61 protein-coding genes (2 of these 61 cut by a window edge) are annotated in these 57671 nt (G+C 36.1%); 22 read left to right on the top strand and 39 right to left on the bottom strand.

Annotated elements, in window-relative coordinates:
- Positions 1-433: the 3' portion of an MBL fold metallo-hydrolase gene (locus ACM6F9_RS08730; RefSeq protein WP_414845352.1), read on the top strand. Its footprint begins 299 nt before the window's first position; the window shows 433 of its 732 coding nt (coding positions 300-732); the start codon falls outside the window, past its left edge; it ends in the stop codon at positions 431-433.
- A gap of 17 nt (positions 434-450) precedes the next feature.
- On the opposite strand, the gene ACM6F9_RS08725 is transcribed toward ACM6F9_RS08730, so the two are convergent.
- Both ACM6F9_RS08725 and ACM6F9_RS08720 read right to left on the bottom strand, forming a co-directional pair.
- Positions 451-792, bottom strand: coding sequence for a helix-turn-helix transcriptional regulator (locus ACM6F9_RS08725; RefSeq protein ID WP_414845351.1), 342 nt, complete (start codon positions 790-792; stop codon positions 451-453).
- A 522-nt stretch (positions 793-1314) separates the two neighbouring features.
- Positions 1315-1884: a CatA-like O-acetyltransferase gene (locus ACM6F9_RS08720; protein ID WP_414845350.1), complete on the bottom strand. Its 570-nt coding sequence runs from the start codon at positions 1882-1884 to the stop codon at positions 1315-1317.
- A gap of 251 nt (positions 1885-2135) precedes the next feature.
- Here ACM6F9_RS08720 and ACM6F9_RS08715 point away from each other — a divergent pair, with 251 nt between their 5' ends.
- From ACM6F9_RS08715 to ACM6F9_RS08700, 4 genes are all read left to right on the top strand, one after another.
- Complete coding sequence (locus tag ACM6F9_RS08715; RefSeq protein WP_414845856.1) at positions 2136-3014, top strand: NAD(P)-dependent oxidoreductase; 879 nt, start codon at positions 2136-2138, stop codon at positions 3012-3014.
- Between the two features lie 11 nt (positions 3015-3025).
- Positions 3026-3472, top strand: a complete 447-nt coding sequence (locus ACM6F9_RS08710) for a PPC domain-containing DNA-binding protein (RefSeq protein ID WP_414845349.1) — start codon at positions 3026-3028, stop codon at positions 3470-3472.
- 48 nt (positions 3473-3520) lie between these two features.
- Positions 3521-4105: a Crp/Fnr family transcriptional regulator gene (locus ACM6F9_RS08705; RefSeq protein ID WP_414845348.1), complete on the top strand. Its 585-nt coding sequence runs from the start codon at positions 3521-3523 to the stop codon at positions 4103-4105.
- A gap of 86 nt (positions 4106-4191) precedes the next feature.
- Positions 4192-5259, top strand: a complete 1068-nt coding sequence (locus tag ACM6F9_RS08700) for an SDR family oxidoreductase (RefSeq protein ID WP_414845347.1) — start codon at positions 4192-4194, stop codon at positions 5257-5259.
- Between the two features lie 241 nt (positions 5260-5500).
- Here ACM6F9_RS08700 and ACM6F9_RS08695 read toward each other — a convergent pair whose 3' ends face one another.
- From ACM6F9_RS08695 to ACM6F9_RS08685, 3 genes are read right to left on the bottom strand one after another with little or no spacing between them, the layout of a single operon-like run.
- Positions 5501-6304, bottom strand: coding sequence for a helix-turn-helix domain-containing protein (locus ACM6F9_RS08695; protein ID WP_414845346.1), 804 nt, complete (start codon positions 6302-6304; stop codon positions 5501-5503).
- Between the two features lie 18 nt (positions 6305-6322).
- The gene (locus ACM6F9_RS08690; RefSeq protein WP_414845345.1) at positions 6323-6724 is read right to left on the bottom strand and encodes a GlcG/HbpS family heme-binding protein; all 402 of its coding nucleotides are present in this window, start codon (positions 6722-6724) and stop codon (positions 6323-6325) included.
- A 4-nt stretch (positions 6725-6728) separates the two neighbouring features.
- On the bottom strand, positions 6729-7520 hold the full coding sequence (locus ACM6F9_RS08685; RefSeq protein ID WP_414845344.1) for an SDR family oxidoreductase: 792 nt from the start codon (positions 7518-7520) through the stop codon (positions 6729-6731).
- A gap of 364 nt (positions 7521-7884) precedes the next feature.
- Here ACM6F9_RS08685 and ACM6F9_RS08680 point away from each other — a divergent pair, with 364 nt between their 5' ends.
- The 5 genes from ACM6F9_RS08680 (at position 7885) to pdeM (ending at position 14595) form a co-directional block, all read left to right on the top strand.
- On the top strand, positions 7885-8907 hold the full coding sequence (locus ACM6F9_RS08680) for a ligase-associated DNA damage response exonuclease (RefSeq protein ID WP_414845343.1): 1023 nt from the start codon (positions 7885-7887) through the stop codon (positions 8905-8907).
- Entirely contained in the window at positions 8904-10484 is a 1581-nt protein-coding gene (locus tag ACM6F9_RS08675; protein ID WP_414845342.1) for an ATP-dependent DNA ligase, read from the top strand. Before ACM6F9_RS08680 ends, ACM6F9_RS08675 begins: the two co-directional genes overlap by 4 nt.
- 2 nt (positions 10485-10486) lie before the next feature.
- Entirely contained in the window at positions 10487-12940 is a 2454-nt protein-coding gene (locus tag ACM6F9_RS08670) for a ligase-associated DNA damage response DEXH box helicase (protein ID WP_414845341.1), read from the top strand.
- 357 nt (positions 12941-13297) lie between these two features.
- Positions 13298-13900: a 2,3-bisphosphoglycerate-dependent phosphoglycerate mutase gene (locus ACM6F9_RS08665; RefSeq protein ID WP_414845340.1), complete on the top strand. Its 603-nt coding sequence runs from the start codon at positions 13298-13300 to the stop codon at positions 13898-13900.
- A gap of 50 nt (positions 13901-13950) precedes the next feature.
- Entirely contained in the window at positions 13951-14595 is a 645-nt protein-coding gene (gene pdeM, locus ACM6F9_RS08660) for a ligase-associated DNA damage response endonuclease PdeM (protein WP_414845339.1), read from the top strand.
- Positions 14596-14598: 3 nt separating this feature from the next.
- On the opposite strand, the gene ACM6F9_RS08655 is transcribed toward pdeM, so the two are convergent.
- From ACM6F9_RS08655 to ACM6F9_RS08635, 5 genes are all read right to left on the bottom strand, one after another.
- The gene (locus ACM6F9_RS08655) at positions 14599-15465 is read right to left on the bottom strand and encodes a GLPGLI family protein (protein WP_414845338.1); all 867 of its coding nucleotides are present in this window, start codon (positions 15463-15465) and stop codon (positions 14599-14601) included.
- A 110-nt stretch (positions 15466-15575) separates the two neighbouring features.
- On the bottom strand, positions 15576-15728 hold the full coding sequence (locus ACM6F9_RS08650; protein WP_414845337.1) for a bacteriocin-like protein: 153 nt from the start codon (positions 15726-15728) through the stop codon (positions 15576-15578).
- A gap of 297 nt (positions 15729-16025) precedes the next feature.
- On the bottom strand, positions 16026-17243 hold the full coding sequence (locus ACM6F9_RS08645; RefSeq protein WP_414845336.1) for an MFS transporter: 1218 nt from the start codon (positions 17241-17243) through the stop codon (positions 16026-16028).
- A 191-nt stretch (positions 17244-17434) separates the two neighbouring features.
- On the bottom strand, positions 17435-18388 hold the full coding sequence (locus ACM6F9_RS08640) for a nitrilase family protein (protein ID WP_414845335.1): 954 nt from the start codon (positions 18386-18388) through the stop codon (positions 17435-17437).
- 66 nt (positions 18389-18454) lie between these two features.
- Positions 18455-19252 carry an AraC family transcriptional regulator gene (locus tag ACM6F9_RS08635; protein WP_414845334.1) on the bottom strand — a complete coding sequence of 266 codons (798 nt, stop codon included), beginning with the start codon at positions 19250-19252 and terminating at the stop codon, positions 18455-18457.
- A 120-nt stretch (positions 19253-19372) separates the two neighbouring features.
- Between ACM6F9_RS08635 and ACM6F9_RS08630 the strand changes: the two genes are divergently transcribed.
- On the top strand, positions 19373-19879 hold the full coding sequence (locus tag ACM6F9_RS08630) for a pyridoxamine 5'-phosphate oxidase family protein (protein WP_414845333.1): 507 nt from the start codon (positions 19373-19375) through the stop codon (positions 19877-19879).
- A gap of 82 nt (positions 19880-19961) precedes the next feature.
- Here the strand turns inward: ACM6F9_RS08630 and ACM6F9_RS08625 are convergent, their stop codons facing one another.
- The 3 genes from ACM6F9_RS08625 to ACM6F9_RS08615 form a co-directional block, all read right to left on the bottom strand.
- Positions 19962-20195 (bottom strand): thioredoxin family protein, encoded by a 234-nt coding sequence (locus ACM6F9_RS08625; RefSeq protein ID WP_414845332.1) that lies wholly within the window; start codon positions 20193-20195, stop codon positions 19962-19964.
- Positions 20196-20204: 9 nt separating this feature from the next.
- Complete coding sequence (locus ACM6F9_RS08620; RefSeq protein ID WP_414845331.1) at positions 20205-21089, bottom strand: dihydrodipicolinate synthase family protein; 885 nt, start codon at positions 21087-21089, stop codon at positions 20205-20207.
- A gap of 141 nt (positions 21090-21230) precedes the next feature.
- A complete protein-coding gene (locus tag ACM6F9_RS08615; RefSeq protein ID WP_414845330.1) occupies positions 21231-21686 on the bottom strand; it encodes a cupin domain-containing protein in 456 nt (151 codons plus the stop codon).
- 101 nt (positions 21687-21787) lie between these two features.
- Between ACM6F9_RS08615 and ACM6F9_RS08610 the strand changes: the two genes are divergently transcribed.
- On the top strand, positions 21788-23218 hold the full coding sequence (locus tag ACM6F9_RS08610; protein WP_414845329.1) for a PLP-dependent aminotransferase family protein: 1431 nt from the start codon (positions 21788-21790) through the stop codon (positions 23216-23218).
- A 130-nt stretch (positions 23219-23348) separates the two neighbouring features.
- Here ACM6F9_RS08610 and ACM6F9_RS08605 read toward each other — a convergent pair whose 3' ends face one another.
- The gene (locus tag ACM6F9_RS08605) at positions 23349-24485 is read right to left on the bottom strand and encodes an Atu1372/SO_1960 family protein (protein ID WP_414845328.1); all 1137 of its coding nucleotides are present in this window, start codon (positions 24483-24485) and stop codon (positions 23349-23351) included.
- Positions 24486-24601: 116 nt separating this feature from the next.
- Between ACM6F9_RS08605 and ACM6F9_RS08600 the strand changes: the two genes are divergently transcribed.
- Positions 24602-25390, top strand: a complete 789-nt coding sequence (locus ACM6F9_RS08600; protein WP_414845327.1) for an AraC family transcriptional regulator — start codon at positions 24602-24604, stop codon at positions 25388-25390.
- Here the strand turns inward: ACM6F9_RS08600 and ACM6F9_RS08595 are convergent.
- From ACM6F9_RS08595 to ACM6F9_RS08535, 13 genes are all read right to left on the bottom strand, one after another.
- Positions 25387-26043, bottom strand: coding sequence for a DUF6766 family protein (locus ACM6F9_RS08595; protein WP_414845326.1), 657 nt, complete (start codon positions 26041-26043; stop codon positions 25387-25389). The two genes, ACM6F9_RS08600 and ACM6F9_RS08595, sit on opposite strands and share 4 nt — an antisense overlap.
- Before the next feature lie 45 nt (positions 26044-26088).
- The gene (locus ACM6F9_RS08590) at positions 26089-27618 is read right to left on the bottom strand and encodes an FAD-dependent oxidoreductase (protein ID WP_414845325.1); all 1530 of its coding nucleotides are present in this window, start codon (positions 27616-27618) and stop codon (positions 26089-26091) included.
- 55 nt (positions 27619-27673) lie between these two features.
- On the bottom strand, positions 27674-28420 hold the full coding sequence (locus ACM6F9_RS08585) for an SDR family oxidoreductase (protein ID WP_414845324.1): 747 nt from the start codon (positions 28418-28420) through the stop codon (positions 27674-27676).
- Between the two features lie 41 nt (positions 28421-28461).
- Positions 28462-28962, bottom strand: coding sequence for a CinA family protein (locus ACM6F9_RS08580; protein WP_414845323.1), 501 nt, complete (start codon positions 28960-28962; stop codon positions 28462-28464).
- Positions 28963-29098: 136 nt separating this feature from the next.
- Positions 29099-31237, bottom strand: a complete 2139-nt coding sequence (locus tag ACM6F9_RS08575) for a catalase (RefSeq protein ID WP_414845855.1) — start codon at positions 31235-31237, stop codon at positions 29099-29101.
- Between the two features lie 61 nt (positions 31238-31298).
- Positions 31299-31676, bottom strand: a complete 378-nt coding sequence (locus ACM6F9_RS08570; RefSeq protein WP_414845322.1) for a hypothetical protein — start codon at positions 31674-31676, stop codon at positions 31299-31301.
- A gap of 15 nt (positions 31677-31691) precedes the next feature.
- On the bottom strand, positions 31692-31994 hold the full coding sequence (locus tag ACM6F9_RS08565) for a hypothetical protein (protein WP_414845321.1): 303 nt from the start codon (positions 31992-31994) through the stop codon (positions 31692-31694).
- Between the two features lie 64 nt (positions 31995-32058).
- Positions 32059-32646: a ferritin-like domain-containing protein gene (locus ACM6F9_RS08560; RefSeq protein WP_414845320.1), complete on the bottom strand. Its 588-nt coding sequence runs from the start codon at positions 32644-32646 to the stop codon at positions 32059-32061.
- A gap of 71 nt (positions 32647-32717) precedes the next feature.
- Positions 32718-33365 (bottom strand): stress-induced protein, encoded by a 648-nt coding sequence (locus ACM6F9_RS08555; RefSeq protein WP_414845319.1) that lies wholly within the window; start codon positions 33363-33365, stop codon positions 32718-32720.
- 218 nt (positions 33366-33583) lie between these two features.
- Positions 33584-34198, bottom strand: a complete 615-nt coding sequence (locus ACM6F9_RS08550; RefSeq protein ID WP_414845318.1) for a Crp/Fnr family transcriptional regulator — start codon at positions 34196-34198, stop codon at positions 33584-33586.
- 57 nt (positions 34199-34255) lie between these two features.
- On the bottom strand, positions 34256-34852 hold the full coding sequence (locus ACM6F9_RS08545; protein ID WP_414845317.1) for a Crp/Fnr family transcriptional regulator: 597 nt from the start codon (positions 34850-34852) through the stop codon (positions 34256-34258).
- Positions 34853-35171: 319 nt separating this feature from the next.
- On the bottom strand, positions 35172-35405 hold the full coding sequence (locus ACM6F9_RS08540; protein ID WP_414845316.1) for a hypothetical protein: 234 nt from the start codon (positions 35403-35405) through the stop codon (positions 35172-35174).
- 86 nt (positions 35406-35491) lie between these two features.
- Entirely contained in the window at positions 35492-36376 is an 885-nt protein-coding gene (locus tag ACM6F9_RS08535; protein WP_414845315.1) for a DMT family transporter, read from the bottom strand.
- Between the two features lie 97 nt (positions 36377-36473).
- Here ACM6F9_RS08535 and ACM6F9_RS08530 point away from each other — a divergent pair, with 97 nt between their 5' ends.
- Positions 36474-37895 carry a PLP-dependent aminotransferase family protein gene (locus tag ACM6F9_RS08530; protein WP_414845314.1) on the top strand — a complete coding sequence of 474 codons (1422 nt, stop codon included), beginning with the start codon at positions 36474-36476 and terminating at the stop codon, positions 37893-37895.
- A 119-nt stretch (positions 37896-38014) separates the two neighbouring features.
- Here ACM6F9_RS08530 and ACM6F9_RS08525 read toward each other — a convergent pair whose 3' ends face one another.
- The 5 genes from ACM6F9_RS08525 to ACM6F9_RS08505 form a co-directional block, all read right to left on the bottom strand.
- Positions 38015-38611: a Crp/Fnr family transcriptional regulator gene (locus ACM6F9_RS08525; RefSeq protein WP_089691886.1), complete on the bottom strand. Its 597-nt coding sequence runs from the start codon at positions 38609-38611 to the stop codon at positions 38015-38017.
- Positions 38608-38988, bottom strand: a complete 381-nt coding sequence (gene ytxJ, locus ACM6F9_RS08520) for a bacillithiol system redox-active protein YtxJ (RefSeq protein ID WP_105702049.1) — start codon at positions 38986-38988, stop codon at positions 38608-38610. Before ytxJ ends, ACM6F9_RS08525 begins: the two co-directional genes overlap by 4 nt.
- Positions 38985-39446 (bottom strand): DUF1569 domain-containing protein, encoded by a 462-nt coding sequence (locus ACM6F9_RS08515; protein WP_414845313.1) that lies wholly within the window; start codon positions 39444-39446, stop codon positions 38985-38987. Before ACM6F9_RS08515 ends, ytxJ begins: the two co-directional genes overlap by 4 nt.
- A complete protein-coding gene (locus tag ACM6F9_RS08510; protein ID WP_414845312.1) occupies positions 39440-39976 on the bottom strand; it encodes a YfiT family bacillithiol transferase in 537 nt (178 codons plus the stop codon). The genes ACM6F9_RS08515 and ACM6F9_RS08510 overlap by 7 nt, the downstream gene beginning before the upstream one ends.
- A 220-nt stretch (positions 39977-40196) precedes the next feature.
- Positions 40197-41339 carry a DEAD/DEAH box helicase gene (locus ACM6F9_RS08505; RefSeq protein ID WP_414845311.1) on the bottom strand — a complete coding sequence of 381 codons (1143 nt, stop codon included), beginning with the start codon at positions 41337-41339 and terminating at the stop codon, positions 40197-40199.
- A gap of 216 nt (positions 41340-41555) precedes the next feature.
- Here ACM6F9_RS08505 and pncA point away from each other — a divergent pair, with 216 nt between their 5' ends.
- A complete protein-coding gene (pncA, locus tag ACM6F9_RS08500) occupies positions 41556-42161 on the top strand; it encodes a bifunctional nicotinamidase/pyrazinamidase (protein ID WP_414845310.1) in 606 nt (201 codons plus the stop codon).
- Positions 42162-42337: 176 nt separating this feature from the next.
- Here the strand turns inward: pncA and ACM6F9_RS08495 are convergent, their stop codons facing one another.
- Entirely contained in the window at positions 42338-43519 is a 1182-nt protein-coding gene (locus ACM6F9_RS08495; protein WP_414845309.1) for a pseudouridine synthase, read from the bottom strand.
- Positions 43520-43620: 101 nt separating this feature from the next.
- On the opposite strand from ACM6F9_RS08495, the gene aroB reads away from it, so the two are divergent.
- The 5 genes from aroB (at position 43621) to ACM6F9_RS08470 (ending at position 48617) form a co-directional block, all read left to right on the top strand.
- A complete protein-coding gene (gene aroB, locus ACM6F9_RS08490) occupies positions 43621-44667 on the top strand; it encodes a 3-dehydroquinate synthase (RefSeq protein WP_414845308.1) in 1047 nt (348 codons plus the stop codon).
- A gap of 277 nt (positions 44668-44944) precedes the next feature.
- Entirely contained in the window at positions 44945-45580 is a 636-nt protein-coding gene (locus ACM6F9_RS08485) for a porin family protein (RefSeq protein ID WP_414845307.1), read from the top strand.
- A gap of 198 nt (positions 45581-45778) precedes the next feature.
- A complete protein-coding gene (locus ACM6F9_RS08480) occupies positions 45779-46369 on the top strand; it encodes a porin family protein (protein ID WP_414845306.1) in 591 nt (196 codons plus the stop codon).
- A 456-nt stretch (positions 46370-46825) separates the two neighbouring features.
- On the top strand, positions 46826-47533 hold the full coding sequence (locus ACM6F9_RS08475) for a porin family protein (protein WP_414845305.1): 708 nt from the start codon (positions 46826-46828) through the stop codon (positions 47531-47533).
- Between the two features lie 364 nt (positions 47534-47897).
- Positions 47898-48617, top strand: coding sequence for a porin family protein (locus ACM6F9_RS08470; RefSeq protein WP_414845304.1), 720 nt, complete (start codon positions 47898-47900; stop codon positions 48615-48617).
- Positions 48618-48714: 97 nt separating this feature from the next.
- Here the strand turns inward: ACM6F9_RS08470 and ACM6F9_RS08465 are convergent, their stop codons facing one another.
- The 6 genes from ACM6F9_RS08465 to ACM6F9_RS08440 form a co-directional block, all read right to left on the bottom strand.
- On the bottom strand, positions 48715-49662 hold the full coding sequence (locus ACM6F9_RS08465) for a glycerophosphodiester phosphodiesterase family protein (protein WP_414845303.1): 948 nt from the start codon (positions 49660-49662) through the stop codon (positions 48715-48717).
- A gap of 142 nt (positions 49663-49804) precedes the next feature.
- Entirely contained in the window at positions 49805-51304 is a 1500-nt protein-coding gene (gene purF / locus ACM6F9_RS08460; protein ID WP_414845302.1) for an amidophosphoribosyltransferase, read from the bottom strand.
- Between the two features lie 133 nt (positions 51305-51437).
- Complete coding sequence (gene purC / locus ACM6F9_RS08455) at positions 51438-52160, bottom strand: phosphoribosylaminoimidazolesuccinocarboxamide synthase (protein WP_027372243.1); 723 nt, start codon at positions 52158-52160, stop codon at positions 51438-51440.
- A gap of 36 nt (positions 52161-52196) precedes the next feature.
- On the bottom strand, positions 52197-52892 hold the full coding sequence (locus ACM6F9_RS08450) for a DUF3307 domain-containing protein (protein WP_414845301.1): 696 nt from the start codon (positions 52890-52892) through the stop codon (positions 52197-52199).
- A gap of 2 nt (positions 52893-52894) precedes the next feature.
- Positions 52895-53500, bottom strand: a complete 606-nt coding sequence (locus ACM6F9_RS08445) for a SatD family protein (protein WP_414845300.1) — start codon at positions 53498-53500, stop codon at positions 52895-52897.
- Positions 53501-53926: 426 nt separating this feature from the next.
- Complete coding sequence (locus ACM6F9_RS08440; RefSeq protein ID WP_414845299.1) at positions 53927-55840, bottom strand: endonuclease; 1914 nt, start codon at positions 55838-55840, stop codon at positions 53927-53929.
- Positions 55841-56031: 191 nt separating this feature from the next.
- Between ACM6F9_RS08440 and ACM6F9_RS08435 the strand changes: the two genes are divergently transcribed.
- Together ACM6F9_RS08435 and ACM6F9_RS08430 are read left to right on the top strand one after the other, a co-directional pair.
- The gene (locus ACM6F9_RS08435) at positions 56032-57171 is read left to right on the top strand and encodes an acyl-CoA dehydrogenase family protein (RefSeq protein WP_105702033.1); all 1140 of its coding nucleotides are present in this window, start codon (positions 56032-56034) and stop codon (positions 57169-57171) included.
- Between the two features lie 23 nt (positions 57172-57194).
- Positions 57195-57671: the 5' portion of a DinB family protein gene (locus tag ACM6F9_RS08430; protein ID WP_414845298.1), read on the top strand. 21 nt of this gene lie beyond the right edge of the window; the window shows 477 of its 498 coding nt (coding positions 1-477); its start codon is at positions 57195-57197; its stop codon lies off the right edge, out of view.

Here is a 57671-nt window from a genome sequence, read left to right as displayed (position 1 = left end):
AGAAAATGGTTTCGAGGCTGCTTTTCCGAATGCCCAGATCTATATCCAAAAACGCGAGCTGGATTTTGCGATGGAAAAGAAAGGGAATCCTTCTTTTGATTTTGATATACTGGAAAAATTGATCAAACTTCCAAATATTATATGGATGAATGAAGATCATGGACAGATCACAGATGAAATTTCATATGAAGTGGTAGGTGGACACACTCCTTTTATGCAGGTTTTCTGGATCAGAGAAAACGGGGAAACGGTTTTCTACGGTGCTGATGATCTGCCACAGGCTTCCTATTTAAAATATCACTTAGCTTATAAAAGCGATTTTGATGGTAGAAAAGCAATGGAACTAAGACTTAAATGGGAAAAAGAAGCAAGAGAAAACAATTGGCAAGTTCTTTTATATCATGATCTGGACAAAGCCATAATAAACATTTAAATACAGAAAAAAATGGTTTAAAATTCATTAAACCATTTATAAATATCAAATTCAGAAGGAATATTCAGTTTTTTTCTGATTCTGTTTTTCCTGTTTTGTATCGCTTTCGGGGTTACAAAAATATAAGTTGCAATTTCCTTAGTAGTCATATTGAGCTTAAGATAAATACAAAAGATCAGTTCAGAATTTTTAAGGGAAGGCTGTATATCGGATAACTTTTTAAAAAAATCAGGATAAACCAGTCTGAATTTATTCAGGAGACGAGGAGAATTAGATTTGGCCAATGCCATTATCTCGTCTTGCACAAGAATCTTTTGTTTTAAATCCTCTAAGTTAGTTTCAGGTTTTCTATTTTTCATAATACTTTTTCATCTACGCATTTCAGATGTAATAACTTTTGAACATCAGTATAAAGTTTTTATCTGATCAATCTGTTTCCTGATACTATAATACCATAAACAAAATGATTTCTATATATTCAAAAATTAATTGTTTTTTTTAATGTAATCTAATGATAAACAACATTTAGTTGTATTCAACAAATGATTAAGTAAAAAAACATCACCTATAAATTTCGGTTTATTTTTATACTGGCAAAGAAAGAAAAAATGATTAAAATTTTGTTAAAACCGTGTACCACATAGATACCACGTTACATTTTGAGCTAAAATATCATAACTGCTTTTATCAGCCCGTTTCTTCATTATCTGCTTTGCCATTTTGTAATTGTAAATGTAATAGGTTCCTATGTTTACTTTTTATGATCTGGATCAATGTTTTCAGGGTATTCATACCGGAAATAAACGGAATGATAAATAAAAGCAGGATCGAAACCCGGCTTTGTTAGTTATATGATAGTTTTACAATACAGTCTTTATGTTCTACTCCTGATCAAGCTGTCTCTGAAACTCTTCAAGATATTGAGCAATGTGGATTCCGTCTGCCAACCCATGATGTGCCTCAATAGAAACCGGAAGATATTTTCTGCCCTCTTTGATATTGAACTTTCCAAAAGCAATTTTAGGAACCGATTCTGTGGTATTAAAATCTGTAGGATGCAGTATCGCACTGAACGAATTCCATGGAATTGTGGTATGTCTGATGTGATCCTTCCCAATCCTTTCATTGCTTAATCTAAGACCTGTAGTCGCATGAACTCCTTTTATTTCCTCTTGTAAAGCTGCATTGAACGTTTCAAAATCTTCGGAAAAAGGAGTGAATGAAAATCCAAAAGTGCCATCCGGTCTTCCGATTGTACTGCCCGCATGAACCATATCAAACTGTATCACCTGCCTATCAATGATTCTGAGCTTTAACTCATCCACCGTATTGATTGCCACCATAGATTTGTGAAAATAATAAGCAAAAAATGAATATCCTTTTTCTTTTGCTATATCGTAGGCTTTTGTACAGTCTACCTCCGTTGTAAATCCAAAATAAGGACTTGCCATATTTAGAAAAAAATTCAAAATGTTCTTTTCTGTTCCAGTTCTCTATATCTACAATCTTCATTGATTCTTATTTGCTGCAAATTTCTGAAAGTTTCTTCGGTTTTAAAAACTTATGCTTAAAAATATAATTAAAACTTAACTTTGTAAAGTGACCATTTGGTCGATATTTTGCTGCAAAACAATCGTATTTTATACTTTCATTTATTTACTCTCAAATAACTCCTTTTCATTCAGGAGGTTGACAATATACAATCTTAATTAATAAAAAATTAAAAGATAGGACAATGGAAAAAATTGGATTCATCGGATTAGGAAATATGGGACATCCTATGGCAAAGAACATTGAAAAAGCAGGATTTCCACTTTCAGTGTATAACAGATCATCGGAAAAAGCTAAAGATTTTGAAGAAAAATCCACAGTCTCTACCCAAATTAAGGACCTTGTACAAAACAGCGATATTATATTCACCATGCTGACCAACGACAGTGCTGTAAAAGCCGTATACGAAGAAATTCTGCCTTTAAACATTCAGGGAAAATTATTCGTGGACATGAGTACCATTTCTCCGGAAGCTTCTACAGAAACTGCAGCTGCCTTGAAAATAAAAGAAGCTTCGTTTATTGATGCTCCTGTAGCGGGCAGTACCCAGCCAGCAAAGGAAGGAACACTGATCATTATGGCAGGAGGTGAAGAAAAAGATATCCAGCGTGCCATGCCTTGTCTTTTGAAAATGGGAAAATCTGTAAAACATTTAGGTGAAAACGGAAAAGGGATCGCAGGAAAACTATCGATCAATTATTTTCTGTCTGCCATTTATCAGGGACTGGCAGAAACTGTTTTACTATCAGAAAAGTTAGGAATTGAACGATCAGATATGCTGGAAATCATCAATGAAAGTGCCAGTGGAAGCGGTGCTACCAAAGTAAAAACACCTCTGTTGATTGCAGACCAGTATGCTCCGGCATTTGCCCTTGATCTGATGCTGAAAGATATTCTTCTGGCCAAAAATGCAGGCGCAGATTATCCTCTGTCTGAAGCTCTGATTCAAACGTATCAAAATGCCCATGACAAAAACTTTGGTCAGGATGACGTAATAGGAATCATCAATTATTTGAAAACAATAGAATAAATATGGAGATTATGAATTATAAAGGAAACCATTGGTCTGCAAGAAAGGTAGATCAGATTTATGTAGTAAGCCCTAACAATCATTCCAACATTGTGGAAGTTTTAACGGACTTTATTCAAAACCAACATATTCAGGCAGGAGAAGTGACAGGAATAGGAGCTGTGAGTGAAGCCACTCTCCGATTCTTTAATCCATCAACCAAAAAATATGTGGATAAGACTTTCAAAGAACAAATGGAGGTCACCAATATTTCCGGAAACGTTTCTGAAATAGAAGGAAAACCAACTTTACACCTTCATATTACGTTGGGAAGAGAAGATTATACTGCGTTAGCAGGACATCTTCTGGAAGCGAAAATTCAGGGAGCTGCAGAATTTATCTTTTATCCGTTGAATACCAGAATTGTAAAAATAAAGAATGAAGAAATAGGAATCAATCTCTATGATTTTGAAAAGTAGATCATTAATTATGATTGAAAATAGTATTTTTGATGAAATATTTATCTGATGTTTGAAGTGTTGCTTTCCCATATCGAAAATAAGGTTAATATCACAGACGAACATAAAAATCTTGTTCAGTCTTATTTTACCCTTAAAAAACTTCGTAGAAAACAGTATCTGCTTCAGGAAGGAGATATCTGCAAATCATTGTCGTTTGTAAGCAAAGGGTTGCTCAAATCTTATTTTCTGGATGAAAAAGGAAGTGAGCACATCAATATGTTTGCCTTTGAAGGCTGGTGGATTTCAGATTTCAACAGTTTTGTTAATCAGGAAAAATCTATACTGAATATTGATGCCATTGAAGAAACCGAAGTACTGATGATCACTTTGGAAAACTATGAAAAAATGATGCTGGAAATCCCGGTGATGGATCGTTATTTCAGAATTTTATACCAAAACAGCCTCGTTACGAAAGATTACAGACTCATTGTTTCCCATAGTTATACTGCTGAAGAAAAATATTTTCAACTTGCACAAAAGAATCCGGAAATGATTAAAAGAGTGCCACACAACCTTATTGCCTCTTACCTTGGTCTTGTTCCTGAAACTGTAAGCAGGATCCGAAAAAAGAATTCCCTGAATAATACTTGATCCAGATCAATCCAAATGCATGATCCACATCAAGCGTAAAAGCCTGCTGTCAGCCATAATTTTGTACAAGAAATTTTACAATACTTATGGAAAATATTGCATTGGTAGTAGGTGCTACCGGAATTACAGGAAGTAACCTTGCCGAAGAATTAATTGCACAGGGCTGGACAACCTATGGATTATCCAGAAATCCCAACACCAATATCCCGGGGCTATACACCATCAAAGCAGACCTGATGAATAAGCAGAATCTTGCAGAAGCTCTGGAAGGGATCTCTCCTACTCATATTTACTTTACCACATGGATGCGCAATGACACTGAAGAAGAAAACATCCGTGTCAACAGCACATTGGTTAGGAATCTGTTAGACGTTTTATCCTCTAAAAAATCGGTTCAGCATGTAGCTTTGGTTACAGGGCTTAAACATTATCTCGGACCATTTGAGGCTTATGCTAAAGAAGGCGTTTTACCAGAAACGCCTGTAAGAGAAGAACACCCAAGACTTCCCCTTCCCAACTTTTATTATGCACAGGAAGACGAGGTATACAAAGCTTCAGAAAGAGATGGTTTTACATGGAGCATTCACAGACCTCACACCGTAGTTGGATATGCTGTAGGAAATCTTATGAATATTGGAGCTACATTGGCCGTATATGCCAGCATTTGTAAAGAAACCGGAAGCAAATTCATTTGGCCAGGATCTGAAGCGCAATGGAATGGCATTTCTGATGTAACAGATGCCAGAATATTGGCTAAACAATTGGTTTGGGCATCCTCTACAGAATCAGCCAAAAATCAGGCTTTTAATATTGCTAATGGAGATGTTTTCCGATGGAAATGGCTTTGGAAAAGACTGGCAGACTGGTTTGGTATAGAAGCAGGAGGTTTCAACGGTACCATACGACCTCTTGAAAAAGAAATGGAAAACAACCACGAAATCTGGACAGCCATTGCAGAAAAATATAATTTGAAAGAAAGCAATCTTGATCGTCTCGCATCTGCGTGGCATACCGATCTGGATCTTGGAAGACCTCTGGAAGTAATGTGTGATATGTCGAAAAGCAGAAAACTGGGTTTTACAGCTTATACAAATACAGAAGACTCTTTTATTAATGTTTTTGAAAGATTGAGATCTGAGAATATGATTCCTTAATAACTTGTAGGAAAACGCAAAGAGGCAGGAAAATTACAAATGACTGACAGATTCTCGCAGATTTTGTGATTAATCAACGGGGCAATAAAATAATCCTTTGAAATATTCAGGATTAAATTTTATCGGAGATAAAATCTTTGCGCCTTAGAACAGTCACATTGTAAAACCTTTCTTGCGTCTTCGCGTTTTTCCAACAGTTAAATTATAGTATAGTTGTGTTTTTTTTTAATGATTAAAAAAGCTATACCTCTGTAGTGGTCACCCCAAATTTCTTTTTGAAAGAAGAATAAAAGTGAGATAAATTCTCAAAACCCAGATCAAGATAAATATCTGAAGGCTTTTTATCTCTGTTCTTAATCAAATAATAGGCTTCCTTTAATCTTTTTTCTTTCAGCCATTGTTTGGGTGTCATTTCAAAAGTTTTGCTGAAATCTCTTTTAAACCCCGAAAGGCTGCGCCCTGTAAGCCTTGCAAAAGCATCTACCGATACGTTGAACATAAAATTTTTGTTCATAAACTCTGCAAGATCAATCTTATGAGGTTCTGAAAAATCAAAAAGAAGATTTTTAAAATCAGGATTACTCAACAAAATCAGTTCTATGGCTTCTTTTACCTTAATTGCGGCCAATTTTGGCGGAATCTCCTGCGTTTTATTAATGTAAGGAATAAGAGATGCAAAATAACTCTCAAAAAAATCATTCGGCTCAAAAAATAACCGCTGACTATCTGGAAAATTTTTAGGTACAGTTATTTTATTCTCACTGGCATACTGTCTCAGCGTTTCATCATCAAGCGTAATAGAAATAAACTGGTACTTTTCATGCTCTGAAGGATATTTGATCGTCCTGATCAGTTGATTTTTCCTTACCAGAACTACTGTATTTTCTTTGATTACCGTTTTACCATGTTCATGAAAAGCATGAGTCTCTCCGGATATCTGAAACCCCAGAAAATGATCAGGAATAAACTCTTCATGGCCTCTGTAAGATTCAAAAGCACATGAATAAACCAGTTTATCAAATATGATTTCAGAAGTATTTTCCATGATACAAATATCTGAAATTTAAGCAATAGCACGAGCTCCCGCCTCTGCAATTTCTTTATCCTGCTCGGTAGTTCCCCCTGAAGAACCTATTGCGCCTATAATTTTTCCTTCTGCATTTTGAAGGACAACACCACCTGCAATAGTTAAAAGTCCATGATTAGAATTCAGCATTCCGTATCCATGCATACCGGTTTCTGAAATAATAGCTCCCATTACATCGCTGTTTACTCCAAACATAGCTGCAGTTCTTGCTTTTTTAACAGCAAAATCAATTACGCCATAAACACTATCAAGTCTTGCCAAAGCAAGAAGATGTCCTCCGGCATCTACCACAGCAATACTCACAGGAATATTCAGAGATAATGCCTTTTCTTTTGCTGCCTGTAAAGCCTTTTCGGCTGTTTTATAGTTCAATTCCATGATATTAGCTTTTTGCTGTCCATGCATCGGCCTGAAGCTGTTTTACAAAGTCTTCAGTTTCCTTCGGATGAACATTTCTGAAGTTACTGTTATCATCTAAAGCAACATTGACAATAACATCTGCCATAGATTGTGGATCAAGCTGGTGTGCTAAAGATTCAGCAGCACCATCAAAAGCAGATTCCGGAGTGAAATTGTTTTTCGGATCATACCAATGGAAAATAGAATCTACTCCCCTGTCATTGAAACCCGTTCCAAATACACCCGGATTACAAGTTGCAATCTTGATATTGAATGGTGCAAGTTCAGTTCTTAACCCTTCTGCAATAGATTCCAGCGCATGTTTTGAAGAGCAATAAGCAGCAACATAAGGAACGGTCCATAAACCTCCCATTGAAGAAGTGAAAACAATCTTACCTTCCTTCTTTTCCACAAACTTTTTGATATAACCCTGTGCAAGATTCAGAGCACCAAATACATTCACTTCAAACATAGAACGGATAATATCTACGGGTTGTTCAGCAATCGGGCCGCCTTCCATAATTCCGGCATTGCTGATGAGAATATCAATATCACCATATTTCTTTAAGATATAATCTACATCTCTTTGGCTCGTTACATCCAGTTTGTCAACAGTCAGATCAACTCCTTGTTCTTTAGCTTCACGGATTAAATCACTCATCTGAGGATAGACCTGCGCAGTGGCAATTACCTTATGTCCTTTTTTAGCAAGATCAAAAGCAGCAATCTTCCCGAATCCGCTTGCAGCACCTGTAATTAAAATTGTTTTACTCATTGTATTCTTTTTTTAATGATTATACAAATTTCTAAGATTTCACGAAGCTGAATATTGGTGCAGCGTTCATTTTTATATTGTTGAAAAGTTCAAAAAAATATTAAATCCTACTATCATCCATTCTATTATCACTTTTATGCTATAGCATATCAATAGAAATGGGCTACTATCCTAAGCATTGTTGAAGGAAGCCCATTTAATAAAAAGAAATATCATCATCGGCTTTAGCCAAAACCTATTATAAATAATTATTCATACGATATAGGCTGCTTCATATAATCTCATACCACAAAAATCAAAAAATAAACAGTTTATTGTAAATTGGTTAAGTTTTTGAAGCTTATTTTCTAAACCAGCCACACCATTGAAATTAATCACATTTACAAATAAAGGAATTTACTGCCCACAGGGAAAATTCTACATAGATCCCTGGAGACCCGTAGATATGGCCGTTATCACCCATGGTCATGCCGATCATGCCCGCTGGGGAATGAAAAAATACCTTTGTCACCATTTTACCAAACCTATTCTGCATCAGAGAATCGGAACAGATATCGAATGTCAGAGTGTAGAATATGGAGAAGTGATTACCATCAATGGAGTAAAACTTTCACTTCATCCGGCCGGGCATATCATTGGTTCTGCCCAGATAAAGCTTGAATATAAAGGATATGTGACGGTCATTTCGGGAGATTATAAGGTTCAGGATGATGGGCTGAGCACTCCTTTTGAGCTTGTAAAATGCAATGAATTTGTAACAGAAAGCACCTTTGGTCTGCCTATTTACAACTGGCTGGAAGTTCCGGATTTGAACATCAGACTTCAAAATTGGGTGTTGAAAAATAAAGAAAACAATAAAACCTCTGTATTCATAGGATATTCTTTGGGAAAAGCCCAGCGTATCATGAAGGCAGTGGAAGAATTGGGAAAAATATACGTCCATTATTCCATCGGAAAACTGAATGAAGCTTTTGAAACAGTGGGAATTGATCTTCCTGAGTATACGATTGCAGATTTCAGAGAACGTCCAAAAGAAATGGAACACGAAATTGTCATTGTGCCACCCGCTTTGCTCGACAGTAATATCATCAAAAAAATTCCGGATCCGGCTACCGCAATATGTTCCGGCTGGATGCAGGTACGCGGTGCCAGAAGATGGCGAAGTGCAGATGCAGGATTTGCAATGAGTGATCACGCAGACTGGAAAGGATTATTACAGACTGTAAAAGCAACCGAAGCAGAATTGGTACACGTTACTCACGGACAGACAGAAGTATTTTCAAAATATCTGAATGAAATAGGAATTAAGGCAGATGTCGTAGAAACACTTTATGGTGAGGATGAAGAAGAATCTGAAAAAGAAACCCCAGAAAATCCGGAATCATGAGACATTTTGCTGACCTTATCAACGCGTTGGAAACCACCAATAAAACCAATGCTAAAATTGATGCCATCTTAGATTATCTGGAACGCGCTCCTGATGAAGATAAAATATGGTTTATTGCCTTATTTACCGGAAAAAGACCTAAGAGAAATGTCAATACCAATTACATGAAAGAATGGGCGCTGGAAATCACAAAACTCCCATACTGGCTATTTCAGGAATCTTATTCTTCCGTGGGCGATCTTGGAGAAACGTTATCATTAATTCTTCCGCCTCCGGAAGAAAAAATAGAACGTTCATTGTCAGAATGGATGAACGATATTGTCAGTCTGAAAGGTAAAACAGACGCAGAAAAGAAAGAATTTGTACTGCAATCTTGGAATGGTCTGGATTATACCGAGCGTTTGATTTTCAATAAATTAATTGGCGGCAGCTTCCGGATCGGAGTATCAGATAAAACATTAATCAATGCTTTGACTAAATTTTCAGGACAGGAATCGAGTGCTTTGATGCACAGCTTAATGGGGAAATGGCTGCCGGATGAAGTCTCTTTCAAAGAACTTATTGATGCGGAAAATGTGAATCCGGACAACTCAAAACCATACCCTTTCTGCCTTGCCTATCCCTTAGAAAAAGAAACCCAAGAATTGGGAAATCCCGATGAATGGCTGGTAGAATACAAATGGGACGGAATACGCGGACAGATCATCCGGAGAAACGATGAAGTCTTCATCTGGTCAAGAGGTGAAGAACTCGTGACAGAACAATTTCCGGAAATCGTGGAGGTCATAAAAGCCATGAAAGGCAACTTTGTACTAGATGGAGAAATACTTGCGGTCAAGGATGGTAAAGTTTTAAATTTTAACGAATTACAGAAAAGATTAAACAGAAAAACTTTAACTAAAAAAATGCTCTCAGAAATCCCCATTGAAGTCTTTGTTTACGATTTGCTGGAATTAGAAAATAACGATCTGAGAGAAAAACCAATCTCTTCAAGAAGAGCTTTACTTGAAGAATTATTACTCAATGAAAATCCGGAACGCATCAGTATTTCCAAAAGTCTGGATTTCGAAAAATGGGAAGAATTAAATGCTCTCCGTGAAAATTCAAGAGACGTAAACAGCGAAGGCCTGATGTTAAAACAAAAAAACTCCCCTTATCATTCAGGAAGAAAAAAAGGCGACTGGTGGAAGTGGAAAATCAATCCATTTACCATTGATGCAGTTCTCATTTATGCCCAAAAAGGCAGCGGAAGGCGAAGTGCCTATTATACGGATTATAGTTTTGCTGTAAAAAAGGGAGATACTTTGGTCACTATTGCCAAAGCCTATTCAGGACTCACCGATAAAGAAATCATGGAAGTGAGCCGGTTTGTAACCAAAAATGCCATTGAGAAATTTGGTCCTGTAAGAACGGTAAAAGCAGAACTGGTTTTCGAAATAGCTTTTGAAGGCATAGGCTTCAGCAATCGTCATAAAAGCGGTGTAGCCTTGCGATTCCCAAGAATTGTAAGATGGCGGAAAGATAAAACGGTAGATGAAATTGATGACTTGGAAGAAATTAAAAAATTAATACAGTAAACTTGGCAGCTTTTGAACATACCGATGGATTAAAGATCATTCAACAATGGATGACCGATAAAGGTATTGCGCCTTTCAAATTTCAGCTGGAAACCTGGAAAAAATTTGGAAACGGATACAGCGGAATGGTTGTAGCTCCTACTGGCTTTGGAAAAACTTTTTCTGTTTTCTTAGCCTTAATTACAGATTTCCTGAATCATCCTGAACAATACAAAAAAGGGCTGAAAATGATTTGGATAACACCTCTCCGATCCCTGTCTAAAGATATTGCAAAAGCCATGCAGGAAGCCATTGATGAAATAGGACTCGACTGGGCTGTAGGTGTTAGAAACGGAGATACCGATCCTAAAGTAAGACAGCAGCAGGTAAAAAAGATGCCTGAAATTCTTGTTGTAACTCCCGAAAGTCTTCATTTGCTTCTGGCTCAGAAAAATAATGAAATGTTTTTCAGGGATATGAAATGTGTAGCAGTGGATGAATGGCATGAATTATTGGGTTCAAAGCGTGGTGTCATGGTAGAACTTGGGATCTCACAGCTTAGAAAATATGTTCCGAAGATTAAGATCTGGGGAATCACAGCTACCATCGGAAATCTGGATGAGGCCATGGAAGTGCTCATTCCGTATGATATTAAAAAGACAAAAATTACAGCCAAAGAACATAAAAAAATAGATATTTTGCCGGTATTTCCGGACGAAATAGAGATATTGCCATGGGCAGGACATCTTGGAAACAAACTTGCAGATAAAGTGGTTCCTATTATTCTGGAATCAAAATCTACCATTGTATTCACGAATACCAGAAGCCAGAGCGAAATGTGGTATCAGCTTTTACTGGATGCCTATCCTGATTTTGCAGGTCAGATAGCCATCCATCACAGTTCTATTGATGCTCATTTAAGAATCTGGATTGAAGAAAATTTAAGTTCCGGAAAATTAAAAGCCGTTGTTTCCACATCTTCTCTCGATCTTGGAATTGATTTTAAACCTGTTGACACCGTTATTCAGATTGGATCAGCCAAAGGAGTTGCACGCTTTCTGCAAAGAGCCGGACGCAGCGGGCACTCCCCTTTTGAAACCTCAAAAATTTACTGCGTTCCAACCCATTCTCTTGAACTGATTGAAGTTTCAGCTTTAAAAGAAGCCGTAAAACAGAAAGTTGTTGAACCCAGAGAACCACAGGTCTTATGCTTTGATGTATTGGTGCAGTTTCTGATGACATTAGCGGTTGGAGACGGCTTTTACCCTGATGAATTGTATGAAAGAATAAAAAAAGTATATGCTTTTCAGGAAATGCTGGATGAAGAATGGAAAAGTATTCTGGAATTTCTTACCATTGGCGGCAGTGTTTTAAAAAGCTATGAAGAGTTTCATAAAATCGTCATTATGGAAGATGGCCTTTATAAAGTAACTTCAAGGAAAATAGCCATGCTTCACCGGATGAATATGGGCGTGATTGTAAGTGATGCGATGCTGAAAGTGAAATTTATTTCCGGAGGTTATATCGGAATGATTGAGGAATATTTTATTTCAAAACTTAAAAAAGAGGAAAAATTTATTCTTGCCGGCCGTACATTGGAAGTAGCTATAATCAAAGATATGACGGTGTATGTAAGAGCAGCGAAAGGAAGAGCTTTAGTTCCGAGTTATCTTGGGGGAAGGCTTCCTCTGAGTTCCAATCTGGGGCATTTTCTGAGAGAAAAACTGTCACATGCCTTAAATCCTAAAGCTTCGGAAAAAGAACTTAAATTCCTGCATCCTCTCCTCATCAATCAGGAAAAAAACTCACACATTCCCAAAGAAGATGAATTTCTCGTCGAAATGATCAAAAACCGTGAAGGATATCATTTGTTTATGTATCCTTTTGAAGGACGTCTGGTACACGAAGTGATGGCTGCTCTGATTGCCTATCGGATCTCAAAACTGGCACCTATCTCGTTTTCTATGGCGATGAATGATTATGGATTTGAACTGTTCAGTGATAAAGAAATCCCTTTAAATGAAGACAATTTGCAACAAATTTTAAGCAGAGATAATCTTATGAATGATGTGATTGCAAGTATCAATTCTGCTGAAATGGCAAGGAGGAAATTCAGAGATATTGCTGTGATTTCAGGAATGGTCATTCAGAATTATGCAGGACAACAACGATCCAATAAATCTTTACAAAGCTCTGCCGGACTCATCTTTAAAGTCTTAGAAGATCATGATCCCAATCATTTTTTAATAAAACAGGCGTATACGGAAGTCTTTAATATGCAGCTTCAGGAACAGCGATTGGTAGAAGCTTTTAAAAGGATTGAAAAATCTGAAGTTATCTTGAAATATTCCCGTTCTTTTACCCCGCTCAGCTTCCCGATTAAGGTTGACAGCTTAAGGCAGACTCTTTCAAGCGAAGGATTGGATGCAAGGATTAAAAGAATGCTGAAGCTATCCAATATAAGTGATCTTTTATAATCAATTAATGTGTTTTCTGTAAGAACAGATATGCCGATGAATATTTGTTTATCGCAAAAAATTGATAATAATAACATTTTAAGGCGCAAAGATTTTATCTCCGATAAAATTTAGTCCCGTTAATCTTGCTGAAAATCTAATATTGAGCGGAGTCGAAATGTTCTTGCTCCTTAAATAAAAATAGATAATATAAAATTTGCGCGTTTGCAAGATTCTAAAATTTATAAAATCAAATAAAAAACCTATCGTTTTAATCTTATTCTTAGCCTAATATTCTAAGTTAATTTTCTTGATAAATTTAAATAATCACCGTAACTTAGAGTATACCTTTTTAGAAGTTGAAATAAAATTTAAATAATGAAAAAATTGTTCTTAGTCCGTCACGGACAGTCACTCTGGAATCTTGAAAATAGATTTACAGGGTGGAAAGATATCGATATAACTGAAGCCGGTATTGAAGAAGCAAAAAAGGCAGGTCTCGCTTTAAAAGGAGAAAGAATAGATATAGCATTCACTTCTGCACTGATCAGAGCACAGCATACCCTTTCTATCATCCTGAATGAAATTGGAAATCCCAACATCCCGGTCATCAAAGATAAAGCATTAAACGAACGTTCTTACGGAAATCTGGAAGGACTCAACAAAGCAGAAACCGCCCTGAAATATGGTGATGAGCAGGTTCATACCTGGCGCAGATCATTTGATGTGGTTCCACCGGGTGGAGAAAGTCTTAAAGACACTTACAACAGAGTGATTCCTTATTTTGAAAGCCAGATAAGACCTTTATTAAAACAAGGCGAAAATGTATTAATTGTTGCTCACGGAAACAGTCTTCGTGCACTCATTATGTATCTGGAACATCTTTCTCCGGAAGAAATTCTAGAAAGAGAGATTGCAACAGGCTTTCCTCTGACCTATGTTTTTGATGAAAAATTTCGTGTAAGCCGGAAGGTTGGCTAATTAGATTTATATAGTTTAACTTTAAACATTCAATTTTCAATCCATCAAGTGTGTTTATAGCAACCAAAAATATTTCCATCCATAACGAAACTTTCACTCTGACCAATCAGCGGGCAGCATTCTGGCAAAAAGAAAAAGCATTGATCCTTTCTGATCTGCACATCGGGAAAACTGCTCATTTTCGTAAAAATGGGATTGCACTTACCAATCATATTATGAAAAGTGATCTGGAAAGATTATCAGTGCTGATTGAATATTTTCAGCCTGAAAAATTCATTGTTGTTGGAGATTTACTTCATGCCGGAGATAATTCTGATGTGGATGAATTCTGCACATGGAAAAACCAATATCCTGATGTTCAGTTTTATCTTATTGAAGGAAACCATGACCGTATTTCAGAAGCTCTGGAGAAAAAATTATGCTTTAATCACAAAGTTGAATGGCTTGAAAAGAACGGCATTATATTTATTCATGATTTTGATGCAACAAAAGCCGGGTTTCAGATTACCGGACATATTCATCCGGGAATTGTGCTAAATTCTGCTGTGAAAAATATCAGGCTTCCCTGTTTTGCTCTAAGCAGCAATCAATTATTATTACCTGCTTTCAGTAAATTCACAGGACTGGACACGAAAAATCTCCCTAAGAATAGTACATTTTTTGTGTTTACAGATGCTGAAATTTATGAAATTTGATAACTAGGGTGTTAACTCCAATGGGTTTTCATATTTCTTGCTTTCTTCTTTTTCTTTTTCCCGTTGTTTGAGTATTTCCTGCCCTTTCAAGATGGTTGTTCCATAGCTTGCAAGAATTGCGGCTTCATTAACTTGGGCATTTTTTAACGCTTGTTTAAGTTTCAGTTGCGTAGTTTCTATGGCTTCAGTATATCTTGTTTTCTTAATATTAATTAATTTTCCTTTCAACTGAGAATCAGATGCAGATTTTACCAATTCAAAATCATAGTCTCCTTTGTCATCCGTTATTTTAACAATTAAGCCAGGTAATCCGCTGAATTTATAAGGACCATAAGGCAAAGGGATTTCAGGAGTATACCATGCAATCCAATTTCTTCCTTTAAAGGTTACTTCTGCTTTTTTACAATGTATAGTATTGATTTCTTTGGTTTCATTGACAAGTTTCCAGTTCTTTATCACAGGTTCCTGATACATGAGTAATGCCATTCCAACAGCATTAAAATACTGAATACTTTCATTGGATTGTATAATGGTAAAGTTAAAATCCGTTTTTGGAATTACAGTTCCCTTTTTCCAACTAAGTGTTGTGCTTCCGTCTGGATTATTTGTTGATATTCCTGATTTTGTCATTACAGAATCTCCTTTCAAGGATATGCTACTTGAAAAAAATGAACGATTATCCCCTATTTGTAATAAAAAAGGTTCTTCATGTCTATTATCTACCCGCGTATCAAATTTAGCTTTTAACAGATAAGTAAATTCACCACGCAAAGTATCTTGTTTGTATGATTGAGCATAGGATAAAATACTATACAATAGAATGAATAATTGAAGTAATTTTTTATGGTTATGCATAGGAAATGTTTTCATTATAAAATTGCACTTATAACGCAGTAATCTACGTTATAAGTGCTTAAGTTGATTAATTTCTATGCTAAATTTGTACTAGCACCACTATGAGTAGCTGGTTTACAATAATTTTATTCAATCTTATCACGCCATTCGTTTGCTTGTTCAGCAGTCCAATCTTGAGTTGTTGTAGCTGTTATACCGCAAGAAGTTTCTGCAATCCAAACTTGACCTGCTTTCACCATTTTAAGTTCATTTCGGGATAATTTTTTTAAATTTTTCATTATTTATGTATTTAAAATTAGATGATAAATATATACAATAATTCAATTGCCAGATGAATTATTATATTATGTTAATCAATTGAAAATCAATACATTTAATTAATACTTGCTAAATAACAAAATATATTTTATATAAGAACACGTGTTGTTTTATAAATTTCAAATAAGTAATATTAAATAGTTTTTTTTTTAGTGAAAACATTAAAAAAATAGATAAAATACATCTCTGAAATCCTGGTTTGTACTTTGTGCTATGAATTATAGCTAAGAAATTAATATAAAAATAGGAGTAAAATCTTAATTTTTCTGGTTTAAACGGATACTGTAAACTGTAATAAAAATGGTAACCAACAGAAATAAAGCACCTATCCATGGTGTACTTTCCAGACCTAAAGAAGAGGTAACAATCATTCCACCTACATAAGATCCGATCGCAATACCAATATTAAAGGCAGCAATATTAATCCCTGAAGCAACATCCTCAGTCCCGGGAAGCTCTTTTTCTGCAATCTGTACGACCAATAACTGAAGTCCCGGAACAGAAGCAAATGACAAAGCGCCTAAAAGGAAAAGCGTAATGATGCTTAAAACCGGACTGCTTACTGTGAAATAAAATGCTAGCAATACCAATCCCTGCGCTGCAAACATCCATAGAAGGGCTTTCAAAGGATTTTTATTGGCTACCTTTCCACCAATCAGGTTTCCTAAAGCAATGGCAACTCCATAAATCAAAAGAATAAAAGTGACTGTTGATTCCTGAAATCCCGTAATCTTCTGTAAAATAGGTGACAGATACGTAAATACTACAAATGTACCACCATATCCCATCGCAGTCATTAAAAAGGCAAAAATCAAACGTCTGTTTCCCAATACTTTAAACTGGCTTTTTATGGAAGCTGTTTTTCCATTTTTCAGATTGTTTGGAACTAATAATAAACTGGCAATTAGCCCAATAATTCCAAGGATTGAAACGCCTATAAAAGTTGCTCTCCATCCGAAATGCTGCCCAATAAATGTTCCCAGAGGAACTCCTGTTACAATCGCCAGTGTAAGTCCGGCAAACATAATAGAAATGGCAGTTGCTCTTTTCTCTTCAGGAACCAGCGAAGCTGCAATAGTAGAACCAATGGAAAAATAAACCCCGTGGGCAAATCCTGTAAGTATTCTGGCCAGAACTAAAGTGATAAAACCTGGCGCTATAGATGCCAGCCCGTTCCCAATAACAAATAAAAGCATGATGGATACCAATAATATTTTGCGCGGAATTTTACCTGTTAATGCCGTTAATATTGGTGCTCCAATAGCTACTCCTATTGCATAAAGACTTACCAGCAGCCCTGCGGAAGGAATCGTAATTTCAAGATCAGAAGCAACCGTGGGGAGTAGTCCTACAATTACAAATTCTGTAGTTCCTATTCCAAAGGCACTTATCGTTAGTGCCCAAAGTGCTGCAGGAAGCCCTTTTTTAGCTGTCTGTGTTGAAGTATTGATCTGTATTTCTTTTTGAAAGTTCATTGTCTTGTAATTTGTTGATATTGACAAGGCAAATTTCCGACGAATATTTATATTATAAAAATTATTTAAATTGTATCAAAGTATCAGAATAATGATAGTAATATTTTTAATTAATTTTTGATCTTTAAAAAACTATTCATGCGTACAATATAAATTTCTTCTCAATACTACCTACAGAAGAGAGTCAATTTTTAATGACCTTCATCATTAAGCCAAACCACTTTTTGTTCAGATGAATGCTCTTGCCCAATAATATCTCTGTATAATTCCGCTCTTCTGGCTTTGATGTAGCGATATCCTCCAGCCTCAGTAAGTTTTTCAGGAGTAATGACAGCCGATTCAAAACTGTCTTCCCAAGAACGGCATTCTGCAATCACATCTCCAAAAGGATCAATAATCATAGAACATCCATTTTTCAACTGATCGTCATCCATACCCACAGGATTTGAAAAAACAATATAAACTCCATTATCATAAGCTCTGGATGGCAGCCATTTCATCAGCCAGTCTCTGCCTTTCATTCCCTCAAATTCCAGACGTAAAGATGTCGGATCTGCTACTCTATTTTCCCAAAGCTGAGGATCCACAAAACCTGCACCCGGTCTTGTAGAAGGAGTACACATCGTAACATGAGGCATAAAAATAATTTCAGCACCCAAAAGTCTTGTGGCTCTCACATTTTCAATGATATTGTTATCATAACAGATAAGTATTCCACATTTCCAGCCCATAATATCAAATACACAGTACTCATTGCCCGGGGTAAGATTTGGATTGATGAAAGGATGTAATTTTCTGTATTTCGCCTTCAGACCGGTTTTATCAACACATACATAAGCTTTGAAGAGGTTATCTTGTTCATCTTTTTCAAACAAACCAGCTAAGATGGTGATATTATGTTTCGTGGCAATCTGTTGCAATTTTTGAATGCTTTCACCTTCCGGAATACGTTCAGCAATATCAAGGAGATGTTCTCTTGAAAGTTTTCGGGCAAAAGTATAGCCTGTAATGGAACATTCATGAAAAGCAATCACATGGGATCCTTTGGATGCTGCCTCACCAGCCAGTTTTTCTATGACAGATAAATTATAAGCCTTATCTCCGCTTCTGTTTTCAAATTGTGCGGTTGAAATTTTAATATTCATTGATTTTTTTAAGCAAAACTAGGTTGTATTGCTTGCTAAAAATTGTATAAAACCGACATACTTGTTTTACAGCTCAATGAAATTAACAGCCATTTTATTTTCTGTATTCAGGTACTGTTTGGGAGTAAGTCCGATATTATTTTTAAATTCTCTGATCAGATGAGACTGGTCAGAATATCCGGCTTCATAGGAAAGCGAGGTCATACTTTTATAATCTACATCTTTATTCATAAGATTTAAAAAATAATGAAGGCGGATGATGTTTCCATATTTTTTGGGAGACATTCCCATATGGTATTCAAACTTTCGCTCTAAATGACGCTCTGAATACCCTGTAAAATGTTGCAAATCTTTGGAAGATACAGAACCTTTACTTTGAAGCAGATATTGTTGGGTAGCTGCTATTAAATCGTGATCTGCACTCATTCTTTCTGATAAAAAATGGGTGAAAAAGATATTGAGATCACTGATTATGGTCAAAGGATTCACTTTATTAAATAATTTCTCTTGAAATATTTCCAGTTTGTTTTTCAATACATCTTCCACCGAAACAATCTGATTCCGAATATCTTTAGCTGAAGTTTTTAAAAGAATATTCAGAAAATAAGGTTGAAATACAACCGCAATAAGGGAAAATTTACCTATTGAAGAGAAATCTTTATATCCGTTCAAAGTACCATAGAAAAAGGAAAGCGGCATACGATCTTTTGAAATACCGGAATACAGATTCATATCTCCTGATAAAATAAGTCCGGAACTCCCATCAGTAAAGAGCCTTAAACTTCTAATATCTTCTCCGGCATTTTCCAAAAAAATATAATGCCTGATATAAGGAGCTAAATGTTTAGGAGGCGAAATCTGCATCCATCAAATGTACACAAAAAGATCTATTAATGTAAGAAATAAGGTTAAGGTACCACACTTTATCGTGCTTTGGTCAGGTATTTGAATATTTTAGAATACCAATCATTAAAATATTATATCATGTCAACACAAAATCTTACCCACCTGGAAGCGATCAAAAAGATCAAAGAACTGTCAGAAAAAGCACGAATATGTATGTTCTGTACAGAATTGGAAACAACTCCTATTAATTCAAGACCAATGACATTGCAGGAAACTGACGATAGCGGAAACCTCTGGTTTATCAGCAGTGGAACGAGCAATAAGAATTTTGAAATAAAAGAAGACCGAAGAGTGCAGCTTTTTTTTATGAATAATAGTGATTCTCAATATCTTTCGGTATATGGAGAAGCCTCTGTTTATAAGGACAAAGCCACTATCGAAGACAAATGGTCTCCTTTGGCCAAAGCCTGGTTTGACGGAAAAGACGACCCTAATGTTACCATTATTCGAGTAGAACCCAAAGAAACCTATTATTGGGATACTAAGGCTGGAAAACTGGTAAGTCTATTCAGCTTCGTTGCTTCGGCAATCACCGGACATAAAACCAATAATTCTGACGGTGTAGAAGGAAATGCAACCATTTAGAAAGCTCTGAATAAGCAATAAATTATCTAACAAGAAAAAACGGCTCAATTTTTTGAGCCGTTTATACAAGATTAATGATGCTCTAACCTTTCACATCTTCCATAGATGCTCCAAAATTAATATGAAGCACATTTCCGTTAGGAGTTACTAAAGCAGGCACAGATTTTACACCTGCCTTTTCAGCGTCTTCAATTCTGTTTCTGTCATTACCCAAATGGATAATTTCAACATTTTCTAAACCTATAAGGCTAACGATATCATGTTCTGCGCTAATGCATACAGGGCATCCTGCATGATAAAAAATGGACTTTTTCATACGATTGTACTAATTAATAAGGGTTTTAATAATATTTTTTAATTCTTCTGTTTCTTTTTCATGTAAAGGTTTTAAAGGGCTTCTCAAATTTCCGCCATCTTCACCCAGAATATTCAGACCGGATTTCACGGCTCTTGGTAATCCTTTGTTCACAATAAATTTTAAAAGATCAAACTGCTGGTAGAAGATCGTTTTTGCTTTTTCAAGATCCCCTTCTTCTACTGCATTGTAAAGACTGATATTCAATTCAGGAATAAGGTTGGGTGCTGCAGTACACCATCCTCTTGCTCCCGCAGAAAATGCAGCGAGTGCCAAAGGGTTTGAACCATTATAGAAAGCGACTTCCTCTCCCAGTTCTCTTCTCAGATAATGCATTCTCTGAATATCTCCTGTACTTTCTTTGATCATCGTTACATTAGGAATTTCAAGAAGCCTCTTCAGCAAAGCCGGAGACATGTCTACTCCACTTGTTGCCGGATTATTGTACGCCATAATCGGAATGGAAATTTTATTTGCTACGGCATCGTAATGCGCTACAATTTCATCATCCGTAAGCTTCCAGTAGCTCATGGGAATAATCATAACGGCATCAGCTCCTGCTTTCTCCGCAAACTGAGCATGGTGAATCGTTTTCTCTGTTGTCAGGTTGGAAACTCCTACAAGTGTCGGAATTCTTCCTTTCACCTGCTGTAAAGTAGCTTCTGTAACCTCTTCTTTTTCTTCATCAGACAGATAAGGCATTACCCCTGTACTTCCCAATGGAGCAATACCATGGCTTCCGGAGATAATCAGCCTTTCTACCAAATGTTTGAAAAGAGGAATATCTACTTTCTCATTGTTATCAAAAGGTGTTATGGGATAGGCTATAATCCCTTTAAATGGTACATTTTTCATATGTTGCTGGTTTAAAAGTTTAAGATTATTTTTAAACCATTAAGAGAGAATAAGTTCTTAAGATATTAAGTTAAGCCTCGTTTAAAAAAATCATATCCGATATCAATACAACGACTCTCTTAACGGTTTAAAATACTGATATTAAAGGTCTCTGCCTTCTTCTTCTCTCAAGGCAACTCCCAGATTCTGCAGTTGAGGAGCATTTTCGCAGGCAATATATTTAGCAGGTTCCGTATCACTTAGATTCTGATGTTTGTGCCAAGCCCAGGAAGGAATATATACGGCATCACCTGCTTCCCAGTGTACTCTTTCATCTTCTACTTCTGTCCAGCCTTTTCCTTCAATGACAAATAATACAGTCTCATACGTATGGCGGTGTCTGTTGGTTTGCTGTCCGGGAGTTAATCCTCCAATCGTCATGCTCACATTCTTACTCGGAAGATCTACAAAGAAAACCGGGTGCTTTCTTTCTGTAGAAAACTGATTGTGCTCTCCAGCATTCTCTACATTTTTATGAATCAAATGACTCGGTTTTACATACTTTGGTCTTGCAAAAGTTTCTTGGAAGTCTTTAGAACTGAATTGTTTCTTATCCATGATTTTAAAATTATTATGGTTTTGTGCTTTATTGCATGACAAAATTATTCTATATTTGGACTGTTTAAATGATTCAGTTTTCACATAAATAGATAGTCCAGATGTTACGACCTTGGAAATTGGAATTAGAAATTGATAAAAAGCTTGATAAAGCAGTTTATCTACAGATTGCGGATACTATTATTACAGATATTCGCTCAGGAAGGTTAAAAACCGGAGATGCACTTCCCGGAAGCAGAAATCTTGCACAGACTTTGAAAATCAACAGGAATACCGTTGTAGAAGCATATCAGGTGCTTATCAATGAAGAATGGGTTATTTCCAGAGAAAGGAAAGGTATTTTTGTCTCTGAAAGGCTTCCTGTTTTGCATGAAAAAAATGCAGATGCACTCCATGATTCTCATCATCAGCAGGTAATGCCTAAGGGAATTTTAATCAATTTCGATGATGGTCATCCTGACAGTAAAATTGCTCCTGTAACAGAGCTGGCAAGAGCCTACAGACAAATTTTCAGCATCAAAGCAAAATGGCAGATGATGGGTTACGGAGATGAGCATGGTGATATAGAATTCAGGAAAATGATTTCTCAAATGCTTAACCATCAGCGTGGAATGCATATTCATGAAACTGAAATTTCTATTACCCGAGGCAGCCAGATGGGGATGTTTCTGACAGCTCAGAGCCTTTTAAGTTCCGGAGACCGTATTATTGTTGAAGATCCCGGATATCAGCCTGCCTGGCAAGCTTTTCAATACGCAGGAGCACAACTTTTGCCCGTGCCTTTAGATCAGGAAGGAATCAATATTGAAGCTGTTGAAAAACTTTTAAAACAACATCAGAATATAAAAGCGATATACATTACTCCCCACAGGCAATACCCTACTACAGTTACATTGAGTTTGTCAAGAAGATTAAGACTGATTGAACTGGCAAACCAGTATAATATGACCATTATTGAAGATGATTATGATAATGAGTTTCATTTCGGATATCGTCCTATTCTTCCGGTTTCAAGCTTTCCTGAACTTCACAATTATGTATATATCGGAACATTGAGTAAGGTGGTAGCACCTGCTTTGAGGATTGGTTATCTGGCTACTAAAAACCAGGAGTTGTTGAAAAGAATTGGTGATCTGAGAAAGATTATTGATGTACATGGAGATGTCATCATGGAGCAGGCAGTTCTTCAGCTGATTAAAGAAGGTGCGGTAAAAAAACACATCAGAAAAGCAACCGTTCATTATAAAAACAAAAGAGATTTCGTTTTTGAACTGTTGAAAAAGCATATGAAAGACATTGCAGATTTTACACTGCCTGAAGGTGGTCTTGCTTTTTGGATTGTTCCTAAAATACAATTGGATTGGGATGTGGTAACAGCTTTGTTATTAGAAAAAAATATTAAAATTATTCACCCTAAACAATACAGCCAAAATCAGGTGAATGGATTCAGATTAAGCTATGGAGCCCTTTCTGATGAACAGCTGCAACAGAGCATTCCCTTGATTGCTGAGATTTTTTCTAAATTTTTCTAATCCTTTTATACGATAAATGTCTCAAATTTATACAGGTATTGAATGCAAACCAGATAATAGTTTAGTATCTATGGTTTTCCCATCCGTATAAATCTGAGACATCTATGTTTTAATCAAAAAAATATGAAGCTTATTCTACTTCAAAAACAGCCTGAATTTCTACTGAAGATCCCACAGGAATAGAAGAAGCTCCCAAAGTAGCTCTGGCATGTTTTCCTTTTTCTCCGAAGACTTCAACCGCAAGGTCAGAAGCCACGTTCATCAGATCTGCATGTTTTGTATAATCATCTTTAGTATTGAAAATTCCCGTAAGCTGAACACATTGTTTTACTTTGCTTAAATCTCCTCCTACAGCCTCATTCAAAACAGAAATTACATTCAGCATGGTTACTTTTGTGGCGTCTTTTACCTGCTGTTCATTCACATCAACACCCAATTTTCCTGGATTAAAAATTTTCCCGTCTTTCAAGGCAACCTGATTGATAAAAACCAGATTTCCGGAACGAACAAAAGGCTGATAATTCCCAGCAGGTTTCGGTACCTGAGGAAGCATAATATTTTTTTGCTTTAATATTTCATTAAAATTCTGGTGGTTTTCAGCAACAACTGCCGTTTTTTTCGGTCGTGTATCTTTTAATGCCAAAGCTATTTTTGCAAAATTTCTACCTTGAAGCTCAGCAATACCTCGTTCTCCTTTGGTAGGTCTTTCAACATCTTTTAGAGAAGCCATACTGGTAACTCCTAGAACAGTATTTCCCTGTGGAATAGCTTTGTTCAGTTCTTCTGTTCCACGGATCCCATTAGAGACCATTACCATTCCGTGAACAGCAAGACTGTTCCAGAAGGCCTGAAGAGCAAGCTCCTTTCCTGCTCCGCTTCCTGCAGACATAAAAACGGTGGCCGGAACTCCTTCCAAAGCATGATTGGTCCATAGCGGCACTGTTTTGGATAAAAATTCGCTCATTCCCGTACTGATATTCCCGAAATAAACAGGAGAACCAAAAGCAATCCCATCATAAGCTGTTAGCTCATCAACTGTTGCCACCGGAAGGTTTTTCAGAGCAGGGCTTTGTGATGCTTTAACTAATTTTATGGTGGAAACTGCATTGTTTTCACTTTCAATTCCTTTGGCGATTTCCTTGGCCAGTTCGTAAGTTCCTCCATTATCTGAATGGATAAGAACCAATATTTTAGCTTTATTTTGTGCCATGATGTTGGTAGTATTAGATAATAAAATTAAGACAAAAAAAAGACATAGTTTTTTCATTCTGAATAAGATATAGATTATAATTTATACTAATAATGTCATTATTACATTGATTATACAAAATTACTAATGGTGTTTTTATTAAATTTGCCAAAATATATATACAAAACGACAGCATGAAATGTGGACTGATTGAAAAAACGGAAAGTCAGTTTGTAGATTCCATCGAAAAGGAAGCTTACGTATGGTGTGAAAAAAACTGGAAACATGATGATTATGAACACAGACATAACCGCGCTCAGCTTACCTTTGTGGAAGAAGGTTACCAGTATTTCCATATCGACAGGAAGATTTATCTTGTTCCACAGCATCATGTGATCTGGATTCCTTCGGAAAAAGCCCACAGAATAACTTCAGAATCACAAACGGTGAATTTAATGGTATTTCTTTTTAAATCTGTTTTTGAAGACGAATTCTATCAGAACGTTCAGGTATTTGCCGTTCCGCCTGTATTAAAGGAAATGCTCTTGTATGCTTCAAAATGGAACCAGTCTCTGGACGAAAATGAAGAACAGGATATCTTCTTTAAAGCCATTTTAAAAAGTCTTCCCAACTTCTGCAAAGAAAGCAGCGGTCTTGAAATTCCGGTACCTGCAGATACCAGGCTCATTCCTGTGTGCAATGATATCAATTCCAATTTTAAATATAATCTGGATATTGACTCTTTAGCTGAAAAAGCACAAATGTCTGTGAGAAGCCTTCAGAGAATTTTTAAAAATGAAACAGGAATTACCCTGCAAAAATACCTTCAGCTGACCAGAATTTTAAAAAGCATTGAACTGATCGATACTAAACAATATACTCTGAGTGAAATAGCCTATAAAGTAGGCTATCAAAGTCTTCCAGCTTTCACATCATCTTATTTTGCCATTATGCAGACCAAGCCGAAAGTGAATAAAAATTAAGGTGTTTCATCATGAGGCATATCTACAGGTTTTGATTCCGGGGAGCCTTTTTCGCGAAGCCAAATGGATAAAAGAACAAGGGAAGCTACCGCTAAGAATTCACTCTGCCAGTTCTGAAAGGATTCAAACCAGAATCTAGATTCTGAAATATATTGTAAAGCGGTTACAGCTGGTTTATTTTTCATTATCTGTTCATCATTAAAATCTGTAAGACTGCCATAGAAATGCAACACAAAACTTACCAGAAATAGAATTGCAAAAGCAAGAGATAAAGAATGTTTATAAAGTTTCAGCCAAATTCCGCCTTTTTTAACAGGCCATGGCGCTTTGGAATGAGCTTTCGGTTCCCTGTCTACATCTTCTTTCTCTGTCATAGATTTTGATTCACTGGATCCTTTTTGTCTGAGAAAAATCGTTAATACAACATAGATCATCATCTGAAGGAACTCGCTTTCCCAGTTTTCAAAAGTAGCCTGTATGAAATGTCCGCTATGAATATATTCACTGATTTTTAAAGCAGAGCGGCCATTATCAATCAATTCTCTGTTTTCAGTTTTCCAGCCCATAAAAAACTGCCCTGCAAGAAAAATAATCATCAGAGTAAACAGAACAATGCTTAAGCTGTTGCGATACAGGAAACTGGGGCGTGACATATTTCGGAGTTTATTGTTTAAAAGTTCAAGATTCAAAGTTTAGGATTATGAATCACGTTTTTGATAAGGAAATACTTTCTGCAGATTTTTTGTGGTGGGTCCGGTAAGAATTTTTCCGTTAACATTAAATCTTGATCCATGGCATGGGCAGTCCCAGCTCAGTTCGGCACTATTCCACCGGACTTCACATGAGGCATGCGGACAGGTGCTTCTGAGAAGATGCAAAGTACCGTCATTTTCTTTGTACAGGGCATATGATTCGGATTCATACTTAATCACTTTTGCTTCTCCTTCTCCAATTTCTGAGAAGGATTCAATTTTCTCAGTTAAAATTTTATCCTTTATAAAATCAAATGCTACGGTTGCAGTTTCTTTCACAAAATCTGAAAATCCGGCAATAGGTTTGATCCTGGAAGGATTGAAGAGGTCTCTATATTTACTTTTTCCGGTAATAATGAGGTCATGGAGTATCTGTGAAGAAAGTGTCCCGAATATCATTCCGTTTCCTCTGAAACCTGTGGCTGTAAAAATTCTTTCCTTACTTCCGGGAAGTTTTCCAATGTACGGAAGCCCATCCACAGGTTCATAATATTGGCTGGACCAGCTGTAGAATACGGTTTCCACATCAAAGTATTTTCTTACATAGCTTTCAAGAATTGAAAAACATTCTCCGGTATCGTCTGCATGTCCTGTTTTGTGATCTTCACCACCTGCAATCAAAAGATTTTCACCATCAATATTCTGAATGCGGTAATAATGATAAGGTTCACAAAGATCATAACCTAGTTCCCATGGATACTTATCATTTTTTAAGGTAAGTGCCATAGCATAGCTTCTGTAAGGCGCATTTGTAAAGTGCAGAAGATTTACTCCGGGTGGAATATGAGTTGCGTAAACAAGATTTCGCGCTTTTATTTCTCCTTTTGAAGTTTTTAAAATAACATAGTCTTCCTTCTCATCATGACTTTTACAAAGACAATTTTCCTGAATGGAACCTCCAAGCCTGATAAAGGCTTCACAAAGTCCCTTAATGTATTTAATAGGATGAAAATGCCCTTGTCCGGGAATAAGTACTGCTTCTTTGAAAGGAATCGGAAATGGGATTTCGTTCACATAGCTCATTGTATGTCCAACGTTTTCAGCCCCCTGAACAATACTTTTCAATTGCTCCTCCTGTTTTTCATCCAAAGCAAAAAGGTAAGCCGATTTTCTTGTAAAATCACAGCTGATCTTGTATTTATCAATATTATCTTCAATAATTTTGATAGCATCACTTCCGGACTCTGCGTAAAGCTTAGCATTATCTAAACCAAAATCGCGGATAGCCTGCGTAAAGGTAGTATCAAAGAAATCATTTAAATGAGCTGTTGTACCTCCCGTTGTCCCAAATCCAATGTTCGCAGATTCCAGAATAATACATTTCTTTCCGGATTCCTGAAGCTTAAGTGCTGTTGAAACTCCGGTAATTCCGCCTCCAACTATGGCAACATCAAATAATGAATTGAGATCCGTTTCTGTAGAAAATTTTCTGATCTCTTCCTGCCATATACTTTTTCTTGCACCGTCTCTATACATAACCAAGCATTTTATTGTTAAACTTATTGAATACTCAAGGTATCACCGCTTTATTTTATCCATTTACAATCAGTCCTCCATTGGGATGAAGTACCTGTCCCGTCATCTGTGAAGAATCAGTACCTGCCAGAAACAAAAAACTGAAAGCAATTTCTTCCGGTGTAGCATTTCTCTCCAGAGGAGGTTTTTTAGGGTTTTCTTCTTTTTCATCAAATGTTTCTTCGGTAAGAGGTGTTGCAACAGGTCCTGGTGCCACTGCATTGACACGGATTCTTTTGGCCTTTGCCTGAAGTGCCAATGAACGGGTGAAAGAAACAATAGCCCCCTTGGTTGCTGAATAATCCAGCAGTTCAGCATGTCCCTGGTACGCAGAAACAGATGTTGTATTAATGACGGAGCCTCCTTCTTTAAGATAAGGAAATACAACTTTCGTTAATAAAATCATTCCTACAATATTAGAATCAAAGGTTTGTCTGATATTTTTTTCTTCAAGCTGCTCAATACTTTCTGCCGGAAACTGAACACCGGCGTTATTGACAAGAATATCAATTTTTCCAAGCTCTGAAATAACGTCCTTCACTGTTTTTTCACAGAATTCATAATCATTGATATCTCCTTGAAAGATGATGCATTTTCTATTCAAATTTTCAATTTCTGTTTTTGTTTTTTCAGCATCATTATGGCTTGAATGGTAAATAATAGCAATATCTGCTCCCTCTAAAGCAAAAAGAAGAGCCACTGCCTTACCAATTCCACTGTCGGCACCGGTAATCAGAACAGATTTATTTTCTAATTTTCCCATTTCAAATGTTTATTTCTTAATACTTTCTGCTAAAGAAGTTCTTATTTTAAGATTAAAAGCCTGTTGAGCTCACTTTTAAAACATCCTAAAATGAATTCCGTATAATACAGCTGAGCATTCAAAGCCTGAGTTTTTGGATGCAGTTCCAGTTTTTTAGTCAGAATAATCTCACCTTTATAAGAGAATGAGAAATAAGCGAAAATTTTATATCCTGAATTCCGAATGGGTGTACAATAGCCAGTTGTAGCAATAGACCAATCAGATTCAAAAAGTCTGGCAACGTTCATTGCCATTGTTTCTGCAATATTTTCGGAAACGCAGTCACATTCTTCGGCTTCATGTCTGTTGACTTTTAAAAGTCTAACTTTTTCGGATAAGGAATAGGTTGTTATTCCTCCTTTATAAAACATTGAAGCATTTGGCATCTGTGAAAAGGCCAGTTGTAAGCATCCCGAGGTCACACTTTCTGCAACAGAAATAGATTCGTCGATGGTCATTAGTGACTGGCTTATATATTCAAGAAGATTTTGTTGAAATTCCATGATATTATATTTTGAATGAGGTTTAAAATTAATTTGAGAAAATGAAAAAGAGAAGTTCAAAAAGCTGCTGAATGTATCAGACAGCAGCTTTCATAACAAAAATATTTAATATGGTGTGAAAGGTCTTGTATTGTGATCAGGCGTTTCTCTCCATTTCAAGATCCCAAACTCTGTGTTTAGCTATAGCATTAATGAATTTATCTGCCGGATTTCCGTCTTCCCATATAACAATTCCCGGATCATCATGCTGTTTTGCCGAGACATTGGAATTATGATAAAGAACCTGTGTATCTGTCCCGAAATAAATGGCTTTACAATGTTTATAAGCTTCGTTGATAAAATGAAGAACAAGATTTTTATTTTCAGCAATCATCAGCTCTTTTACGGAATCTACACCAGAACAGATATAAAGCGCATCGAAGCACACACTTGAAGTATTAGTCAGAGTATGTTTAGGGGTCAGTTCTGCTCCGTCATTGGTTCTTACATGAGCAAGGCTTGGGGCAATCAATTCTACTTTTGCACCTTCTGCTTCAAGGCTTGTTTTAAGATCATTGATAGCTCCACCATCTGCTCCATTGGCTAGAATAAATCCTACTTTCCGGCTTTTAATGGTGTCTTTTACCGTATGTCTCATGCTCAAAGCATCGGAAATTTTTGTTTTAGGTTCTCTTTCTTCGCTCTGCAGTTCTACAATATTGCTGTCTGCAGGTAAGCTCTGATTAGGCCACTCCAGTTTTTTAACTTCAACGCCTACTTTTTCAGCCACTCTCCATGCAAGAAACATATCAATATAACCTAATTGCCCTACCATTCTTTCTCTGATCTCGGGACGAGTTACTTTGGACAATTCAAATATTAAAGCATTCTGCAGGTGTAATTTTTCCGGTGTTGACTGGCTATTGTAAAATAGTTTAGCCTGTGAATAATGATCTACAAAGCTTTTACTTCTTTCTCTAACTTTTTCACCGGAAACTCTTTCCTGCTGGGAAGTAAATCCTCCTTCAGACATCATCGCCTGGAAAGGACATCCGCCCCCAATAGAATTGGGTTCATAATTTGTTTTTCCTTTGACAATCTGTTGTCTCATGTGACCATCTCTCTGATTGTTGTGAACAGTATTGATGGATCTGTTGATTGGTATTTCATGGAAATTGGGTGATCCCAGCCTTGAAAGTTGCGTATCTGTATATGAAAATAATCTTCCCTGCAGCAATGGATCATTGGTGAAATCAATTCCAGGAATAATGTGTCCCGGGTGAAAAGCAATCTGTTCGGTTTCTGCAAAAAAATTATCTGGATTTCTGTTCAGGGTTAATGTTCCTACGATTTCTACAGGAACTTCTTCTTCGGGCACCAGTTTAGTGGGGTCAAGAAGATCAAAATCAAATTTGTGTTCATCTTCTTCCGGAATCAGCTGTACACCGAAATCCCATTCCGGATAATCCCCATTTTCAATAGCTTCCCAGAGATCTCTTTTATGAAAATCAGAATCTATTCCTGAAAGAATCTGGGCTTCATTCCAAGCTACAGAATGTACTCCTAATTTTGGTTTAAAATGGAATTTCACAAAATGCACTTTTCCTTCTTCATTGATGAATTTAAAAGAATGTACTCCAAAGCCTTCCATCATTCTGAGACTTCTCGGAATTGCTCTGTCACTCATTACCCACATGATCATGTGCATACTTTCAGGCATTAGCGAAATAAAGTCCCAGAATGTATCATGAGCGGAAGCCGCCTGCGGAATTTCATTATCGGGCTCCGGTTTTACGGCATGTATAAGATCCGGAAATTTAATAGCATCCTGAATAAAAAACACGGGCATATTATTGGCTACCAGATCGTAATTCCCTTCTTCAGTATAAAATTTTATAGCAAACCCTCTTACGTCTCTCGCCAGATCCGTACTGCCTTTACTTCCTGCAACAGTGGAAAACCTTACAAAAACCGGAGTTTCCTTTCCCAGCTCAGTTAAAAATTTTGCTTTGGTATATCCTGCAAGACTTTTATTAAGCTTAAAAACTCCATGAGCACCAGAGCCCCTTGCATGAACTACTCTTTCAGGAATTCTTTCATGATCAAAATGGGTGATTTTTTCTCTCAGGATAAAATCTTCCAGTAATGAAGGCCCACGCTTTCCTGCTTTTAAAGAATCCTGATTGTTATTGATCTTTAAGCCTTGGTTAGTGGTAAGCTTTTCATTTTCATTGGATGTACTGTGTAAGTCCAGCTGTTCTGCTTTCTTATTGTGTTCGTTGGTGTTCATATTCATAATCTTTTTGTGGTTGGTGTATTTTAATTTTAAAAGCATTGAAATGATGGAATTGCAGACATTAATCTTTTTTATTTCCCAGGATTTCAAGAAGCCTGTTGATATACTCTTCTTCTTTCAAAACTTTATAATAAGCAGTTTTAGCATACAAAGTGAAGGCAGGCGATTCAAATCTTATTTCAGCATCCGCATTTGTAGTTTCCGTTGTATTTTTAGAATGAAATTCACGGATATTAAAAATATAGTCTTCTAAATAAGTATCTATCACTCCTTTCAGGACCTCACATGTTGCATTGTTTTTAATTTTTTCCAAGGACTTGATCAGAAAAGCCGTCACACCATAAGAATTAATAATAGGTGGAAATAAAGACTCATTCTCTATCGCATTATTTTTATCATTTAATCCGGAATTTTGTAAAGTGTCGTTTTCAAATGTCATATTCAAAAAATGGTATTAGTTATTGGAAGCTTTCAAATATTGTTCAAAATAATGAAGGTCATTTTTATCTTTTATAGACAAATAAAACATGATCTGTTCCGGCTCTTTTAATCCTATGCTGCCGAAACAGTCGAAATGAGCTATTAATGCCCGTATATTTTCAATATCAATATCTTTCAGGATGATAAATAAAAGAAAGATATTTTCTTTGATCTCCTTAGCATAAATTGCCGCTCCGTCTTCGAAACACTTTCCCGTGTGGGCTACTTTTACAAAGTCTTTGTGTCTCAATGTTTTTATTATTTTCTGACAGTCCATATATTTTGATTTCATGGTTGAAATAAGCCATATAGAACAAGCTATATGGCTTATTATTTTTGTTTTATTCTTCCTGTTCTGCATCAAAATTGATGGAGGTCTCTGCAATATCAGTAAGATGCGAATCAGTATTTTCTTCTTCCTGAAGTGTTCTTTCCAGCAGATCTGCTGCCTTATCATGTCCCATGGTAATGGCAAGTTGAGCCAATCCGCCATAAGTGGCAATTTCGTAATGTTCTACTTTTTGTGCAGCAATAATCAATGCAACATCTCTTGTTGCAGAGCCGTCTTCTGTTGATTTGATAACTTCTTCACCTTCTTCAATGATTCCTTTTATAGCCTTGCATTCTTTTTTTTCAGGCTTTTCGTCAATGAGCTGGAATACTTTTTCCAGACGTTTAACGTGTTTTTGGGTCTGAAGATGATGATCTTCAAAGGCATCTTTCAGTTCTTCTGTTGTAGCGGAATCCTGCATTTTTTCCAATGCTCCAAGAATGGCGTTTTCCGCATAGTAAATATCTTTAAGAGCACTTACAAAGAATTTGTGAAGCGATGAACTTTTCATTTCATCTTTGTTGACAGTTGACTTGTCTGCCGTTCCTTTTTTGGTGGCAGGAACTGCACTATCTGTTTCTAAAATCTTATTTGGCATGGTGTGAATGGTGTTTTGTTTTTAAAGGATTACCCCTTTATATGACTAAAGAGGTAATCCGGGAAAAAGAATTATGAATTACGTCTGCCGCCGAATCCGGAACGACCTGAAGATCTTCCGCCTCCATGGGATGCCTGTCCACCCATTCTGGCAATTCTTGTACGGTCTGCCTTGCTCATTGCTGCAAAACCTCTTTTTGAATTGCCTGAACCTGAACTGGAATTACGGCTCAAGCTATTACTGTTACTATTGATTCCTGATCTTGAATTAGAACTTGTTCTTCCTGAGTTGGAACCCGAATTTGAAGATCGACCTCCTGATCTGGAACCTGAACCTGAGCGGTTACGGGAACTACCGTTTGAGCTTCCACTACGTGAGCCTCCTCTATCGGAAATAAATCTTCCTTGGTTGTCTCTCTGCTGGTTTCCGTTGCTGTTTCTGGAATCTCTGTTATTACGCCCTCTTCGGTCATAATTATCATCATCATCTTCCTCATCGTAGTTATTATCATAATCATCGTCTTCATCGTAATCATCGTCATAATCATCATTTTCATTATCAAAATAATTTTCATATTCTGAAAAATCATCGTCATAATCTTCATCTTTGGTGGCATCGTTGAAGCCATGGTCATATCCTAATTGATAAACTTCTTCAAGATTTTCGGGCGAATGCGAACGTCCTCTTGAGCTGCTGCTTCTTGAGTTTCTAGTGTTCATAACTGAATTTTTATATTAATATTTAGTGATGGGTATTACAGTCCGTGACTAGTATTAGACGGCAATGATTGAGTGTCGGTAATTTTAGAATGATTGATAAAAGCAAAATGCTTTTTGCGTGCCTTTTACTAAGGGCTTAAGGATGTAGTGAATAATTCTATATCAAATGTATGTCTTAATAACTCATTTTTTTATGATCTGAGTCATGTTAATACATATTAATATAAAATTTTGCGGTCTTTTAAACTCAGCATTCCTTCTTTTTCCATTTTCTTTAGAGTTCTGATCACGGTTTCTACACGCAACCCTACAAGATTGGCAATCTGCTGCCTTGTAAATGCAATATGAAAACACTGATGGCAGTCTTCATCATGATAACTTTTAAGGTAATCTAATAAAGCTCTTAATCTTTGCACCGGATTTTGAGAAGCCATACTCTGCATCATTTTCAGTTTATAAAAAACCTCCTGAGAAAGACAGGCATTCATTTCCAGAGAAAGATCTGGATTCTGGCTGAGCATTTCAAAGAAATTATTTTTAGGGAGTCTTATAATTCGTGTTTCTTCAAGGCATACTGCATTGATCGGGTAATCCTGATTGAGAAAAAGCATAGCTTCTCCAAAACTCTGTTTTTTACCCAAAATATTATGAATAAACTCCTTGCCATCTTCATTATAATTGTTGAGTTTCACTTTTCCTTCAACAATCTGAAAATAATAAAGTGCATGATCCTCTTCTTTAAAAACGATATCACGTTTTTTATAATTCCTTTCTTCTCCTCCGAATGAGTACAGAAGACTTTCAGCAATATTCATGCAGCTTATTGTTTTCATAGCTTTACTCGATTTTAAGTAAAGAAAAACGCAAATAATATACCTAAAATGATTTTTTTAGTATAAAATTTTACGATTTTCAATTCTCAAAATTTTATCCCTTTCCATATGCTTAATAGTTCTTATAGCAGTTTCTACGCAAAGCCCTGTAAGGCTTGCCATTTGCTGCCTGGTTAATGGTATCAAAAAAGAATATGGGCTCAAATCCTTTTGAAAACTTTTAAGATAATCCATCAATCCTTTAAGCCTTATGGAAGGATTTTGGGATGAGAGATTCTGCATCATGATAAATTTATAATAAAGGCGTTCGGAAAGAAAGCTGTTGACTTCCACATATAATTCCGGAGACTCGTTCAGGAGATTGAAAAAAATGGATTTATGAAGTTTTAGAACACTGCATTCTGTAATAGCTTCAGCATTCATAGGATAAGGCTTATCTATGAAAAGAATAGATTCTCCACAGCTTTCACCATCAGATAAGATGTTTTGAATGAATTCTTTTCCTTCCTCATTATAATTATTGAGTTTCACCTCTCCTGTAATGATCTGGTAATAATAATTAGGAATATCTCCTTCTGAAAATAAAGTTTCTGAAGGGGTATAATGTCTCGTTTCTGCTCCCGCTGAAATCAAAATGTTTTCGTTGATAACCATAATAGTTGTTTTTTGGCGTTGTTTTCTTCTTCTCTTCTTCTTAGTCTTAGTAAAAATATCATTGGGAACTGACTTTAATATACATGCAAAAATCACACCTTAATGATTATCCCAAACGTTAAAAAAGGTTAAAAAAAATAACAACTTTAAGCATATTTACATTTATTGTTTAAATATTATCACCAAAAAAGCAAATAAATTATTTTTTTGATACCACATTTTTAAAAACATAATTTAAGCAAGATGTAAACAAATAAGAAAAGAAAACCCATTTCGCTCAATGAAAACGGGTTTTATAGGTAAATAACAAGAAATATTGTTATTTTTTTGTTGTTTTATTTTTAGAAGTTCTTACAGTATCCATATTTTTTTTTGAAGAAACCGTATCAGTACGTATTGTATCTGAGGGAAGAGGTGTAACAGAGGAAACCGTATCCGTTCTCATAGTATCTGTAATAAGACTGTCTGTAGTAATTGGCCTCTCTGTTTTTGATTCTTTTTTGCAGCTTAGGACAATAATTCCTACAAGCAAGGTTGGGATGATCAATTTCATAATGATATATTTTGTGGTGATGTTCCAAAAGTAGACTATTATGACACCGATTTCTTATGACCAAAATCATAATGCTCTATTGTTGATTACTTTGCAAACTTTTTAGTTCCAGCAACACACAGAATCACTCCTACTGTCACACCCAACATTCCTATACTCACCTGCTCATGAAGAAGTAACGCCGCTAATGCCAAACCAAAGAAAGGCTGAAGCAGCTGAAGCTGTCCTACAGTAGCAATCCCCCCCTGCGCCAAGCCTTTATACCAAAAGATAAAACCAATAAACATACTGAATAAGGAAATATAAGCTAATCCAGACCATCCCTGAATACTAACATTCTGAATATCATTAGGGAAATAAATAAAAAACAAAGGAATCATTATAGGCAATGCTAATACCAGAGCCCATGAAATTACTTGCCAGCCTCCTAATGTTTTAGAAAGTTTAGCGCCTTCAGCATACCCCATACCACACAAAATAATAGCAAGCAGCATCAGAACATCACCTATAGGAGATGCAGATATTCCTTGCGAAACAGCATATCCAATCACGAGAAGACTTCCTACAATCGAAAAAAACCAAAATACAGGATGAGGTCTTTCACCACCTCGCAATACCCCGAATACTGCGGTTGCCAAAGGAAGCATTCCAAGAAATACTATAGAATGAGCGGAAGTAAGATATTGAAGAGCTAATGCCGATAATAGCGGGAAACCTATCACACAGCCAAGGGAAACCAAAAGCAATGGTATCAAATCTTTTTTGACAGGGCGTTTTTCCTTGCCCAACCATAATACGATAAGAGCCAAAATCCCAGCAACGGCCGCACGAACTATTGTTACAAAAGTAGGACTCATTTCCATTACTGCTAATTTTGTTGCCGGTAATCCACCACTAAATAGTACAACTCCTATAAAGCCATTAATCCATCCGCTTATATTTTCATCTTTTGATATTTGTTTTGTCATCATTTTATTCAAGCTTTTAATTGATGGTTCAAAATTAGAAAGGATAATTATATAAACACAGTATCAGTTTTGTATATTTGCATGAGCACAGTTTAAAAATATGAGTAAAGAATTTTTATATACAGAAATTGCAGACGGAATCGCAGGACAGATTAGAAACGGTATTTTAAAGGCTGGAGACAAACTTCCTTCAATCAGAATGCTATGTAATGAACATCAGGTGAGCATGAATACAGCCAAGCGTGTTTTCCTGGAACTGGAATCCCAGTCTTTAGTAGAATCAAAACCCCAATCTGGTTATTTTGTAAGCCAGTTGCTGTCCGCAAAACTTCCTTTGCCGGAGGTAAGTCGTCCGTCATTGATCGCCAATAATGATGAACCGGATGAGCTGATAAGTAAAGTATATGAAAATATGGGTAAAAAGGATCTTACTTTTTTCTCTATCGGGATTCCGTCTGGAGATCTTTTGCCTCAGGCCAAGCTGAAGAAAGAAATTGTAAATGCTATCAGAGAATTAAAAGAAGGAGGTACAGAATATGAAGAACTTCAGGGAAATCTGAAACTCAGAAGAATGATTGCCATACGTTCTCTGCAATGGGGAGGAAACTTGAGCGAAAACGATTTGATTACGATGAATGGCGGAATGAACGCTCTTTCTTTCTGCTTAATGGCTTTAGGAAAACCTGGGGATACGATTGCAATCGAAAGTCCTTGCTATCCCGGAATTCTGCAACTCGCTAATGGATTAGGTTTAAAAGTATTGGAACTTCCTACCCATCCTACTACCGGAATAGAAATTGATGCTCTTAAAAAAGTAATTCCCAAAATAGATATCTGCCTGCTCATTCCCAACTTCAATTCACCGTTGGGAAGCTGTATGCCTGATGAAAATAAAAAGGAAATTGTAAAAATACTTTCTGAAAATAATATTCCGCTGATAGAAGATGATGTCTACGGAGACCTTTATTTTGGTTCCAGCCGTCCAAAATGCTGTAAATCTTTCGATAAAGACGAAAACGTACTATATTGTAGCTCTATTTCAAAAACATTAGCTCCGGGTTATCGTGTAGGCTGGATTGCACCGGGAAAATATAAAGATAAAATTCTTAAGCTTAAACTTCTGCATTCCACTTCTTCCATTTCGATTGTTAATGAAGCTGTAGCCAACTTTTTGAAGTCAGGAAAATATGAAAAACATCTGCAGCAGCTTCGCAGAACATTACAGTTCAATTATCAGAATTATGTTCAGACGATTGCTGAATCTTTTCCGGAAGGAACCAAAACCAGTCGTCCGCAGGGAGGGCTGTCTTTATGGGTAGAATTTGATAAAAAGATAAGAACCACAGAATTATATGATCTCGCCATCAAACAAAATATCAGTATTGCTCCCGGAAGAATGTTTACCTTTCAGGATCAGTTTGAAAACTGCATGAGACTTTGCATAGGCCTTCCATGGACTGAAAACACTCAGGAAAAGCTTAGACAAGTTGGTCAGCTTGCCAAAAAGATTTATTTGAAGTAAGGAAGATGGAAGTCATTATAGCTTTAAGAATAGCTCTTATGTCAATACTCATTGATCATATAAAGGATACTAGTGTTCACCAGAACTTCAAGCTTCCCTCTCCCATCTTCCAGCCTTCTTTATTTATTATCCGGGACGAAATTTTTCCTCGCCAGTTCTTTTCTTACACGGCTCAGACTCTCAGGAGTAATTCCAAGATAGGAAGCAATCATCCACTGTGGAACTCTCAGAAGCAAATCCGGATACATTTTAATGAATTTCATGTATCTTTCTTCTGCAGTTTCTCCCAACAAAGAATTGATCCTGTTCTGAAGACTTCTGATATGTTTCTGAAGAAGAAAATCACTTCTTTCAATACTGTTTGGAAACTGTTCTACTAATTTATTAAAGAAATCAGGGTGAAGAAACAGAACCTCCGAATCTTCCACTGCTTCTATATAATAAATCGACTTTTCATTGAAATAAAGACTGCTTCGGTCAGAAATCAGCCAGCTTTCAGGCGCAAATTGTATTATATGTTCTTTTCCATTTTTATCAATAGAATACATCTTTATCAGACCTTTTTCTACAAAGAAAATATGTCGGCAGATTTCACCATACTGAAGAAGAAACTGATTTTTAGGGATCTTCTTTACTTCATAGTGGAGGCTGCAGGTGTTCACGTTTTGAAGCGGAACATTTAAAACTTTGGCTAAATAATTATTTATATTCTTCATGATACAATCTGGCTTAAAGAAATATCTTGGTGCGAAGCATTGTTTACAGGCTTTCCATTCTCAATTACAATCAACTGTGGACTTTCGTGTCTGATCTCAAAATCTGCCGCTATTTTGTTAGAAACAGGTCTGTGAGCCAGTAGATCCAAGTAGTATACATGTACTTCCTGATCTGAATTTTCAACTTCTTTTTCAAAGTTTTTTAATACGGTCCTGCTGATGAAACAGCTTGTTGAGTGTTTAAATATAGCTATTTTATTCTGAAAAGAATCTTCTATAGCTTTTGTAAGATCTTCCTCAGACTCAATCTTTTTCCAGAACGTTTTTTGGTCAGGGGTTTCGCTTTTTCCACCGAATATTTTATCAAAAAAACTCATACATTAAATTGTTTTAGATGGTGATCAAGATGTTTGTACTCTAAAAATGTCCAGTCTTTTTCAGTCATTTTACCGAATAATCTGTGATGATCCGGCAGACTGTTGTTTTTACAGGCTTCCCGGAATTCTTCCAGCGTTTTCAGCAGATTGGTTTTTGATACATCAAAATCACACTCAAAATTAACGATTAGTTTTTGAAAAGTAGGCATGTTTCCGGGAATTCCATTATTGAAAATATGCATTTCTATTTTAGTAAAAATCCCTATTGCCCTAAACAGGACGTTAACACGGGGAAGTTCCAGTTTTCCCAAAGCTACCTGAAGAACTAGATCACAGTGCTTTAGCATTTGAGACACGTTCATTTTCCCCCACTTTCCGGTGGAGTTTTCAGATAACATGGAAATTCTGTCTTTAATTTCCTGATAATATATGGGATTATTGAGATTTTTCCTTACCAAACTTTTTCTATCTTCAAATTTTCAATATGAGCAAAATGATGATTACAATGCCAAGCGTATAAAGCAAGACTTTCTCTTAAATTATAATTTTTATTGTGCTCTGGATGATGAAAAGTTCTTTCAAACTGTTTATTGGTAAGGCTTTTAAGAAGTGTCACCCATCTTTGGTGTGTTCCTTTCAGCATTCTCATGGCCGGTTTTACAGGCATATGAAAACTGTCTTGAAGTTCTGCCCATTTAGCTTCATCATAAGGTTTTATGGTAGGATTATCTTCCGTAAGTGCCAGTTTAAAACGGATAAAACTGTTCATATGACTGTCAGAAAGATGGTTCACTAGCTGTCTTACCGTCCAGCCTCCTTCACGGTAAGGAGTATCCAGCTGGTCATCTGTAAAATGTTCAATGAGATTTTTCAGTCTTCCGGGAAAGTCTTTGATCACTTTGATATAAGTATCCAATGTCGTATCACAGATGCTTTCAGGAGCTTCAAACTGGCCAATTGGAAACTTTTTTTTCTCTAAATCACTCATTGTTCAAGGGTTTTTAATTTTTTAATTATTGCCGATTTGTCCTATCCTTATTTATTAAGACAATTTATAATGATCAGCTTGCGCGAATTTATCAAAAATTCAAGAATTTAAAGTGAATAAAGCATTAATTGTACCGATAATGATTTTTGTGGTACCGATTTTTCACTAAAAAAGGTTTCAATTGTATAAACTGAAACCTTTTATTATTTATAATCAATGATTAATATCCGTGTAAATCAATACCTTCTGTTCTTTGCAGAGTTACTTTTCTGCCCATTTTCTTTTGAATAACTCTAAAATGCTGTAATTCATCATCTGTCAGAATACTGATTGCTGTACCTTTTTCATTGGCACGTCCTGTTCTACCAATTCGGTGGATGTAATCTAAAGGTGAGCGCGGCAACTCGTAATTGATGACACATGGCAGGGATTCAATATGAATTCCACGACCAATTAAGTCTGTAGCCACCAAAATCTGGGCGCCATCTACTTTAAATTCTTCCAGATTATTTCTACGGGCACCTTGTGACTTCTGACTGTGGATTGCTACTGCTTTTATTTTGTTCTTTTTAAGCTTCTCTACCAGATTATCGGCAGATCTTGTGGAAGAAACAAAAACAAGTGCTTTCTCTACTTTCTTTTCTTTAATTAAATATCTTAAAAAAGGACCTTTATTTTCCGGAGAAACATGATAGGCAAGTTGTTCAATATTATCAATTTCAACTTCTTCTTTTTTAATTTCAATAATCGTAGGGTTGATGGAAAGACGTTCTTTCATTTCAGCAACTTTATCATTCAGAGTCGCAGAAAATAAAATGGTCTGTTTTGCAACAGGCATCATGGCAAAAAGCTTATTCATTTCTTCACCAAATCCTAACTGAAACATTTTATCGGCTTCATCAATCACCAGATGTTTAATTCCTGAAATACTCAGTGCGTTATGATCAATTAAGTCTAATAAACGTCCCGGAGTAGCAATCAAAACTTCCACTCCAAACATACCTTTCATCTGTGGATTGATAGAAACTCCACCATACACTGCCATTGTGCGTACTTCCCTCTTCAGATTTTCTGTAAACGCTCTGCAGACTTCATCAATCTGAATCGCCAGTTCACGCGTAGGGACCAATATTAAAACCTGAACATTACGGTCTTTTTTAACTTCCGCATTCTGCAATTTTTCTAAAATCGGCATCACAAAACACGCCGTTTTTCCGGAACCTGTCTGGGCTATTCCCATCAGATCTTTTCCTTGTAAAATAACGGGAACCGCCTGCTCCTGTATAGGGAACGGCTTTAAATATCCCAATTTTTTAACGGAACGAATAATATTTTGTGATAATCCTAAAGACTCAAATGACATAAAAATACTTATTTCCTGCAAAGATACGCTATTGATATTTGGTTTATGCCTCAAAACCTAATACACTGCAGACAAAATTTAATTATTTTAATTTTAAACCCCTACATTCCGGAAGTATTATAAAAATTACATTGCCGATTTGTCCGATAATTCGATTTTGGACAAATTTTTGCCAATTAGTTTTGTAAATTTATCAAAAATTCGAGAATTTAAAATATGAAAAAAGCATTAATAATAGTCGATGTACAGAATGATTTTTGTGAAGGCGGAGCACTTGCAGTCCCTGGATCCAACGAAATTATTCCCTATATCAATCTTCTGATGGAGGAAAACGAATATGATCAGGTTGTCTTGACACAAGACTGGCATCCTGCAGGTCATAAAAGTTTCGCAAGCAGTAATGGCAGAAAGGTAGGAGAAAGCATTATTTTAAATGGAGTTCCACAGTTTATGTGGCCAGATCACTGTATTCAGGGAACTTTCGGAGCAGAATTCCATAAAGATCTGAACAGAGATAAAGTAACCCATATCATACAAAAAGGTAAAAATATAGAAATAGACAGCTACAGCGGTTTCCAGGATAATAATCACTTTATGAAAACCGGATTGGATGATTTCCTGAAGTATCATGATATCCAATTGGTAGAAATTGTAGGATTGGCATTAGACTATTGTGTTAAGTTCACAGCACAGGATGCAGTAGCCAATGGATATGTAACCTGTCTTCATTTCAACGGAACACGTGCTGTAAATGTAAAACCGGACAATGCCAGAGATGCAATCTACGATATGATTGAAAAAGGAGTAACAGTCTTGGGGTAATTATAAATGATGAGTTATGAATTTTAGAACTCATAACTTAAAACAATAAAAAAAGCGCAGAAAATATTTTCTGCGCTTTTTTGTTTTTTATCCTAAGATCCTTTTTGAAAAAAATGATATAAGCTAGAACCCTGAATCTGTGATTCATCATTTATAGCTCATCATTTATCATTCTTCTAAAGCATTTTAAGGTTGTTTACTTCCAGTTCGCTAAGGATTCTCCAGTGTCCTCTCTTGATGTTCTTCTTCGTTAATCCTGCAAACATTACTCTGTCTAAAGATTCTACTTCATATCCTAATCTTTGGAAAATTCTTCTGATAACACGGTTCCATCCGATATGAATCTCAATTCCGATCTCATTTTTAGGTTTTCCCTCAATATAAGAAATCTGATCTACCACTGCTACTCCTTCATCAAGACGGATACCTTCAGTTATAAGACGTAGATCTTCAGCAGTCAGTTTTTTATCCAGCGTTACATGATAAATCTTTTTAGCATCAAAAGATGGATGCGTTAATTTTTTAGTCATGTGTCCGTCATTCGTTAATAAAATAACTCCTGTTGTAGAGCGGTCCAGTCTTCCAACCGGGAAAAGTCTGTAAGGTGAAGCATTCGCCACAAGATCCATTACAGTTTTTCTTGCTTTATCATCTTTTGTAGTAGAAATATAACCTTTTGGCTTATTCAAAAGTACATATACAGGTTTTTCAGGAGTAATACCTTGTCCGTCAAAAACTACTTTATCAGTTTTCTGTACCTGGTAACCCATTTCAGTCACTACCTGCCCATTAACTTCCACTAATCCCTGAGTAATCAGTTCATCCGCTTCTCTTCTGCTGCAGATTCCTGAATTCGCGATATACTTATTAAGACGGATGCTGTCTTTATGAACGTCTTTTTCAATTTTACTCAGTCTTCTTTTCTGTACAAAAGATCTCGTTTTGTCATCATTTCTTTCATCACCATTAGAAGGTCTTCTTCCATATTTCAGACTGCCTCTTTCATACTTATCTCTGGTATCGAAACTTTTTCCGCCTCTTTTAGGTTTTCCGAAAGATTTTTTCTCATAGCTCTCACTTTTGTTCGTGATATAAGCTTTTCTTTCAGATTTTGAACCTGATTCTTCGTTGGAATTTTCGAAGCTGTCTGTATTTCTTTTGAAGGGTTTCTTTTCAAATCTTGAGTTGGATCCCTGATGTTCTGATCCTTTTCTTGCCCCGTCTTTAGAAAACGGTTTCTTAAAAGGCTTTGATCCTGAAGAATTTCCAGATCTGGAAGCACGAGAATCATCAGAACTTTTCTTGGTTGAAATTCTTGGTCTCTTTGGTCTGTCTGAATTATTATTATCTCTGCTCATTCTAAAAATTTCTGCAAAGATAGTAATTTAGTTACGAGTTAAAAATTAAGAATCATAACTTTGCACTATAGTTTACATTTTAACTTTACATAAAATAGAAGATGATAACAATATTAAACGATAATTTTTCTCAGCTTAATGAGTTTCTTCACGAAAAAACTTTCAGTAAAATTTTCATTCTGGTAGATGAAAACACTCATGAATACTGTCTTCCTATTCTTTTAGGAAATATGGAAACAGATCTTGGCTTTGAAATTTTGGAGATTGAAGCCGGAGAAGAAATGAAAAATATCCAAACTGCCAATCAGCTTTGGGAAATTCTTACAGAAATGCAGGCAGACAGAAAAGCACTGGTTATCAACCTTGGTGGCGGTGTGATTACTGATATGGGCGGATTTGTGGCATCTACTTATAAAAGAGGAATACAGTTTATCAACATTCCTACTACCCTTTTATCCATGTGTGATGCTTCAATAGGAGGAAAAACAGGCATTGATCTGATGCACTATAAAAATATGGTGGGTACTTTCGCTTTCCCGCAACAAATTTTCATTTTCCCTAAATTTTTAGAAACATTACCTTTTAAAGAATTAAGAAGCGGATTCGCAGAAATGCTGAAACACGGATTAATTGCTGATAAAAACCATTGGGATCAGCTGATTCAGATCCGCAAACTGGAAGTGGAAACTGTAATCCCTCATATTCAGACTTCTATGAATATTAAGCAAAATGTTGTAGATAAAGATTTTCACGAGCAGAATATCAGAAAAACCCTGAATTTCGGTCATACAATAGGCCATGCCGTAGAAAGTTTATGTTTGCAGCAAGGAAATCCTATACTTCACGGTGAAGCAGTGGCTATGGGAATGATTGCAGAAGCTCATCTTGCTTATCTTGAGAATCTTATTACTGAAGATGAGGCAAAAGTTATCATTGAAAATGTTCAGAGATATTATCCTTACCTTGATATCAGCGATTTTAAAGATGAAGATATCACAGCATTATTACTGAATGATAAAAAGAATACAGACAGTAAAATCAATTTCTCTCTGCTTTCCGGAGTTGGTTCTTGTACTTACGATCATCAATGCAGCCAGGAAAATATTCTTGAATCACTCTCTTTTTATAGAAAACTGAATGATGCTTAATCCCTTTTTGGAAAAATATATTCATTTTAAATAAGGTTTTTGACAAAATTGTCAATTTAGACCACATCTAAACAAATGTTTATTTAAAATCATAACAAACTGGTAATCAATTTATTATTTTAAAAATCACTTAAACACTAAGTGATTTTTTTATTGATTTTACTCTTAAAAAATATTTTTGGCAAGCAATTTGAAAGATACTCTGCGTTCAACTGAAAATGCTGAACAGTAGTAAAATTTAAAATTAAGAAAGAGTAAAATTAAAAAAATTAAAGTTATGAAAAAGTTAATTTTAGGATTAGCGTTAACTGCAGGAACATTCGCATTCGCTCAACAGACAGGAAACACATCTTCTAATCCGGTAACATTCGGGGTAAAAGGAGGAATGAACGTATCTTCACTTTCAAAAGACAGTGGTCTTGACGATCAGAAATCTAAAATAGGGTTCAACGCAGGTGTATTTGCTAACATTCCATTAGCAGCTTCATTCAGCGTTCAGCCAGAGGTACAATACTCTCAATATGGTAATAAATCAGATTATACTTTAGCAGGAACAAAATATTCCGCTTCTACTAAATTAGATTATATTACTGTACCTGTAATGTTCCAGTATAACCTGATCCCTAATCTTTATGTAGAAGCTGGTCCGGAATTCGGTTTCATGGTAAGTGCCAAAAACAAGTTCAAAAATGAATCCAACGGACAGTCTAATACGACAGATAACTTCAAAGACAATTTAAATACATTTAACTTTGGTATCGGTCTTGGTGCTGGATATTATTTCACTCCAAACTTAGGACTTACTGCAAGATATGTTGCAGGTTTAACAGATGTAGCGAAAAACAGACCTAGTGGATCTGATGCTACAAGAAACAACCTATTTCAGGTAGGTTTAGCTTATAAATTTAAATAAGCTTACACATTCACTAACAAATTTTATATTCAATAGAAAAGATCAGGTTAATTTTTTAATCTGGTCTTTTTTTATTAAAAATATTATCCCAGAAAAAGCCTACGAATAAGGAATCAGAAGTGATTTTTAACTTTGGCACGTCGTTTGATAACTAATCAAATGTTAAATAAAACTTAAAAACTATTAAAATATAAACTTATGAAAAAGTTAATTTTAGGCCTGGCTTTAGTAGCAGGTACTTTCAGTTTCGCTCAGAAGACTTCAACTTCAACTTCTACTGCTTCATCTTCTCCAGTTAGATTTGGATTAAAAGCAGGTCTTAATATCTCTAGTATTTCTAACCGTGATGCAAATTCAAAAGCTGGATTTTATGGTGGTGTTTTTGCTAATATTCCAGTAGCACAGGACTTCTCTGTACAGCCGGAAGTACTATATAGTGGTATGGGTGCTAAGGCTAAGGCAAACAGCAATGCAAAATTAAATACAGATTATATTGCAGTACCAGTAATGTTACAATACAACCTGATTCCTAACCTATATGTAGAAGCTGGTCCTCAATTTGGTTTCCTTATCAGTGCTAAAGGTAAAGCTAATGGTGCATCTTTAGATGTTAAAGATGACTTCAAAACTTTTGATTTCGGACTTGGTCTTGGAGCTGGATATTATTTCACACAAAATATTGGAGTGAATGTAAGATATACTGCAGGATTATCTGATATTGTTAAAAATAATAGAGGTGATGCTTCAAGAAACGGAGTATTCCAGGTTGGTTTAACTTATAAATTCTAAGAACATAGGAAGCTTTTAAAAGCAGCCTTTCTAATCAATACAAAGTCGGATTAAATTTAATCCGACTTTTTTATTTTAGAAATGTTTTTGGCAAGAAATTTGCCTATTGAGTAATGATTGTACTCTATTGCGGAAATTTCCAACTTATGGTTTCTGTTTTTACAATGAAATAGGTATTGATTCAATTGATAAATCAAATGAATGCAGTGCTAAAAATCTAACTATTACCATTATAAACTTTTTTAACAGAAACAGCATTGAGTTGGCTAACGTCTTACAGTGCAAAGCAAATACTAAAAGTGTTTTGCTCCATAATTAGATACATTTTGATTTCAATAGAAAAAGTCAGGTTTATTAGTTTAAGCCTGACTTTTTCGCTTTACAACATGATTTTTATCACTTCTCCCCTTTGTGGCAGATATTTTGCCGCGACAAAGAAAATTTAAAACTTTAATCATGAAAAAGATATTTTTGGGGTTTGCATTAGTCGGATCACTTGTAATGAACGCTCAGGAAAAAGAACAGCCAGTGTCTTCAAAATCGCCTGTCAGATTTGGTGTAAAAGCAGGATTCAATGCTTCTACACTTAGTAATAGCAACAGAGAATATGGGGATAATAATGAAAAAATAAAGCTTGGTTCTCATGTTGGAATATTTGTTAATATTCCCGTTGCAGAAAAGTTCAGTATACAGCCTGAGCTTCTTTTTAGCCAAATGGGTTCAAAAACAGAAGAAAAATATGTATATCCATCCGGCTTGGACGGCCATATGATAAGACAGGAATTCAGCTATACAACAAATTTGAATTACCTTACTCTTCCAGTGATGGTTCAGTATAATATTCTTCCTCAGCTTTATGTAGAAGCGGGACCAGAATTCGGGTATCTTTTAGGAGGAAAATCGAAAGGAGACCAAAAAACCGAAAATACGTTTGGAGGTACTACAACTGTTAGCAGTGGTAGCTTTTCGAATAAAATTCCAATGGAGCTTTACAAAAGATTTAATTTTGGCATTGGCATTGGTGCAGGGTATTATTTTACCCAAAATTTTGGAGTAACCGCAAGATTTACTGCCGGTATCACGGATCTTTTTAAGAACAATGATTATAACAACAAAGTAAGAAATAATGCTCTTCAAATTGGAGTAGCTTATAAATTTAAATAGAGATATTTATTATTTTCAAAATGAATGCCGGGCTTTAAAGAGTCCGGTATTTTTATTTCTGATCTTAAAAAGATTCCGGATGACTCATAATTTTATTAAAATACTTTAGCTTTTTTATTTTTTTTATCATTTTAATGATTGACAATAATACTTTTTTAGTATTAAACTTTTTTTACAAAATATTGACTATGGCATCCTATTTATTCATTAAAAAGGGAAAAATATTGAGAAAAACCTTTCTCAAAACCGCCCGCAAAGCTCTTTAAATAAGCATTTTTCGACTTTGGCAAGCAATTTGCAAAATACTTGGAGTCTGATTGAGAAATCATTCGGCACACAAATAGTAAAATTAAAAAATAAAATTATGAAGAAGTTATTTTTAGGAATAGCATTAACTGCTGGTACACTAGCTTTTGCTCAAGAAACAGAAACAAAGACAGAAACTAAAACAGTAAATGCATCACCTCTAAAAAAAGATGTTCAACCTATTAGATTCGGTATTAAAGCAGGAGGTAACTCAGCTTATTTCAGTGAGCAGAAATTCGGAATCAATAGCCAGCAAATAGGTTTCCACGCAGGTGCATTCGTTAATATTCCACTTTCAAAACAATTCAGCTTCCAGCCAGAGGTTTTGTATAACCAAATGGGAGCGAAAGATGTATTCTCTTCTACGGAAACGGACAATGGAGTTACGAATGTAAAGACTAAAGTAGAAGGCAGAGTAAAAATGAATTATATTTCAGTTCCATTAATGGTTCAAATGAGACCTATTGACAAGTTTTATATTGAAGCAGGACCTGAATTCAGTTATTTCATCAATGGAAAAACTAAAGCAGAAACAAGTGTAGCAAGTACTACAGGAGGTGTTACTACCACTACTACAAGCTCAAATACTGAAGATATCAACAAAGATGATATCAACAGATTCAACTTTGGATTAGGTCTTGGTTTAGGATATGACATCACTCCAAATATTGGTATCAGTGCAAGATATGTAAACAGCTTGACAAAAATTGAAAAGAGCAGACCTGCCGCTGAAAACAACAACAGAGTGTTTCAGTTAGGACTGAACTATAAATTCTAATCAGAAGAACCAATTTTTTAACCGAAGTGCATTAACCTGCACGCATAAAATAGCCGGAAGAGTTTCTTCCGGCTATTTATTTATATCATATTAATTGTTATTCAAATATTCTCGGATCATCACTGATCACTCCGTCTATTCCCATCTCTTTTAATTCTTTTAATCTTTCTTTGGTATTCACAGTCCATGGGATTACTTTCATGCCTAATGTATGGCATTCCTTGACTAATTCGGGTGTAACAAGATTATGTTCCGGGCTGTAAATGGTTGGGGTAAAGCTTAGGAATTTCATATCTCCAGCTACTCCATTCAGATGATTGGGATACATCTTGAATTTTTCTGCAGGAATATTTCTAAAATAAGTCTGCTGCTGAGCCAGTTTTTTATCATCTACCTTTTCAACAAGTAAAGCGGTCATAATTTTAGGATATTCTTTGTGAAGAATTTCCAGTGTTCGAGGATCAAAAGACTGGATAATGACTCTGTCCTGAATCTTTTTTTCGATAATGATCTTCATCATCAGATCCACAAATTCTTTCGGTTCCGGATGAAATATATGATCGGAAAAAGGACGGGTTTTCGTTTCTATATTATAAAAAGGCAGTGGTCTCTTTAATTCTTTGGCATACGCTTCACATACATCTATTACGTCTGAAAAGAGGGGTTTCTGAACCTTCATTTTCTTTTGATCAGGATAGTTATTCAATTTCTTTAAGCCTACATCAAATGTTTTAATCTTTGCGTAAGACATTTCGTAAATTTTATAATAAAACCCTGAGTCTTTTGGAATATAAGTTCCATCCGGCTTTGTGACCAATTCCGGGGAAAGAAAAGCATCGTGGGAAAGAATAACTTTTTTGTCTTTCGTAATAGCAAGATCCATTTCCAGGGTGTTAACATTCATTTTCAGAGCATTTTTCATTGCCGGAATGGTATTTTCCGGGTAAAGAGACTTTCCTCCGCGATGTGCCTCGTTATCAAAAGTCTGTGAAGAATAAAGTTGGGAAAATACCAAAAATAGACCCGCGAAAAATACATGTTTCATATCCTGACGTTTTAATCCAACAAAATTAAAGCTCCATTATATATTGTATACTACAGGAATATTAAGCTTTTGCTACATTTATACAACAAAATAGCCGGATTATAAACCCGGCTATTTATTTTTTATGAATTCAATAAAGAGATTAGTTGAATAAATCTACCTCCTCTCCTTTTCCTACAGGATATTCTTCTGTAAAGCATCCGAAACAGTGATTAGCTGATCCTAAAATGTCTTTCAGGTTGTCTATGCTTAAAAATTCTAAGGAATCTACTCCCAGATAGTTTTTAAGTTCTTCTGTTGTCATATTGGCGGAAATCAGATCATCTTTAGACGGAGTATCAATTCCCAGATAACACGGAGCGATAATGGGTGGAGAAACACTTCTGAAGTGGATTTCTTTTACGCCTGCATCTTTTAGAATTTTAACCAGTCTTTTGGATGTGGTTCCACGAACGATAGAGTCATCAATGATCACTACTTTCTTATCTTTCATCTCAGAGATGATCGGGTTCAGCTTAAGGTTCACTACCCTTTCTCTCATTTCCTGTGTAGGAACGATGAAACTTCTTCCGATATACCTGTTTTTGATCAAAACAGGACGGAAAGGTATTCCGGAAGCCTTCGAGAAACCAATAGCAGCAGGAACTCCGGAATCCGGAACTCCAATCACCAGGTCGGCTTCTACAGGAGCTTGTTCCCAGATTTTCTCACCAGATTTTTCTCTGATCTCATATACATTGATATTTTCTAATGTAGAGTCAGGTCTTGCAAAATAAATGTATTCAAAAGAACAGATTCTCTGCTTTCCTTTCGCTTCATCCATCATATAAGAATGAAGTTTTCCAGGTTCGTTTTCATTGGTATAAATGATCTCACCAGGAAGAATATCACGTACATATTGAGCTCCTACAGCATCCAGTGCTACAGATTCTGAAGCTACTACATAAGATTTCTCATCAATAGCTCCTAACACCAATGGGCGGATTCCGTTGAAATCTCTGAATGCAAAGAATTTATTTCTGGTCATCCCAACTACGGAATAAGCTCCTTCGATCTTTTCCATAGTTGCTTTGATAGCACCACGAAGACCTAAATCAAGGTTTTTCTGGATCAGTCTCAGGATCACTTCAGAATCGGAAGTCGCTCTGAAAACTACACCTTCAGCCTCTAATTCTTCTTTTAATACTTTTGCATTGGTAAGGTTACCGTTATGCGCTATAGAAAGTATAATCTGGTCATATTCGTTTTTCGCGAAAAATGGCTGGAAGTTATATTTCTTTTTATCTCCTGCAGTGGTATAACGGGTATGCCCAATTGCAGAATTTCCCATAAAAGTTTCAGGTTCCTGAATGTCTTTATAAACATCTAAAACCAGTCCTTCGTCTTTCATGTTTGTGATTCTTCCATCTTTTAAAACGGAAATACCACAAGCTTCCTGACCTCTGTGCTGTAATGCAAAAAGCCCGAACTGTGAAAGCGAGAAGGTATCCAGATCATTGTCCGAATATAATCCGAAGATCCCACACTCTTCATTAGGAGCATCCAGTCTTTCCTCTTCCTGAGTTCTGAAAAGATTTCTTCCGTAAGTCTGGGTTTCAAACTGTTTTAAATATTCACTTTTATGAATGTCTAAACTTTTCATTTCTATTTTTTCTAATTGTAGATCTTAGAAGTCAGATTTCAGATCTCAGATTAAAGCCTACTTCAAATTTTAATTTTGTTTGAATTAACAAAGTATTTTCAGTGCCAACATCTGGAATCTGTTATCTGAAATCTTATTTCTGTAAAAGATTTTTAAGACGGTTGTAGATTTCAACATAAGCTTCAGTAACTTCTCCTAAGTCTCTTCTGAATCTGTCTTTATCTAATTTCTTCATGGTATCTTTATCCCAAAGTCTGCAAGTATCAGGAGAGATTTCGTCTGCTAAGATGATTTCACCGTCTGAAGTTTTACCTAATTCGATTTTGAAATCTACCAGGATGATATTGATTTTGTCAAACAAATCGATAAGGATTTCGTTGATATCTGAAGTAAGCTCATACATTTCGTCAAGCTCTTCATAAGTAGCTGCACCTAAGAAAACTGCGTGGTGATCATTGATAAGTGGATCTCCCAACTCATCTTTTTTGTAGCAGATATCAAAGATGGTTACCGGAGATTTGATTCCTTCTTCCACTCCTAATCTTTGTGCCATACTTCCTGCAGAGTAGTTTCTTACTACCATTTCCAAAGGAATGATAGATACTTTTCTTACCAACTGCTCTCTTTCGTCCAATTGTTTGATGAAATGAGTTTTGATTCCTTTTTCATTTAAGTATTCAAAAATAAGGGTTGTGATCGCATTGTTCATTTCTCCCTTCAGGTCAACCTGACCTTTCTTTTGAGCGTTAAATGCTGTAGCATCGTCTTTGAAACGTACTACTACTTCATCAGGATTATCGGTAGCAAATACCTGTTTTGCTTTCCCCTCATACAACATTTCTTTCTTTTGACTCATAATTTTACTTTCTAAATTGTAGTTAGATTTATTGATTTATTTTATAATTATTCCTGTTAAGACAGCCAGTCCAAAACTCAGCAGTGTACCTATTAATACATATTCTGTAAGTTTTCTCTGTTTTGCCTGTGCAAGGTCGCTGAACCTGAAAACAGATTTTGCAGCTACCATGAAACCTACGCCTTCCCAGTGATTCATCATAATAAAAGTGAAAACCAGCAGACGTTCTAAAATTCCGATATATTTTCCGGCACTTGATAAAGATTCGGTTTGAATAGTATTGGGGCCATCCGGAGCGGGTGTCCATGATGACAATAAGATTTTGATAAAAATAGAAGCTGGTGTTGTCAGAAACAATGCTGCCATGATTATCTTTAAAAATTCCTGATTCTGTAAAAATCCGAAGCTGAATTCCTGGAAATAAAAAGAAACTCCGGCAATCACCAGAACATGCAGCAGCTGATCAATGAAAAACCATCTTTTTTTAGTCTTTACCTTCTGAAAGGTAAGCTTTGCTGCATCAATAATGAAGTGGCTGATACCCACAAGAACAGCTACCCACCAAAGTTGAAGATCCCAAAGGAAAATAAGGCTTAAAGCAGTGTGAATCAGAATATGAAAGTATAAAAACTTACTTTTTAGTTTATAGTTTTCCTTATCTGCAACCCATGAATCTGGCTGAAGTATAAAATCTCCAAGTAGATGTGCCAATATGAGTTTGATGAAGATCATGCCTATAGTTCTGAGATTTTCTTTCTGAAATACTGATTGGTCTCCACGATGAGCTCATAGTTGGCTCGCTTCAGTCTCTGGCTTACAGAAGACTGTGAAATAGCAAATCTCTTAGCAAGATCTTCCTGTGTGATATCCTGATTCATGATCATTTCATGAATAATCTCTGCCGTAGCCATGGTCCAGTTATCAAAATCTTTGGACGACCATTTCAACAGGATATTAAGATCTCTGTCCACAGGGTCACTCGATGTCTTGATAGCCACAGTATGGCCGTCATTTTTAATATCATTAAGCAGTCTTCCGGAATTAACATAGGCTGTACCATTAGATTCTGTGATTTTCTCAGAAGAGAAACTTTCTTCACCGATACCTATGGCCATTCTTACATCTAAATTTTCCTGACTTTTAATAAGAGATTTTATGGCTAGAAAACGCCAGAAAACGTCATCAATTTTGCATTTGAACTGAAACTCATCTCCCCTGTAGATTTCCCATGTGCCAGGAGCACTTCCCCATTTTTCGAGAAGATGTTTAAGTCTGGTAATCCAAACTTCAGTATCCGCATGCTGTGAATTTATAATATCACCGGTAATGACCGCTATCATACTGCAAATATAAGCATAATTACTTATATATAAAAGATATAAGCAGAAACACTTATAGATATTGATTATTAGCCAATCAGCTTATATCAATTATGTAGTAAACATAAGGTTTTTAAGGCTTTAACAAAAATCATAAATTATAAAAAAGTGGAAAATTGACAAATATTCTGTCATTACATTTACATTAACTCCACGTTTTTCTCTTTATTTTTAGTAGAGAAGCTATTCCTGCTATCCGCTCATACTCCTCGCTCCATCGCTTTCATCCTGAGCGCAGCCGAAGGACCCAACTCCTGCTGTGGGGTAACCGCTGCTATCAGGGCTAGAACAGTCATAGTGAGCAAGACAACCTCAATTATATGTAACACCTAAAAAAATAACCTTGACAGGTTTGTCAAGGTTAATATTTGTTTTTCTTTAATAATATTACTTTTTAATAAACTGATGCGCCTTCTCATCAAGCTTTAAGAAATACATACCCGTCGGAATTCCCTGTACCGAAATACCCTTCTTATATCTGAAAGGATCCTTCTCTGTATAGATTACTTTTCCGGAAAGATCTATGATCTGGGCTGTTTTTACTTTCTCTGTTTCTCCGTTTACATAAAGATTATCATACACCGGATTTGGATAGATGGTAAATTCATTATTAACAGTAATCAATTCCGCAGTAGACAATGTGCCACCCAGATTCTGACAGTAGTTGGAAGGATAAGAATCCCATTCTCCTAAACTGAATGTACTCGTTGGCTGATTGATAGTACTCTTTCTATATAAAGATACATTTCCGTTACTATTGGTTGTAAATTTTGTTCCGATAGCATCTACAGTCACAGTCTTGTTGTAAGCAAGTTCAACGTAATTCCCACCTGCATACATCATAGGATCAGAAGCTGTTGCAAATTTTGCCTGTCCAGCGGTATAACAAGACAAAGTACCTTTTGGATTCAAAATAACAAAAGTTTCATTATTTCCCACTTTACCCTCCAGTTCATAGGTATCTCCACTATAATAAGCTCCTGAACTGTTATTTCTGAACTGAATATTGATTCTGTAGTTATTTAAATTAACCTCGTGTCCTGTTTTATTAACGATTTCCAGCGCGTTATTCTTAATAAAATCTGTATTGGTTCCTGATATATATTTGTTAATCATAAGATCCGGCGCATAAGAATCCGAAGCAATAGTGGAAACTGTAGCAGTATTACTGAACGGAGATTCCAGATATCCTTTATCAAAAGCTTTTATGGTAAAAGTATAAGATGTAGACGGACTCAGGTGATCAATACTTATAGAAGTTCCCTTTGTAACAGCAACAGGTGTTGTTGAGCCATTCATATAAATCCTGTATCCTAATACATCAGCATCAGGAGAAGCTGTCCAGCTCAAATTAACGAAATAAGCATTCTGCTGTGTTGAAACCAGTGACCCTGGAGCTGCAGGAGCCACACTGTCCGGAGTTTCAGACCAGATCATATCAATCCATTCAGGATGATCAATAAATGGATTTCTGTTTTTTTGTATGGTATAGACCGCATTGTTCCTGTCAATTTCTCTTTGCGAAACAGGGTCTGCATTGCTCCATTGCTTCAGCATAGCAATATAAGGAAGATCAACAGCTCTTTCTTCAGTTCCATCAAGGGGACACTGGTCCGTAGCAGGGGTTATGGTTGATGATGTACTATAAGCTGTATTAAACGAGCCTAGTTTCCCTTCATATCTTACCGCAAAATATAATAAAGTCCTTGCAATATCACCTTTAAACTCATTAATAGGTTCATACACCCTTCCGGTATAAGGATAATTGGGAATGGCAGCATTAGACATCCTTGAAGTGTTGCTGAAAATATAATGGTTCGTGCTGTTTCCTATTCCGTAAGGATAATTATTCCTTAGTTGGTTAATCCTCGCATCCGCCGGAATAATAAAATTCAGATCCGAATACATTGGGTAATCACTGATTGACGAACTTGTACTGAAGGTACTCTGTGGCATCATATGCTCCCTGTTGTAGCCCAGTCCTTCAGCGCCTGCTGTACCTGTCATCTGATCTACTATATATTCATAAGCATCCGGCCCTGAAGGGATTTCAGAATAAATATCCAAAAGATACTGGGTATTGGAGGCATCGTGGTCATAATATTTGTCAAGATCAGTCTGGCCATAATATCCCTTAAGGTCGTCATAATGCCAGTTGATCATTTTCTCCGAAATAATATCGTGAAGTTTCGATTTCAGGGCATAACCCGTCAACCCAGCTGTTCCGTTATAATATCCGGCAGGTGCCTGCGCAGAAAAATAAGAGGAAATTAAAATAAGAGGAAATAGAATTTTTTTCATGCCTTAAAAATTGGGGGACTAAAATAGTGAAATAAAAAATGTAAAAGACTGAAAGTTTTATTAAGAAAGTATTAATTCTCGAAATATAAAAAATTGAAAATTAAACAAATCACCCTTTAAATAGTACGAATAAAATAATTTGTTTTAGCATTCCGTCAATTTGGTTATCTTTGGGAACTAACTATTATTATATGAATACAGAGACTATTGACAACATCAAAATGATAGCGGAGACAGCTAGAGAATTTGCAGAAAAGAACATCAGACCAAACATTATGGAATGGGATGAAAGCCAGACTTTTCCAAAAGACTTATTCCACCAGTTAGGTGAAATGGGTTTTATGGGAATTGTGGTTCCTGAACAATATGGAGGTTCCGGCTTAGGGTATCATGAGTATGTTACTATTCTGGATGAAATTTCTCAGGTTGATCCATCTATTGGTCTTTCTGTAGCAGCACACAACTCTCTTTGCACCAACCATATCTACGAATTCGGAAATGAAGAGCAGAGACACAAATGGCTTCCTCAGCTGGCTTCCGGAAAAGTAATCGGAGCTTGGGGGCTTACAGAACACAATACTGGTTCAGATTCAGGAGGTATGTCTACTACTGCTGTAAAAGATGGTGATGAATGGATCATCAACGGAGCTAAAAACTTTATTACTCACGCTATCTCAGGAGATATTGCCGTAGTAATGACAAGAACAGGAGAAATAGGTGCTAAGAATAACTCTACAGCCTTTGTTTTAGAAAAAGGAATGCCTGGATTCTCTTCAGGAAAAAAAGAAAATAAATTAGGAATGCGTGCTTCCGAAACTGCAGAACTTATCTTTGATAATGTACGTGTACCGGATTCTCACCGTTTAGGAGAAGTAGGAGAAGGTTTCAAGCAAGCTATGAAAGTATTGGACGGAGGTAGAATTTCTATCGCTGCCCTAAGCTTAGGTACTGCAAGAGGAGCTTACAAAGCAGCTTTGAAATATGCAAAAGAAAGACATCAGTTTGGAAAACCTATTTCAGATTTCCAGGCTATCAACTTTATGTTAGCAGATATGGCAACAGAAATTGATGCTGCTGAACTTCTTATCCAAAGAGCTTCTACATTGAAAAACGCAAAACAGAAAATGACAAAAGAAGGAGCTATGGCTAAACTTTATGCTTCTGAAGCTTGTGTAAGAATTTCCAACAATGCAGTTCAGATCTTCGGAGGATACGGTTATACAAAAGACTTCCCTGCTGAAAAGTTCTATAGAGACTCTAAGCTTTGTACAATCGGTGAAGGTACTTCTGAAATCCAGAGATTGGTAATCGGAAGAGATATTACAAAATAACCTTAATTTTAAAACACATACAAATGATTAAACAAGCCTTATTAGGTGAATTTCTGCATGAAGCAGAAAACACAAGAAAAATTTTAAAAGCAATTCCCGACAGTGCCTTAAACTGGAAACCGTCTGAAAAAAACTGGACAACAGGCCAATTGGCTTCTCATATTGCAGAAGTATATAACTGGTATGAATCCACCTTCAATCAGGATGTTTTTGATATGGGTACTTATCAGTATGACAAAGGAGATATATCCAAAGCAGAAAATATCGTTGCCAAGTTTGAAGAAAATGTGGCAAAAGCTCAGAAAGTTCTTGAAAACTCTGACGAAAATGCTTATTTTAATGAATGGAAAATGGAAATGGACGGTAATGTACTTTTCCCTCCTATGCCAAAAGTTCAGGTGGTAAGAGCTTTTCTTTACAATCACCTGTACCATCACAGAGGGGAACTGGTTGTTTATTTAAGAGCAACCGGAAATAAAGTTCCCGGACTTTATGGCCCT

Origin of the sequence: Chryseobacterium sp. IT-36CA2, from assembly GCF_949767875.1 — a bacterium.
Lineage (GTDB): Bacteria > Bacteroidota > Bacteroidia > Flavobacteriales > Weeksellaceae > Chryseobacterium.
This window is presented reverse-complemented; position numbering and strand designations above follow the sequence as displayed.

Excerpts from the sequence above, each read along its gene's own strand:
- ACM6F9_RS08485 (WP_414845307.1), top strand. The coding sequence starts at position 44,945 with ATGAAAAAGTTAATTTTAGGATTAGCGTTAACTGCAGGAACATTCGCA.
- ACM6F9_RS08525 (WP_089691886.1), bottom strand. The coding sequence starts at position 38,611 with ATGAAGAATATAAATAATTATTTAGCCAAAGTTTTAAATGTTCCGCTT.
- ACM6F9_RS08540 (WP_414845316.1), bottom strand. The coding sequence starts at position 35,405 with ATGAAATTGATCATCCCAACCTTGCTTGTAGGAATTATTGTCCTAAGC.
- ACM6F9_RS08575 (WP_414845855.1), bottom strand. The coding sequence starts at position 31,237 with ATGAATATGAACACCAACGAACACAATAAGAAAGCAGAACAGCTGGAC.
- ACM6F9_RS08620 (WP_414845331.1), bottom strand. The coding sequence starts at position 21,089 with ATGAAAAATGTACCATTTAAAGGGATTATAGCCTATCCCATAACACCT.
- ACM6F9_RS08615 (WP_414845330.1), bottom strand. The coding sequence starts at position 21,686 with ATGGATAAGAAACAATTCAGTTCTAAAGACTTCCAAGAAACTTTTGCA.
- ACM6F9_RS08610 (WP_414845329.1), top strand. The coding sequence starts at position 21,788 with ATGTTACGACCTTGGAAATTGGAATTAGAAATTGATAAAAAGCTTGAT.
- ACM6F9_RS08465 (WP_414845303.1), bottom strand. The coding sequence starts at position 49,662 with ATGAAACATGTATTTTTCGCGGGTCTATTTTTGGTATTTTCCCAACTT.
- ACM6F9_RS08710 (WP_414845349.1), top strand. The coding sequence starts at position 3,026 with ATGAATTATAAAGGAAACCATTGGTCTGCAAGAAAGGTAGATCAGATT.
- ACM6F9_RS08445 (WP_414845300.1), bottom strand. The coding sequence starts at position 53,500 with ATGATAGCGGTCATTACCGGTGATATTATAAATTCACAGCATGCGGAT.
- ACM6F9_RS08605 (WP_414845328.1), bottom strand. The coding sequence starts at position 24,485 with ATGAAAAAACTATGTCTTTTTTTTGTCTTAATTTTATTATCTAATACT.
- ACM6F9_RS08435 (WP_105702033.1), top strand. The coding sequence starts at position 56,032 with ATGAATACAGAGACTATTGACAACATCAAAATGATAGCGGAGACAGCT.
- ACM6F9_RS08600 (WP_414845327.1), top strand. The coding sequence starts at position 24,602 with ATGAAATGTGGACTGATTGAAAAAACGGAAAGTCAGTTTGTAGATTCC.
- purF (WP_414845302.1), bottom strand. The coding sequence starts at position 51,304 with ATGAAAAGTTTAGACATTCATAAAAGTGAATATTTAAAACAGTTTGAA.
- ACM6F9_RS08570 (WP_414845322.1), bottom strand. The coding sequence starts at position 31,676 with ATGACATTTGAAAACGACACTTTACAAAATTCCGGATTAAATGATAAA.
- ACM6F9_RS08685 (WP_414845344.1), bottom strand. The coding sequence starts at position 7,520 with ATGAGTAAAACAATTTTAATTACAGGTGCTGCAAGCGGATTCGGGAAG.
- aroB (WP_414845308.1), top strand. The coding sequence starts at position 43,621 with ATGATAACAATATTAAACGATAATTTTTCTCAGCTTAATGAGTTTCTT.
- ACM6F9_RS08580 (WP_414845323.1), bottom strand. The coding sequence starts at position 28,962 with ATGGAATTTCAACAAAATCTTCTTGAATATATAAGCCAGTCACTAATG.
- ACM6F9_RS08505 (WP_414845311.1), bottom strand. The coding sequence starts at position 41,339 with ATGTCATTTGAGTCTTTAGGATTATCACAAAATATTATTCGTTCCGTT.
- ACM6F9_RS08480 (WP_414845306.1), top strand. The coding sequence starts at position 45,779 with ATGAAAAAGTTAATTTTAGGCCTGGCTTTAGTAGCAGGTACTTTCAGT.
- ACM6F9_RS08565 (WP_414845321.1), bottom strand. The coding sequence starts at position 31,994 with ATGGACTGTCAGAAAATAATAAAAACATTGAGACACAAAGACTTTGTA.
- ACM6F9_RS08635 (WP_414845334.1), bottom strand. The coding sequence starts at position 19,252 with ATGCAGATTTCGCCTCCTAAACATTTAGCTCCTTATATCAGGCATTAT.
- ACM6F9_RS08645 (WP_414845336.1), bottom strand. The coding sequence starts at position 17,243 with ATGAACTTTCAAAAAGAAATACAGATCAATACTTCAACACAGACAGCT.
- ACM6F9_RS08530 (WP_414845314.1), top strand. The coding sequence starts at position 36,474 with ATGAGTAAAGAATTTTTATATACAGAAATTGCAGACGGAATCGCAGGA.
- ytxJ (WP_105702049.1), bottom strand. The coding sequence starts at position 38,988 with ATGAGTTTTTTTGATAAAATATTCGGTGGAAAAAGCGAAACCCCTGAC.
- ACM6F9_RS08650 (WP_414845337.1), bottom strand. The coding sequence starts at position 15,728 with ATGAAAAATTTAAAAAAATTATCCCGAAATGAACTTAAAATGGTGAAA.
- pncA (WP_414845310.1), top strand. The coding sequence starts at position 41,556 with ATGAAAAAAGCATTAATAATAGTCGATGTACAGAATGATTTTTGTGAA.
- ACM6F9_RS08690 (WP_414845345.1), bottom strand. The coding sequence starts at position 6,724 with ATGGAATTGAACTATAAAACAGCCGAAAAGGCTTTACAGGCAGCAAAA.
- ACM6F9_RS08560 (WP_414845320.1), bottom strand. The coding sequence starts at position 32,646 with ATGCCAAATAAGATTTTAGAAACAGATAGTGCAGTTCCTGCCACCAAA.
- purC (WP_027372243.1), bottom strand. The coding sequence starts at position 52,160 with ATGAGTCAAAAGAAAGAAATGTTGTATGAGGGGAAAGCAAAACAGGTA.
- ACM6F9_RS08510 (WP_414845312.1), bottom strand. The coding sequence starts at position 39,976 with ATGAGTGATTTAGAGAAAAAAAAGTTTCCAATTGGCCAGTTTGAAGCT.
- ACM6F9_RS08495 (WP_414845309.1), bottom strand. The coding sequence starts at position 43,519 with ATGAGCAGAGATAATAATAATTCAGACAGACCAAAGAGACCAAGAATT.
- ACM6F9_RS08720 (WP_414845350.1), bottom strand. The coding sequence starts at position 1,884 with ATGGCAAGTCCTTATTTTGGATTTACAACGGAGGTAGACTGTACAAAA.
- ACM6F9_RS08585 (WP_414845324.1), bottom strand. The coding sequence starts at position 28,420 with ATGGGAAAATTAGAAAATAAATCTGTTCTGATTACCGGTGCCGACAGT.
- ACM6F9_RS08665 (WP_414845340.1), top strand. The coding sequence starts at position 13,298 with ATGAAAAAATTGTTCTTAGTCCGTCACGGACAGTCACTCTGGAATCTT.
- ACM6F9_RS08655 (WP_414845338.1), bottom strand. The coding sequence starts at position 15,465 with ATGAAAACATTTCCTATGCATAACCATAAAAAATTACTTCAATTATTC.
- ACM6F9_RS08450 (WP_414845301.1), bottom strand. The coding sequence starts at position 52,892 with ATGATCTTCATCAAACTCATATTGGCACATCTACTTGGAGATTTTATA.
- ACM6F9_RS08695 (WP_414845346.1), bottom strand. The coding sequence starts at position 6,304 with ATGGAAAATACTTCTGAAATCATATTTGATAAACTGGTTTATTCATGT.
- ACM6F9_RS08535 (WP_414845315.1), bottom strand. The coding sequence starts at position 36,376 with ATGATGACAAAACAAATATCAAAAGATGAAAATATAAGCGGATGGATT.
- ACM6F9_RS08595 (WP_414845326.1), bottom strand. The coding sequence starts at position 26,043 with ATGTCACGCCCCAGTTTCCTGTATCGCAACAGCTTAAGCATTGTTCTG.
- ACM6F9_RS08440 (WP_414845299.1), bottom strand. The coding sequence starts at position 55,840 with ATGAAAAAAATTCTATTTCCTCTTATTTTAATTTCCTCTTATTTTTCT.
- ACM6F9_RS08700 (WP_414845347.1), top strand. The coding sequence starts at position 4,192 with ATGGAAAATATTGCATTGGTAGTAGGTGCTACCGGAATTACAGGAAGT.
- ACM6F9_RS08470 (WP_414845304.1), top strand. The coding sequence starts at position 47,898 with ATGAAGAAGTTATTTTTAGGAATAGCATTAACTGCTGGTACACTAGCT.
- ACM6F9_RS08555 (WP_414845319.1), bottom strand. The coding sequence starts at position 33,365 with ATGAACACTAGAAACTCAAGAAGCAGCAGCTCAAGAGGACGTTCGCAT.
- ACM6F9_RS08545 (WP_414845317.1), bottom strand. The coding sequence starts at position 34,852 with ATGGTTATCAACGAAAACATTTTGATTTCAGCGGGAGCAGAAACGAGA.
- ACM6F9_RS08590 (WP_414845325.1), bottom strand. The coding sequence starts at position 27,618 with ATGTATAGAGACGGTGCAAGAAAAAGTATATGGCAGGAAGAGATCAGA.
- ACM6F9_RS08550 (WP_414845318.1), bottom strand. The coding sequence starts at position 34,198 with ATGAAAACAATAAGCTGCATGAATATTGCTGAAAGTCTTCTGTACTCA.
- ACM6F9_RS08705 (WP_414845348.1), top strand. The coding sequence starts at position 3,521 with ATGTTTGAAGTGTTGCTTTCCCATATCGAAAATAAGGTTAATATCACA.
- ACM6F9_RS08640 (WP_414845335.1), bottom strand. The coding sequence starts at position 18,388 with ATGAATATTAAAATTTCAACCGCACAATTTGAAAACAGAAGCGGAGAT.
- ACM6F9_RS08625 (WP_414845332.1), bottom strand. The coding sequence starts at position 20,195 with ATGAAAAAGTCCATTTTTTATCATGCAGGATGCCCTGTATGCATTAGC.
- ACM6F9_RS08630 (WP_414845333.1), top strand. The coding sequence starts at position 19,373 with ATGTCAACACAAAATCTTACCCACCTGGAAGCGATCAAAAAGATCAAA.
- ACM6F9_RS08725 (WP_414845351.1), bottom strand. The coding sequence starts at position 792 with ATGAAAAATAGAAAACCTGAAACTAACTTAGAGGATTTAAAACAAAAG.
- ACM6F9_RS08475 (WP_414845305.1), top strand. The coding sequence starts at position 46,826 with ATGAAAAAGATATTTTTGGGGTTTGCATTAGTCGGATCACTTGTAATG.
- ACM6F9_RS08675 (WP_414845342.1), top strand. The coding sequence starts at position 8,904 with ATGAGACATTTTGCTGACCTTATCAACGCGTTGGAAACCACCAATAAA.